Annotated in this window: 56 protein-coding genes and 1 pseudogene; 39 read left to right on the forward strand and 18 right to left on the reverse strand. The window is 64.2% G+C overall.

The annotated features are described in order from the left end of the window. Positions 1–87 precede the first annotated feature (87 nt). Complete coding sequence (locus ACFMBG_RS21300) at positions 88–891, reverse strand: helix-turn-helix transcriptional regulator (protein WP_421056684.1); 804 nt, start codon at positions 889–891, stop codon at positions 88–90. Positions 892–1,116: 225 nt separating this feature from the next. Between ACFMBG_RS21300 and ACFMBG_RS21305 the strand changes: the two genes are divergently transcribed. The 7 genes from ACFMBG_RS21305 to ACFMBG_RS21335 all read left to right on the forward strand — a co-directional run bounded on the left by ACFMBG_RS21305 (position 1,117) and on the right by ACFMBG_RS21335 (position 9,701). Beyond that, positions 1,117–2,679 (forward strand): ABC transporter substrate-binding protein, encoded by a 1,563-nt coding sequence (locus ACFMBG_RS21305; protein ID WP_421056685.1) that lies wholly within the window; start codon positions 1,117–1,119, stop codon positions 2,677–2,679. A 111-nt stretch (positions 2,680–2,790) separates the two neighbouring features. Next, the gene (locus ACFMBG_RS21310; RefSeq protein ID WP_421056686.1) at positions 2,791–3,729 is read left to right on the forward strand and encodes an ABC transporter permease; all 939 of its coding nucleotides are present in this window, start codon (positions 2,791–2,793) and stop codon (positions 3,727–3,729) included. 10 nt (positions 3,730–3,739) lie between these two features. Then, positions 3,740–4,645 (forward strand): ABC transporter permease, encoded by a 906-nt coding sequence (locus ACFMBG_RS21315; RefSeq protein WP_421056687.1) that lies wholly within the window; start codon positions 3,740–3,742, stop codon positions 4,643–4,645. Next, positions 4,642–5,622, forward strand: a complete 981-nt coding sequence (locus ACFMBG_RS21320; RefSeq protein ID WP_421056688.1) for an ABC transporter ATP-binding protein — start codon at positions 4,642–4,644, stop codon at positions 5,620–5,622. The genes ACFMBG_RS21315 and ACFMBG_RS21320 overlap by 4 nt, the downstream gene beginning before the upstream one ends. Continuing rightward, positions 5,619–6,542, forward strand: coding sequence for an oligopeptide/dipeptide ABC transporter ATP-binding protein (locus tag ACFMBG_RS21325; protein ID WP_421056689.1), 924 nt, complete (start codon positions 5,619–5,621; stop codon positions 6,540–6,542). Before ACFMBG_RS21320 ends, ACFMBG_RS21325 begins: the two co-directional genes overlap by 4 nt. A 37-nt stretch (positions 6,543–6,579) precedes the next feature. Next, complete coding sequence (locus ACFMBG_RS21330; RefSeq protein ID WP_421056690.1) at positions 6,580–8,205, forward strand: amidohydrolase; 1,626 nt, start codon at positions 6,580–6,582, stop codon at positions 8,203–8,205. Beyond that, positions 8,205–9,701, forward strand: coding sequence for a M81 family metallopeptidase (locus ACFMBG_RS21335; RefSeq protein WP_421056691.1), 1,497 nt, complete (start codon positions 8,205–8,207; stop codon positions 9,699–9,701). The genes ACFMBG_RS21330 and ACFMBG_RS21335 overlap by 1 nt, the downstream gene beginning before the upstream one ends. A gap of 45 nt (positions 9,702–9,746) precedes the next feature. On the opposite strand, the gene ACFMBG_RS21340 is transcribed toward ACFMBG_RS21335, so the two are convergent. The 4 genes from ACFMBG_RS21340 to ACFMBG_RS21355 all read right to left on the reverse strand — a co-directional run bounded on the left by ACFMBG_RS21340 (position 9,747) and on the right by ACFMBG_RS21355 (position 13,245). Beyond that, positions 9,747–10,247 carry a universal stress protein gene (locus tag ACFMBG_RS21340; protein ID WP_421056692.1) on the reverse strand — a complete coding sequence of 167 codons (501 nt, stop codon included), beginning with the start codon at positions 10,245–10,247 and terminating at the stop codon, positions 9,747–9,749. A 16-nt stretch (positions 10,248–10,263) separates the two neighbouring features. Continuing rightward, on the reverse strand, positions 10,264–11,604 hold the full coding sequence (locus tag ACFMBG_RS21345; protein ID WP_421056693.1) for a TRAP transporter large permease: 1,341 nt from the start codon (positions 11,602–11,604) through the stop codon (positions 10,264–10,266). 19 nt (positions 11,605–11,623) lie between these two features. Then, on the reverse strand, positions 11,624–12,160 hold the full coding sequence (locus ACFMBG_RS21350; RefSeq protein WP_421056694.1) for a TRAP transporter small permease: 537 nt from the start codon (positions 12,158–12,160) through the stop codon (positions 11,624–11,626). Positions 12,161–12,231: 71 nt separating this feature from the next. Then, positions 12,232–13,245, reverse strand: a complete 1,014-nt coding sequence (locus ACFMBG_RS21355; RefSeq protein WP_421056695.1) for a TRAP transporter substrate-binding protein — start codon at positions 13,243–13,245, stop codon at positions 12,232–12,234. Positions 13,246–13,412: 167 nt separating this feature from the next. On the opposite strand from ACFMBG_RS21355, the gene ACFMBG_RS21360 reads away from it, so the two are divergent. Further along, on the forward strand, positions 13,413–14,348 hold the full coding sequence (locus ACFMBG_RS21360) for a LysR family transcriptional regulator (RefSeq protein ID WP_421056696.1): 936 nt from the start codon (positions 13,413–13,415) through the stop codon (positions 14,346–14,348). Positions 14,349–14,579: 231 nt separating this feature from the next. Here ACFMBG_RS21360 and ACFMBG_RS21365 read toward each other — a convergent pair whose 3' ends face one another. Beyond that, entirely contained in the window at positions 14,580–14,735 is a 156-nt protein-coding gene (locus ACFMBG_RS21365) for a hypothetical protein (RefSeq protein ID WP_421056697.1), read from the reverse strand. 466 nt (positions 14,736–15,201) lie between these two features. On the opposite strand from ACFMBG_RS21365, the gene ACFMBG_RS21370 reads away from it, so the two are divergent. The 9 genes from ACFMBG_RS21370 to ACFMBG_RS21410 all read left to right on the forward strand — a co-directional run bounded on the left by ACFMBG_RS21370 (position 15,202) and on the right by ACFMBG_RS21410 (position 22,490). Next, on the forward strand, positions 15,202–15,954 hold the full coding sequence (locus tag ACFMBG_RS21370) for an urease accessory protein UreD (RefSeq protein WP_421056698.1): 753 nt from the start codon (positions 15,202–15,204) through the stop codon (positions 15,952–15,954). A 14-nt stretch (positions 15,955–15,968) separates the two neighbouring features. After that, a complete protein-coding gene (locus ACFMBG_RS21375; protein WP_366663208.1) occupies positions 15,969–16,271 on the forward strand; it encodes an urease subunit gamma in 303 nt (100 codons plus the stop codon). 214 nt (positions 16,272–16,485) lie between these two features. Next, a complete protein-coding gene (locus tag ACFMBG_RS21380; protein ID WP_421056699.1) occupies positions 16,486–16,791 on the forward strand; it encodes an urease subunit beta in 306 nt (101 codons plus the stop codon). 1 nt (position 16,792) lies between these two features. Further along, positions 16,793–18,502 carry an urease subunit alpha gene (gene ureC, locus ACFMBG_RS21385; protein WP_421056700.1) on the forward strand — a complete coding sequence of 570 codons (1,710 nt, stop codon included), beginning with the start codon at positions 16,793–16,795 and terminating at the stop codon, positions 18,500–18,502. Between the two features lie 147 nt (positions 18,503–18,649). Beyond that, positions 18,650–19,147, forward strand: a complete 498-nt coding sequence (ureE, locus tag ACFMBG_RS21390) for an urease accessory protein UreE (protein ID WP_421056701.1) — start codon at positions 18,650–18,652, stop codon at positions 19,145–19,147. Continuing rightward, positions 19,137–19,784 (forward strand): urease accessory protein UreF, encoded by a 648-nt coding sequence (locus ACFMBG_RS21395; RefSeq protein WP_421056702.1) that lies wholly within the window; start codon positions 19,137–19,139, stop codon positions 19,782–19,784. The genes ureE and ACFMBG_RS21395 overlap by 11 nt, the downstream gene beginning before the upstream one ends. Next, positions 19,781–20,410 carry an urease accessory protein UreG gene (gene ureG, locus ACFMBG_RS21400; protein ID WP_421056703.1) on the forward strand — a complete coding sequence of 210 codons (630 nt, stop codon included), beginning with the start codon at positions 19,781–19,783 and terminating at the stop codon, positions 20,408–20,410. The genes ACFMBG_RS21395 and ureG overlap by 4 nt, the downstream gene beginning before the upstream one ends. A gap of 125 nt (positions 20,411–20,535) precedes the next feature. After that, positions 20,536–20,664, forward strand: a complete 129-nt coding sequence (locus ACFMBG_RS21405) for a hypothetical protein (protein WP_421056704.1) — start codon at positions 20,536–20,538, stop codon at positions 20,662–20,664. An 80-nt stretch (positions 20,665–20,744) separates the two neighbouring features. Continuing rightward, complete coding sequence (locus ACFMBG_RS21410) at positions 20,745–22,490, forward strand: sugar phosphorylase (RefSeq protein WP_421056705.1); 1,746 nt, start codon at positions 20,745–20,747, stop codon at positions 22,488–22,490. 10 nt (positions 22,491–22,500) lie between these two features. Here the strand turns inward: ACFMBG_RS21410 and ACFMBG_RS21415 are convergent, their stop codons facing one another. The 4 genes and pseudogenes from ACFMBG_RS21415 to ACFMBG_RS21430 all read right to left on the reverse strand — a co-directional run. Further along, a complete protein-coding gene (locus ACFMBG_RS21415; protein ID WP_421056706.1) occupies positions 22,501–23,721 on the reverse strand; it encodes a glycosyltransferase family protein in 1,221 nt (406 codons plus the stop codon). After that, on the reverse strand, positions 23,714–24,508 hold the full coding sequence (locus ACFMBG_RS21420) for an HAD-IIB family hydrolase (RefSeq protein ID WP_421056707.1): 795 nt from the start codon (positions 24,506–24,508) through the stop codon (positions 23,714–23,716). Before ACFMBG_RS21420 ends, ACFMBG_RS21415 begins: the two co-directional genes overlap by 8 nt. A gap of 462 nt (positions 24,509–24,970) precedes the next feature. Next, positions 24,971–25,615, reverse strand: coding sequence for an exopolysaccharide biosynthesis protein (locus ACFMBG_RS21425; protein WP_421056708.1), 645 nt, complete (start codon positions 25,613–25,615; stop codon positions 24,971–24,973). Positions 25,616–25,939: 324 nt separating this feature from the next. Then, a pseudogene (locus ACFMBG_RS21430) lies at positions 25,940–26,321 on the reverse strand (DDE-type integrase/transposase/recombinase); the annotation flags it as partial. Positions 26,322–26,378: 57 nt separating this feature from the next. Here ACFMBG_RS21430 and ACFMBG_RS21435 point away from each other — a divergent pair. The 10 genes from ACFMBG_RS21435 to ACFMBG_RS21480 all read left to right on the forward strand — a co-directional run bounded on the left by ACFMBG_RS21435 (position 26,379) and on the right by ACFMBG_RS21480 (position 34,838). Further along, positions 26,379–26,507 (forward strand): hypothetical protein, encoded by a 129-nt coding sequence (locus ACFMBG_RS21435; protein WP_421056709.1) that lies wholly within the window; start codon positions 26,379–26,381, stop codon positions 26,505–26,507. 130 nt (positions 26,508–26,637) lie between these two features. Next, entirely contained in the window at positions 26,638–27,558 is a 921-nt protein-coding gene (locus ACFMBG_RS21440; protein WP_421056710.1) for a DnaJ C-terminal domain-containing protein, read from the forward strand. Positions 27,559–27,562: 4 nt separating this feature from the next. Continuing rightward, on the forward strand, positions 27,563–27,862 hold the full coding sequence (locus ACFMBG_RS21445; RefSeq protein WP_421056711.1) for a chaperone modulator CbpM: 300 nt from the start codon (positions 27,563–27,565) through the stop codon (positions 27,860–27,862). A gap of 3 nt (positions 27,863–27,865) precedes the next feature. Continuing rightward, positions 27,866–28,588: a DUF5765 domain-containing protein gene (locus ACFMBG_RS21450; protein ID WP_421056712.1), complete on the forward strand. Its 723-nt coding sequence runs from the start codon at positions 27,866–27,868 to the stop codon at positions 28,586–28,588. Between the two features lie 82 nt (positions 28,589–28,670). Then, positions 28,671–29,651 carry a zinc-dependent alcohol dehydrogenase family protein gene (locus ACFMBG_RS21455; protein WP_421056713.1) on the forward strand — a complete coding sequence of 327 codons (981 nt, stop codon included), beginning with the start codon at positions 28,671–28,673 and terminating at the stop codon, positions 29,649–29,651. Positions 29,652–29,672: 21 nt separating this feature from the next. Further along, positions 29,673–32,108, forward strand: a complete 2,436-nt coding sequence (locus ACFMBG_RS21460) for a Lon protease family protein (RefSeq protein WP_421056714.1) — start codon at positions 29,673–29,675, stop codon at positions 32,106–32,108. Then, a complete protein-coding gene (locus ACFMBG_RS21465) occupies positions 32,098–32,838 on the forward strand; it encodes a hypothetical protein (protein ID WP_421056715.1) in 741 nt (246 codons plus the stop codon). Before ACFMBG_RS21460 ends, ACFMBG_RS21465 begins: the two co-directional genes overlap by 11 nt. 107 nt (positions 32,839–32,945) lie before the next feature. Next, positions 32,946–33,455 carry a hydrolase gene (locus ACFMBG_RS21470; RefSeq protein WP_421056716.1) on the forward strand — a complete coding sequence of 170 codons (510 nt, stop codon included), beginning with the start codon at positions 32,946–32,948 and terminating at the stop codon, positions 33,453–33,455. Between the two features lie 24 nt (positions 33,456–33,479). Beyond that, a complete protein-coding gene (locus tag ACFMBG_RS21475; RefSeq protein ID WP_421056717.1) occupies positions 33,480–33,851 on the forward strand; it encodes a hypothetical protein in 372 nt (123 codons plus the stop codon). A 39-nt stretch (positions 33,852–33,890) separates the two neighbouring features. After that, positions 33,891–34,838, forward strand: coding sequence for a 1-phosphofructokinase family hexose kinase (locus tag ACFMBG_RS21480; RefSeq protein ID WP_421056718.1), 948 nt, complete (start codon positions 33,891–33,893; stop codon positions 34,836–34,838). Here the strand turns inward: ACFMBG_RS21480 and ppsA are convergent. Beyond that, a complete protein-coding gene (ppsA, locus tag ACFMBG_RS21485; RefSeq protein ID WP_421056719.1) occupies positions 34,835–37,213 on the reverse strand; it encodes a phosphoenolpyruvate synthase in 2,379 nt (792 codons plus the stop codon). The genes ACFMBG_RS21480 and ppsA overlap by 4 nt on opposite strands. A gap of 138 nt (positions 37,214–37,351) precedes the next feature. Between ppsA and ACFMBG_RS21490 the strand changes: the two genes are divergently transcribed. The 3 genes from ACFMBG_RS21490 (at position 37,352) to ACFMBG_RS21500 (ending at position 38,525) form a co-directional block, all read left to right on the forward strand. Next, positions 37,352–37,717, forward strand: coding sequence for a GerW family sporulation protein (locus ACFMBG_RS21490; RefSeq protein WP_421056720.1), 366 nt, complete (start codon positions 37,352–37,354; stop codon positions 37,715–37,717). Between the two features lie 2 nt (positions 37,718–37,719). Continuing rightward, complete coding sequence (locus ACFMBG_RS21495) at positions 37,720–38,259, forward strand: DUF2953 domain-containing protein (RefSeq protein WP_421056721.1); 540 nt, start codon at positions 37,720–37,722, stop codon at positions 38,257–38,259. 119 nt (positions 38,260–38,378) lie between these two features. After that, entirely contained in the window at positions 38,379–38,525 is a 147-nt protein-coding gene (locus ACFMBG_RS21500; protein WP_421056722.1) for a hypothetical protein, read from the forward strand. A 17-nt stretch (positions 38,526–38,542) separates the two neighbouring features. Here the strand turns inward: ACFMBG_RS21500 and ACFMBG_RS21505 are convergent, their stop codons facing one another. Both ACFMBG_RS21505 and ACFMBG_RS21510 read right to left on the reverse strand, forming a co-directional pair. Continuing rightward, positions 38,543–38,926 carry a c-type cytochrome gene (locus tag ACFMBG_RS21505; RefSeq protein ID WP_421056736.1) on the reverse strand — a complete coding sequence of 128 codons (384 nt, stop codon included), beginning with the start codon at positions 38,924–38,926 and terminating at the stop codon, positions 38,543–38,545. Between the two features lie 160 nt (positions 38,927–39,086). After that, positions 39,087–40,712: a Na/Pi cotransporter family protein gene (locus ACFMBG_RS21510; protein WP_421056723.1), complete on the reverse strand. Its 1,626-nt coding sequence runs from the start codon at positions 40,710–40,712 to the stop codon at positions 39,087–39,089. Positions 40,713–40,835: 123 nt separating this feature from the next. On the opposite strand from ACFMBG_RS21510, the gene acsA reads away from it, so the two are divergent. The 5 genes from acsA to ACFMBG_RS21535 all read left to right on the forward strand — a co-directional run bounded on the left by acsA (position 40,836) and on the right by ACFMBG_RS21535 (position 46,574). Beyond that, positions 40,836–42,569 carry an acetate--CoA ligase gene (gene acsA, locus ACFMBG_RS21515; RefSeq protein WP_421056724.1) on the forward strand — a complete coding sequence of 578 codons (1,734 nt, stop codon included), beginning with the start codon at positions 40,836–40,838 and terminating at the stop codon, positions 42,567–42,569. Beyond that, complete coding sequence (gene pdhA, locus ACFMBG_RS21520; protein WP_421056725.1) at positions 42,566–44,563, forward strand: pyruvate dehydrogenase (acetyl-transferring) E1 component subunit alpha; 1,998 nt, start codon at positions 42,566–42,568, stop codon at positions 44,561–44,563. Before acsA ends, pdhA begins: the two co-directional genes overlap by 4 nt. A gap of 1 nt (position 44,564) precedes the next feature. Further along, a complete protein-coding gene (locus tag ACFMBG_RS21525) occupies positions 44,565–45,734 on the forward strand; it encodes a dihydrolipoamide acetyltransferase family protein (RefSeq protein ID WP_421056726.1) in 1,170 nt (389 codons plus the stop codon). Then, a complete protein-coding gene (locus ACFMBG_RS21530) occupies positions 45,731–45,982 on the forward strand; it encodes an acyl carrier protein (protein WP_421056727.1) in 252 nt (83 codons plus the stop codon). Before ACFMBG_RS21525 ends, ACFMBG_RS21530 begins: the two co-directional genes overlap by 4 nt. A 145-nt stretch (positions 45,983–46,127) precedes the next feature. Then, positions 46,128–46,574, forward strand: coding sequence for a hypothetical protein (locus ACFMBG_RS21535; RefSeq protein ID WP_421056728.1), 447 nt, complete (start codon positions 46,128–46,130; stop codon positions 46,572–46,574). Between the two features lie 125 nt (positions 46,575–46,699). Here ACFMBG_RS21535 and ACFMBG_RS21540 read toward each other — a convergent pair whose 3' ends face one another. Then, positions 46,700–47,542 (reverse strand): universal stress protein, encoded by an 843-nt coding sequence (locus tag ACFMBG_RS21540; RefSeq protein WP_421056729.1) that lies wholly within the window; start codon positions 47,540–47,542, stop codon positions 46,700–46,702. Between the two features lie 234 nt (positions 47,543–47,776). On the opposite strand from ACFMBG_RS21540, the gene ACFMBG_RS21545 reads away from it, so the two are divergent. Further along, a complete protein-coding gene (locus tag ACFMBG_RS21545) occupies positions 47,777–48,331 on the forward strand; it encodes an Hsp20/alpha crystallin family protein (protein ID WP_421056730.1) in 555 nt (184 codons plus the stop codon). 72 nt (positions 48,332–48,403) lie between these two features. Beyond that, positions 48,404–48,820 (forward strand): CBS domain-containing protein, encoded by a 417-nt coding sequence (locus tag ACFMBG_RS21550; protein WP_421056731.1) that lies wholly within the window; start codon positions 48,404–48,406, stop codon positions 48,818–48,820. On the opposite strand, the gene ACFMBG_RS21555 is transcribed toward ACFMBG_RS21550, so the two are convergent. Together ACFMBG_RS21555 and ACFMBG_RS21560 are read right to left on the reverse strand one after the other, a co-directional pair. Beyond that, the gene (locus tag ACFMBG_RS21555) at positions 48,817–49,569 is read right to left on the reverse strand and encodes a Crp/Fnr family transcriptional regulator (protein ID WP_421056732.1); all 753 of its coding nucleotides are present in this window, start codon (positions 49,567–49,569) and stop codon (positions 48,817–48,819) included. The two genes, ACFMBG_RS21550 and ACFMBG_RS21555, sit on opposite strands and share 4 nt — an antisense overlap. Before the next feature lie 196 nt (positions 49,570–49,765). Then, the gene (locus ACFMBG_RS21560; RefSeq protein WP_421056733.1) at positions 49,766–50,581 is read right to left on the reverse strand and encodes a class II glutamine amidotransferase; all 816 of its coding nucleotides are present in this window, start codon (positions 50,579–50,581) and stop codon (positions 49,766–49,768) included. An 80-nt stretch (positions 50,582–50,661) separates the two neighbouring features. Here ACFMBG_RS21560 and ACFMBG_RS21565 point away from each other — a divergent pair, with 80 nt between their 5' ends. Both ACFMBG_RS21565 and ACFMBG_RS21570 read left to right on the forward strand, forming a co-directional pair. After that, the gene (locus ACFMBG_RS21565; protein WP_421056734.1) at positions 50,662–52,089 is read left to right on the forward strand and encodes a preATP grasp domain-containing protein; all 1,428 of its coding nucleotides are present in this window, start codon (positions 50,662–50,664) and stop codon (positions 52,087–52,089) included. A 153-nt stretch (positions 52,090–52,242) separates the two neighbouring features. Continuing rightward, complete coding sequence (locus ACFMBG_RS21570; protein WP_027233756.1) at positions 52,243–52,668, forward strand: DUF2267 domain-containing protein; 426 nt, start codon at positions 52,243–52,245, stop codon at positions 52,666–52,668. Between the two features lie 37 nt (positions 52,669–52,705). Here the strand turns inward: ACFMBG_RS21570 and ACFMBG_RS21575 are convergent, their stop codons facing one another. Together ACFMBG_RS21575 and ACFMBG_RS21580 are read right to left on the reverse strand one after the other, a co-directional pair. Next, complete coding sequence (locus tag ACFMBG_RS21575) at positions 52,706–52,951, reverse strand: hypothetical protein (RefSeq protein ID WP_421056735.1); 246 nt, start codon at positions 52,949–52,951, stop codon at positions 52,706–52,708. A gap of 113 nt (positions 52,952–53,064) precedes the next feature. Beyond that, positions 53,065–53,383, reverse strand: a 319-nt coding sequence (locus ACFMBG_RS21580; RefSeq protein WP_421055987.1) for a universal stress protein, incomplete at its 5' end; no start/stop codon positions are given.

Raw genomic sequence — 53,383 nt, forward strand, 5'->3', positions numbered from 1 at the left:
CGGCAGCGGCTCAGGCAACTGACAGCAAAGCCAAAACGCGAAAAGGCGGCCAAAAGGCCGCCTTTTTTGCCGGGGGATCCGGCCGGATCAGAACAGGAAACTGCCGTGAGTGTCCGGCAGATCTTCCTTGGCCGGGGTTTCCAGGTAGTTCCGCACCGTTGGATCGATCCGCGGGCTGCGCACCGGGTGGACGCCGCAGGCGGCGATCGCCTCGCGCGCCGAGACCCGCTCGTCCAGCCGTTTCCAGATCGTCCGCGCCGCATAGGGGCGGGGAAAGGGCCGCCAGGCTACACCCATGGTCATGCCGCGCAGGTATTTCAGCTGCTGGCGGTGGGCGGAAAAAAGGATGGTCTGCGCCACGCTGCCCTCATGGGCAAGCTCATGCTCGGTGATGAACAGCCGGTTTCCGCGCAGTGTCACCAGCCCTTGATAGCGCGAGATCTGCCGGATGCTCTGCTCCGGGTCATTGGCGATTTCCAGGTTGCGGGACAGGATCAGCCCGTCCTTTTCGATGAACCGGGTCAGCGCGCAGAAGATCCCCTCGCCCCAGGAGGGGGTGTGGAAATAGGCGTGGTAGAAGCCGAGGTAGCGTTTCAGATTGCGCTGCTGGCCGCGGAAGGGGGCGAGGAATTGCTCGCCCGGGCCATGCTGGGCTGGGCCAGCCGCTTCGGCCAGGCGGGTTTCGAACTCTGCATTGTCGTCAAACAGCTGCGATTCCGGAATCGCGAAGTAGCGCGAGATCCTGCGCAAGTTGTGCGCGGAGGGCAGGCTGCTGCCATTGAGGTAGCGGTTGAATTGCTGGCGGTTGAGTCCGATCTCGCGGCAGATCTGCGCAATGCTGCCATGCTCGGCGCAGAGCGAGCGCAGGTTTTCTGAAAAATTACCGGACAAGGGTCAAAATCCTTCGCGTTTTGACGCGGGTACGGGTCACTACGCGTCAGTTCGCGCATGTTTGCACAGTTTTGAATCCGGCGAAACCGGCGTTTCTGGGAGCAAGCTGCAGGAGTTCGGCGAACCGCAGGCCGGGAGGATTTGAGGGTGCGGGCGCCAATGGGAGCGGCGGAAGGGGAGGCCCCGTTTTGCGGGTTTTCCGGATCTGATCCAAGGGAGGAAACAATGAGGATCGAATGGACCAAGGCGCCGGTGGGGCGGCGCAAATTCCTGAAAGGCGCCACCGCGCTGGGGGCGGCCGCCGTCCTGCCGTTGGGCCTGGGCAGCCGCGCCATGGCGGCCGGGGATGGGACCTTGCGGGTGCGCTCCTATGGAGATCTGCAAAGCATCGACCCGGCCTATTCCAAAGGGGTGATCGACGAGGAGATCCATGCCGCGATCTACAACAAGCTGATCCAGTACAAGCCGGGCCGCGAATGGGACTGGCAGATGGACGCTGCCGCGATGATCGAGCAGGCCGATGACACCCACATCAAGTTTGCGCTGCGCGATGACATCGGGTTTACGGGCGGCTTTGGCGCGATGACTGCCGAAGACGTGAAATACAGTTTTGAACGGATCGTGGCAGAGCAGACCGAGAGCCCGAACAAACCCGACATGGGGCCGCTGAGCCACGTCGAGGTGACCGGCGAGCGCGAAGGCACCATCGTGCTGAAAGAACCCTTTGCGCCGCTGTGGAGCATCGCGCTGCCCTATATCACCGGCAACATCGTGTCGAAAAAGGCCTGGGAAGCCGCGGGCGGCAAGGCAACCACCGATCCGCTGGCGGAATCCGGGCCTTACCTGCGCGACAGCTGGTCGCCCAAGGAAAAGACCGTGCTCAAGCGCAACCCGGACTGGAAGGGCGAGGCGCCGGCATGGGACACCATCGAGATCCTGCCGATTGACGACGAAAACACCGCCGAGATAGCATTCGAGGCTGGCGAGCTGGACTTTACCCGTGTGTCGCTGGGCTCGGTGGAGCGCTACCGTGCGGGAGTCCCGAACGGCGGCACGCTGCTTGAGTACCCGTCGCTTTACTATGCCTGGCTGGGCATGAACCTGGATCACCCCAAGCTGCAGAACAAGAAGCTGCGTCAGGCAATCCAGCACGCCATCGACGTGCCCTCGGTCCTGGAAGCGGCTTATTTCGGCGCCGTGGAGCCCTCCACCGGCATCATCGCGCCGGGCCTCGCGGGCAACCGTCCGCAGTCGCTGGTGCCGCCGCAGGCGGACTTCGGGAAGGCGGCTGCGCTGCTGGCGGAATCGGGAGAGACCAACGTCACCCTGAAACTCGACACGCTGAACAAGACCACCTTCACCACGGCCGCCCAAGTGATCCAGGCTACCTTGGCGCAGATCGGGATTACAGTTGAAGTTAACGTGCTGGAATCCGGGGCCTTCTGGGCCAGTGCGGATAACGAGGACCTGCAGCTGGTGCTGAACCGTTACTCGATGACTCCGGACCCGTATTACGCGACCTCCTGGTTCACCACCGAGCAAGTCGGCCACTGGAACTGGGAACGTTTCAGCAATGAGGAGTTCGACCAGATCCATGCCTCTGCCTATCAGCTGACCGATCAGGCAAAGCGGGCCGAGATGTACCAGCGCGCGCAGGACCTGATGGAGGAAAGCGGCGCCTACCGCTTCCTGACCCATGAGGCGACGCCGGTGATCCATTCGGCGGGCGTGGTGCCGGCGCTGCGGCCCGACGGGCTGGCGCTGCTGCGCTACTTCGGCAAGGCCTGACACTCCCCTCAGGCCCGGTCCTCCCCCCGGGCCTGACCTGGCACGGCTGCAGTTTGCGGCGCGGCCGTGCCGTTTTCATCCGCACAGCGAAGATAAGGGAGCCATGCGGCCATGTTACTTTATGCAACCCGGCGGTTCGGGCTGGCATTGCTGATCCTGATCGTGGCGGTCACCGCCATGTTCCTGATGATCCGCGCCGTGCCCGGCGATCCGGTCCAGATCATGCTGGGTCCGCGTGCCACGCCAGAGCTGCAGGCGCGGCTGACGGCGGAACTGGCACTGGACCAGCCCATCTGGAAACAGCTTCTCATTTTCTACGGCAACCTGTTGCAGGGGGACTTGGGGATAGACGTGTTCTCGGGCCGCTCGGTGACTGAGATCGTGTTTCAGCAGTTGCCGCATACCCTGTGGCTGATCCTGGGCTCGATCACCTGGTCCGCGACGCTGGGTATCGCTCTGGGGGCCTATGCCGCCGCGCACCCCAACACGCTGATTGACCGCATCACCGCTGCGATTTCCGTAAGCTTCGTGGCCGCGCCTGCCTTTGTGGTCGCGCTGCTGTCGCTGCTGATCTTTGCAGTGCATTTGCAATGGTTCCCGGCCATCGGCGCCGGCGAGGGTTTCTGGGGCCGTCTTAACCACCTGGTGCTGCCTGCATTCGCCATCGGTCTCAGCTGGGTGGGGTATATTGCCCGGCTGGTGCGCGCCTCGATGCTGGAGGTGATGGGCGAGAGCCACATCCGCACCGCCCGTGCCTTTGGCATCAGCGAGCGCCGGGTGGTGATGGTCTATGCGCTGCGCATCGCCATTTTGCCGGTGGTCACAGTGATCGGCGTCGGTATGGGCTTTCTACTGTCTTCCGCTGTCTTTGCCGAAATCGTCTTTGCCCGCCCCGGCCTGGGCAAGCTGGTGATCGACAGCATCACCACCCGCAACTACCCGATCGTGATGGGATCGGTGCTGATCTCAACCGGCCTGTTCGTGGTCTCCACCGCGCTGGCCGACCTGATCAACGCCTGGCTCGACCCCCGCGCCCGCACGGCGACCTGAGGAGGCTGCAATGTCTGACGTACAATCCGGAACACAGCCGGCATCCCCGCCCGGCCGCTCTGCCAAACCCCGGTCTGAGCTGGGCCAGATCCTCCACGGCGTCGCCCGCGACCCGCTGGGGCTGATGGGGCTGATCATCGTCGGCACCATCGTGTTCTGCGCCATCTTCGCCTATTGGATCGTGCCCTTCGATCCCGTTGGCATGAACATCAAGGACCGCCTGCAGGGACCGTCATGGACCCATCTTCTGGGCACCGACCAGCTGGGCCGCGATACGTTTTCCCGCGTGATTGCGGGCGGCCAGGTGGCGCTGCAGGTCGCGTTGCCGGCTGTCTTCGGCGCCATGGCCATCGGTTTGACGCTGGGCATGATCGCGGGCTACGGGCCGAAGTGGCTCGACAACCTGCTAATGCTGCTCTTTGACACCATCCGTTCCTTCCCGACCGTGATGTTCGCGCTGGCCGTGGTCGCGCTGGTGGGGCCAAGCCTGCAGACCGTGGTGTTTGTGGTCATGGCCACCTCGATTCCTACCTATGGCCGGGTGGCGCGGACCCAGACGCTGACCTTGCGCAATTCAGAGTTCATTCTGGCCGAACGCTCCATGGGCGCCAGCATGACCCGCATTCTGGGCGTGCACATGCTGCCCAATATCGTTGGCGTGCTGGCCGTGCTGGCAGCGATGGACATCCCCACCGTGATCGCGCTGGAGGCCGGGCTGTCCTTCCTGGGCCTCGGGGTGAAGCCACCGACGCCCAGCTGGGGCGCACTGCTGAAAGACGGCTACTCGCTGATCCGCCAGACCCCCTGGCTGGTGGTGGGCGGCGGGCTGCCGATCATCCTGGCAACCCTTGGCTTCACCTTCCTGGGCGAAAGCCTGCGTGACGTGGTTGACCCGAAACTGAGGAAACAGCGATGACCGATACGCTTCTGGAAATCGACCGCCTCAGCGTCGATTACGAGACCGCCCGCGGCGACCTGAAAGCCTTGCGAGACATCAGCTTTGATGTGCGCAAAGGCGAGATTGTCGGTATCGTCGGCGAAAGCGGCTGCGGCAAGTCCACCCTGATTTCCTCGATCCTGCGGCTGACAGCGCCCAACACGCGCTTCCGCCAGGGCGAGGTGCGGTTCAAGGGGCAGGACCTGCTGCAGCTGCCTGAACGCAAGATGCGTGATCTGCGCGGCGCCGATATCTCCATCGTGTTTCAGGACCCGATGCAGACACATAACCCAGTCTTGTCCATCGGCCAGCAGATGCTGGATATTCAGCACCGCTCGAAAGCATCCAAGGCTGAGAAACGGGCCCGCGCGGCACAGATGCTCGGCGCTGTTGGCATTCCGGACCCCGAGGCGCGGCTGGACCAGTTCCCTCATGAGTTTTCCGGCGGCATGCGGCAGCGGATTGCCATCGCCATGGCGCTGATGTCGGAACCGGACCTTCTGATTGCGGATGAGCCAACCACGGCGCTGGATGCTACGCTGGAGGTGCAGATCATCGAGCGCCTGCAGGAGCTGCAGCAGGAATTCAACTGCGCCATCCTGTTCATTTCGCACCATCTGGGAGTGATCGCAGAGCTCTGCGACCGGGTGGTGGTGATGTATGCGGGCGCCGTCGTCGAAAGCGGTGACGTGCGCGAGATCTTCCACGACCCCAAACACCCCTACACCCGCCGCCTGATCGACTGCGACCCGGGCCACATCAAGGAGCGCGCCCGCGTCCTGCCAACGATCCCCGGCGAGGTGCCGGATCTAGCCAACCTGCCCGGCGGCTGCATCTTTCGCGACCGCTGCGACCAGGCAATGCCGCGCTGCGCGTCGCATGTGCCGCCGCTAACACGGCTGAAAGATGGCCGCCAAGCCGCCTGCTGGCTGAACCACAAGGAGGCCGCAGAATGAGCCTGCTGAATGTGAAAGACCTGAGGACCAGCTACGGGCCGGTCAACGTGCTGGCCGGTGTCAGCTTCACCGTGGAGCCGGGCGAGACCTATGCGCTGGTGGGCGAAAGCGGCTCTGGCAAGACCACGGTGATCCGCGCGATTGCCGGGCTGGCGCCTGCCCAGGAAGGTTCGGTAAAATTCGAGGGCCGGGAAATCCGCGGCGCCTCGGAACGCGAGCTGCGTCCCCTGCGCAAGGACATTGCGATGATGTTCCAGGACCCGGTCGGCTCGCTGTCGCCGCGGCTCACGATCCGCAGCCTGATCACCGAACCTTACCGCATCCAGGGCATGAAGGACCGCGATCTGGACGCCGAGGCCAAGCGCCTGCTGGAGATGGTGAACCTGCCTGCGCATTTTGCAGACCGCTACCCGTACCAGCTGTCAGGCGGGCAAGCGCGGCGGGTGGGCGTCGCTCGCGCTCTGGCGCTGGAGCCAAAGCTGATCCTGGCGGATGAGCCGACGGCTGGCCTCGATGTGTCTGTGCAGGGGGAGCTGCTGAACCTGATGAACGACCTGCGCGAACGGCTGGGGCTGGCGATGGTGATCATCACCCACAACCTCAACGTCGTGCGCCACGTCGCAGACCGGATGGGTATCATGTACCTGGGCCGCCTGGTCGAGGAGGGCGCGACGGAGGCCATCTTCAAGGAGCCGCGGCATCCCTATACCCGGTGCCTGCTGTCCGCGAACCCGGAGCCCGACCCCGATGCCCGGCTGGAGCGCATCGCCCTGAAAGGCGAGCCGCCCAGCCTGCTGCGCCGCCCCAAGGGCTGCGAGTTCCGCGAGCGCTGTCCCTTCGCGCAGGAGGTCTGCAGTCAAACCCCGCTATGGGAGGTCGAAAACGGCCGCGGGTTGCGCTGCCTGGCACCCTTGGGCTGAGGCCCTCCGCTCAAAACCCCACAACATCTGAAAGACCATGACCAGCACATTGTATTTCAACGGCGCTGTCCTGACGATGGACGCGGCCAATTCCTGCGCCCAGGCGGTGCTGACCGAAGGCGGGACCATCCGCGCCGTTGGCGCCGAGGCGGACCTGCGCACGCAGATGCCTGCGGGCGCACGGGAGGTGGATTTGCAGGGCCAGACCCTTATCCCCGCCTTCATCGACCCGCACGGGCATTTCCCCGATCCCGGCTTCATCCGGCTGTTCCGGGTCAACCTGGCCTCCGCCCCCAGCGGCGACTGCCCCGACATCCCAACCGCGCTGGACCGGCTGCGGGCCAAGGCGGCGGAGACGCCCGCCGGGGAATGGGTGATGGGGGTGCTGTTCGACAATACCGCCATTGCCGAGGGCAGGATGCCCACCCGTGCCGAGCTGGACAGCGTTTCCACCGAGCACCCGATCTGGGTGATCCATGCCTCGGGCCACAACGGTGCGGCGAACTCACTGGGGCTGGAGCGCCATGGCGTGAACCGCGACACGCCGGATCCCTTGGGCGGGCGCTTTGGCCGCGATCCGGAGACCGGTGCGCTGACCGGGTTGATAGAGGGCCTGTCGGCAATGAGAGAGATGGGGAACACCGATTTTCTGATCGACCGCGAACGGTTCTGGGCCGGGTTCAAAAGCTGCAGGGACGAATACCTGGCGCATGGTGTCACCTACGCTCAAAACGCCTGGGCCACACGGGATATGCTGGAGCATTTTGCCTCTCTGCCCGCGGAGCAGGACCCGGGCTATGACCTGATGCTGCTGCCCATCGGCGAGCTGGAACCGGCGCTGTCCAGCGGACCCGATGCGCTGGATTGGCCCGGCAACCCGCATTTCACTCTTGGCCCGCGCAAGCTGTTCACCGACGGAGCCTTTCAGTTGCAGACCGCCTTGCTCAGCGCACCCTACTACAAACCCGTGGACCCGGCGCACCCTTGCGGGATGCCTTATGCGGATACCGCCGAACACCGGGCGGAAGTGAAGAAGCTGCATGACCTGGGCTATCAGATTCATTGCCATTGCAACGGCGATGCCGGCGCGCAGATGTTCATCGACGCGGTGGCGGCGGCGCTGGAGGCCAACCCGCGCGCCGATCACCGCCATACGATCATCCACGGCCAAGCCTTGCGCGATGACCAGCTGCAGCAGATGGCAGCGCTGGGGATGACCGTCAGTTTCTTTCCGGCGCATGTGCATTTCTGGGGCGACCGCCATTACGACACCTTCCTGGGGCCGGAACGGGCCGAGCGGATCTCCCCCTGCGCCTCTGCTGAGCGCTATGGCGTGCGCTACACCATCCACAACGACGCCTCGGTGACGCCGACCCGGCCCATCCACCTGGCCCATTGCGCAGTGAACCGGCTGACCGCCAGCGGGCGGCGGCTGGGAGAGGACCAGCGGGTCAGCGCGCTGGCGGCCCTCAGGGCGCAAACCATCGACGCCGCCTGGCAGGTGTTTCAGGAGGATACCCGAGGCTCCATCGAACCCGGCAAGCTGGCGGACTTTGCGGTGCTGAACCGCAACCCGCTGGAAAACCCGGATGCCATCGAAACCACCAAGGTGACTCAAACCATTCGCCGCGGGCGGACCGTTTGGGCGCAGGAGCATACGTGATGCAGGCCAAACCGCGGATCGCCATTGCGGGCTTTCAGCATGAAACCAACTGCTTTGGCACCACCAAGGCCGGGCTGGCGGAGTTCGAGATGGCCGATTCCTGGCCCGCCATGCTGCACGGGGTTGAGGTGGTCCGCGAGACCCGCGGCATGAACCTGCCCATCGCCGGGTTTGCCAAGGCGGCGGAGGATGCCGGGATGGAACTGGTGCCCGTCCTGTGGTGCGCGGCAGAACCCTCGGCACATGTGACGGACGAGGCGTTTGACACCATCTGCGGCAAGATCCTGGACGGGCTGCGATCGGCTGGGCCGCTGGACGGCATCTACCTCGACCTGCATGGTGCCATGGTGACCGAAACCTTTGCCGACGGTGAGGGCGAGATCCTGCGCCGGGTGCGGGCGGAGGCGGGTCCCGGCCTGACAATCGTGGTCAGCCTGGATCTGCACGCCAATATCTCGGCGGCGTCGGTGGAGCTGGCGGATTACATCGCGGTTTTCCGGACCTATCCGCATCTGGACATGGGCGGCACCGGCGCGCGTTGCCTGCCGGTGCTGCGGCGGCTGCTGGCGGGCGAAAAGCTGCATAAGGCCTTCCGGCAGATGGACTATCTGATTCCGCTGCACGCCCAGTACACCGGCGCGGCGCCGGGCGCGGAGCTCTATGCCGCGCTGCCGCCGCTGGAGGGAACCGGCGTACTGGCTGACATTGCGCTTGGCTTCACCGCAGCGGATTTTCCGGACACGCGGCCCTCTTGCGTAACCTATGGCACCACGGCTGAGGCGGCGGGGCGGGCGGCAGACCAGATCGCAACCCTATTCGCCGCACTGGAGGCGCAGTCGGACCACCCGATGCTGTCCCCGCAACAGGCGGCGGCGATTGCCTGCCAGCCACGGGCGGGCAAGCCTTTGGTGCTGGCGGACGTTCAGGACAATCCGGGCGCTGGCGGCACCTCCGACACCACCGGATTGCTGGCGGCATTGGCTGCGGCCGGGGCGCAAGGTGTCTTGATGGGGCTGTTCCATGACCCCCAGGCCGCAGCAGCCGCGCACGAGGCAGGGGAGGGCGGTATTTTCCGCGCAGCCCTTGGCGGACGTTCAGGTGTGGCAGGCGACCAGCCGTTTGACGCTGAATTTCAAGTGGTTGCACTTGGCGACGGCACCTGCCGGTATACCGGCGGGATGTATGGCGGCGGTGTTGCGACGCTGGGTCCCACGGCCGCGCTGCGGCTGCATGGGACGGAGGCGGATATCACCCTGGTTGTGACCAGCATTCGCAACCAATGCCTGGACCTCGCGCATTTCACCCACATCGGGCTGCAGATTGAGGCCTACAGCACCATCTGCGTGAAAAGCACCGCCCATTTCCGCGCCGATTTCGAGCCCATTGCCAGCGCCGTTCACGCGGTTGCTGCCCCCGGCGTGTTTCCCTGTGATCTGAAACAGGTGCCTTACAAGAACCTGCATCCCGCCGTCAGGACCGTTCCGGCCAAGAGCTGATACACATATAGCAAGCGGCCAAGGGGCGGCCGCTTGCGGACAGGGTCAGCCGTCCTCGCCGTTCTGGTAGGGCACCACCAGCGTCGGGATCTGCGAACGGCGCAGGACGCGCTTGGCCACGGTGCCCAGGAAAGTGTGGGAAAACCCGTGGTCATGGGCGCCCAGCACGATTAAGTCGCAGCCCAGCTCGACTGAGCGGCGCAGGATCACCTCCGCCGGGTGGCCGTCGGTCACCTCCACCGAGGTGACCTGATCGCGGATCCTGGCGTCATCGCCTTCGAAAGCCGCCCAGAACCGGGCCTGGCGCTCAGCCAGCACCTGCTTGACCATCTCGTGCCGCCGCTTGGCCGCAGTCTTGCGGGTCTCGTCGTTCAGCACGAACATCTCGAATGTGATGCGCGCATCCTCGGAGATCGGCTCATTCACATGCAGCACGTGAATTTCCGCACCCGTCGCCTGCGCCAGACTGGCCGCATGGCGCAGCGCCAGGGTGGAGTTGTGCGACAGGTCGGTGGCAAACAGGATGCTGGTGATCATCGGTTTCATATTTGATCCTTTCCCATCAGTAGCCAAACAGCCGCGGCAGCCACAGCGAGATTTCCGGGAAGAAGGCGATGATGAAGATCGCGATCGTGTTCACCGCCGCAAAGGGCAGCGCGCGCAGCGAGATCTGTTCGATCGAGATGTTCGAGATGCCCGAGGCGATGAACAGGTTCTCCCCCAAGGGTGGCGTCTGGAAACCGATGCCCAGGGTGCAGACCATCACCACCCCGAAGTGGATCGGGTCGATACCCACGGAATAGGCCACAGGCAGCATCACCGGAACCAGGATCAGGATTGTTGCAAGCGTCTCCATGAACATGCCGACAAACAGCAGGAAGAAGATGATCAGCGCCCAGATCACATAGAGATTCTGAGTGAAGCTCAGCATCGACTCCGCAATCAGCGCCGGGATCTGGTTTTCCACCAGCAAGCGGCCAAACACGGTGGCGGTGAACAGGATCAAGAGGACGCGGCCCGTCAGCCAGGTCGTGGCCTCCAGCGATTGGAACAGCGACGACCAGGTCAGTTCACGGTAGATGAACACACCGATGACAAGAGTATAGAAGATTGCAACGATTGCGGCCTCTGTCGGGGTGAAGAAGCCGGTGTAGATGCCGCCCAGGATCACCAGCGGCGCCATCAGCGACCAGAACCCGCGGTACATCTCGCACATTACATTGCGAACAGACCAGCCGTCGGCCGAGCCCTTGTAGCCGCGTTTCTTGGACATCAGGAAGTTCATGATCAGCAGGCTGGTGGCGATCAGGAAGGCCGGGACAAAACCCGCGATGAACAGTTTCGAGATCGAGACCGACTGGAAGGTTCCGTATTTTTCCACCGCTTCCGGCGGCGGCGCCATGCCAAGGGCGGCGATCCCGAAGATCACCATAGGAATCGACGGCGGGATAATGATGCCAAGGCCGCCCGAGGAGGCCGTAACGGCAGAGGCATAGCCCTTTTCATAGCCGCGGTTGATCATCGCCGGGATCATCAGCATGCCGACGGCAGCTGTTGTGGCCGGACCGGAGCCGGAAATGGCGCCGAAAAACAGGCAGGCCATCACCGTGGCGGCGGAAATGCCGCCGGTGAAAGGCCCGGCGAGGCTTTCGGCCACGTTGATCAGCCGCTTCGAGATGCCCGCGGCCTCCATCAGCGCGCCGGCCAGAATGAAGGCAGGCAGCGCCATCAGCGGGAAGGAGCCGACAGAGGTAAAGGCGATCTGCACAAATTTGATCGGGTTTTCGTCCAGGTAGAGGAACGACAGCAGCGACGACACCCCCAGCGCAACGGTGATCGGCGCGCCGAGGAGCAGAAGCAGCAGGAATGATCCAAACAGGATCGTGACGATTTCGGTTTCCATTATCCTATCCCTCCCTTGATCACGCGCGGCTTTCCGCGCCAGCGGCGGCCTTGATCTCGTCAAGGTCGATCTGGTCGGGATCGGCGATGTCCTCGCCGCGGATCAGTTTGCGGTAGTTCACCTGCAGGATGCGGATGGTCATCAGCGCGAAGGCGATGGGCAGCACCATGTAGATGTATTTCATCTCGATGCCCAAGGTCTGCGACTTCCAGAACTTGTTCATCTTGTTGAAGACGAAATCGGTGGCCAGCCACAGGAAATAGCAGTTGAAGAACAGCCAGAGCAGGTCGGCAAAGGCCTCAATATATTTGATCCAGCCCGCGGGCAGGAACTTGAACTGGAAGGTGACCCGGTTGTGCGCGCCCTTCAGCGCCGCGTATGAGGCGCCAAAGTAGACAAACCAGACGAACATGTAGACCGAGAGCTCCTCGATCCAGGAAAACGAGTGCCCGAACACCTCGCGCGAGACGATCTGCACAAACAGCAGAATGACAAAGCCGGACAGCAATAGGCGGCAGATATAGCTTTCTATATTGTCCAGGAACTTCCAGAACATGATGGTCTCCTCCCCTGTGCGGAGCAGCGCGGCAGGCGCTGCCCCGTTGTTCTCTTGGAATTGCCGGAGGCTTACTGGACCGGGTCGCGGCCGATGGCGGTCAGCACCGCGTTCAGCTTTTCGACACCGCCGATGGAGTCGTAGAACTGCGGCCAGACGGCGCCGGTGGCCAGTTCGATGAACTCGGCTTCATCGTTTTCGGGGTCAACGATTTCCATGCCCTTGGAGATCAGCTCTTCCTTGATCGCGGCTTCGGAGTCGCGCAGGAACTGGGCCGATTTCAGGGTGGCTTCCTGGCCCGCTTCCAGGATGGTCTGCTGGTCTTCCTCGCTCAGCCCCTGGAACACAGCCTCGGACACGATCAGCGGCTCGATCGAGAAGATGTAGCGCAGGTTGGTGACGTGGTCCTGCACCTCATAGAACTTCATCGCGTTAATGGTCATGTAGGGGTTGTCCTGACCGTCAACCACCTTGGTCTGCAGGCCGGTAAAGGTCTCGGACCAGGCCATCGGGGTCGGGTTGATGCCCCAGGACTTGTAGGTCTCGATCATGATCTCGTTCTTGGGAACGCGGATCACCAGGTCCTGCAGGTCAGCCACCGAGGTGACCGGTTTCTTGGAGTTGGTCAGGCGGCGGAAGCCGGTATAGGTCCAGGCGATGATGCGCACACCGGCATCGCGCAGGGTGTTTTCAGTCAGCTCCTGGCCGATGGGGCCCTGAGTCAGGGTTTCAGCATCTTCCAGCGACAGGATCACATAGGGCAGGGTGAACACGCCCACGGTCGGGGAGAACGGGGTGACGTTGTTGATCGCCAGCAGCGACATGTCCAGGGTGCCGATGGCCGCCTCGTTGACAGTGTCCTGTTCCGAACCCAGCTGACCATTCAGGAACAGGGTCGCTGTGTGCTTGCCGCCGGATTTTTCCTCCAGTGCCTCAACAAAGAACTTTCCGGTGGCTTCCTGCGGGCTGCCCGCGCTGTCGCCAACGGCGATCTTGAAGTTCTTGGCGGACACCGCACCGGCGGTCAGCATCGCGGCGGCAGAAACGGCTGCGGTCAGCGTGCAGACCTTCTTGAGAAATGACATAACTTCCTCCCGTATTGTCATCTTGGGTCCCAAGGCGCGCGCTGGCCGCCCTCCACAGCGTCATTGCCAGTCCGATCCGTCCTTGGTCTGCGGGAAGCTACATTGCGTTTCATGTTTCTAGAATGTAAACTTTTGAAAGCAAAGTTTCACATATATCGAACCTAGGAATGAACCGGAAATCGCACGTCAAACATATTGCCGATGCTGACCTGAAACTGCTGCGGGTGTTCAAGGCGGTGGCGGAAAGCGGCGGGCTGGCGGCGGCCGAAACCGAGCTGAACATCGGTAAATCGACGATTTCGAAATACATCGCCGACCTGGAATTGCGGCTGGACCTGAAGCTGTGCAACCGCGGCCCGGCGGGGTTTTCGCTGACCGACGATGGCATCAAGGTGCTGAAATCCGCCGAAGGTCTGCTGACCTCGGTCGCGGATTTCCGTGCCGAGGTGAATGAAATCAAGCAGCAGCTGGCCGGCACCATCCGGATTGCGCTGTTCGACCAATGCGCCTCCAACCCTGAGGCCTTTGTGCCCGGCGGCATCCGAGATTTCAACAAGGCCGCCCCCTCGGTGGAGATCGAACTGTCGCTAGAGCCGCCCAACGTGATCGAGACCAAAGTGATCGGCGGCCAGCTCGACATCGGCATTCTGGCGCTGCACCGTCCCTCGCCGAGCCTCGACTACATGCCGCTATATGGGGAGAACATGTTTCTGTACTGCGGCAAGGGGCATCCGTTCTTTGATTGCGACCACACCAGCCTGGGGCTGACCGATGTGCAAGCGGTGAATTACGCAGGCATCCGGGTGAACTCGCCGAACCTGCACGTGGGCCAGAAGCTGGGCTTCCGCCGCGCCGCCAAGGTTCAGAACGAACAGGCGCTGGCGATCCTGATCATGTCGGGCAGCTATCTGGGCTTCCTGCCGGATCACCTGGCGGCGGGCTTTGTCCGCAACAGGCTGATGAAGAAAGTGCTGCCGGAGGAGATCTTTTACCGCAGCCAGTTCGCCGCGGTCACCCGCAAGCGACCGGCCGTGAACCGTATCACCAAGCTGTTCCTCGACACTTTGGTGGCCGCCCATTCCGGGCAGTCGGCAGAGGCTTAGGACGGCTTACACCCCGTGCAGTTCAACCCAAAACGGGCGGTGGCGATCTTGGGCAGCAAGTGGCGGCGCGCCCCCAGGAACCGGTATTTCGACAGTAGCATCACCCCGAACCGGCGCCCCGGTTTCCAACGCGGCCATCCTTACCGGTGCTGAATGCATTCATGCCGAAAGCCGGGGCACAGCTCCAGTGATAGTCCGGCTGTGTCTCCACCGTCAGCGCAGGCTGGCGGGCTATGCCGCGGTCTGCCGGTGCAGCAAGCGGCTCCAGCCGATGACTTTCAGGCAGGTGAAGCCGGTCAGCCGCCGTTTGTTCGGGCGTGTGGTCTTGTCGTGGAACTCGTCAGCGTCTTGATCACGTGGAGCGCCAGCTCGCGTAGCATCAGTCACGGCTCATCCAGGGCGAAACCAGCCACCGACTTCGGCCATCGATTTCTGTGGTCCGGATTTCTTTCTACTCTTCACTCCGAGACGGTTTAGAAGCGCCAGAGATCCTCCTGTTCGAAAACCCTCAAAACAGTCCCAAAGGCGCTGATCCGGGACATTCAACGGCCTCCAGTTCGGCGTTCCTCTCATATTTGCATAGGTGATGTTCCACGGTGCATGCCACGGCGGGTCAAACCGCACAGGTATTTCTGCCGCCTAAAAAGAGGGCACATCTTGTTACGGCCTGCCAATATCTAGGCATACCTGCCCGTAGCTGGCGCGGATCCCTGCCGGAAACTGGAAAACCCTCGAAGCGACCGGCCCAATTAATCCGGAAACTTCCTGGGAGCCGAACATTACTGCGCCGTCCGTCATAACCAAAAGCCCAGCCTTGCCCCGCGCGATTGCCAGGGCAGAAGTTTCCGTGCATGTGCGGGACGGGTGTTCGAGGCTGAAAACGCTGCATCAATCCGGAGCGCTAAAGCTGCTGTTCCCGCAGGGCCGCCCGGGTGTCGAGGCGGTTGCAGTCAATACAGCTGGCGGCATCACCGGCGGGGACGATTTCCGGCTTGCCGCCACCGCCCTTGCGGATACCGGCTTGACGGTTACCACCCAGGCGGCGGAACGCATCTACCGGGCGCTGCCGGGTCAGACGGCCAGGGTGGAAACCCGGCTCTGCGCCAAGGCCGGCACCAGGCTGAACTGGCTGCCGCAGGAAACCATTCTGTTCAACGGCTGCGCCCTGCACCGCCGTCTGATTGCGGAGCTGGAACCCGGTGCGCAGTTTCTGCTGGTTGAGCCGTTTGTTTTCGGCCGCGCTGCAATGGGCGAAACGCTGACGCATGCGGCGGTCTGCGACCGGATCGAAATCCGGCGCGGCGGCGGCCCCATCTACCTCGACGCCACGGCCCTTTCCGGAGATGCCGCCGCAATGCTGCAGCGGCGCGCAGTTGCAGGCGGCGCCGGTGCCATGGCCTCTGTTGTGCTGGTGGCGCCGGAGGCCGAAGTGCAGCTTGATCCGCTGCGCCGGATGCTGCCGGAGACCGGAGGCGCCTCCTTGCTCGGGCCGGATCTTCTGGTGCTCCACCTGCTTGCCCGGGACGGCTTTGCCCTGCGCCAATGCCTTGTTCCGGTACTGGAGCGGCTGCTGCCCGCGGGGCTGCCGCGCACATGGATGCTTTGAAGAAGGAGGAGCGGATGAACCTGACCCCGCGCGAAAAGGACAAGCTGCTGATCGCAATGGCCGCCGAAGTCGCCCGCAAGCGGCTGGCCCGCGGCGTCAAGCTGAACCACCCGGAAGCGATTGCGCTGATTTCCGACGCGGTGGCCGAGGGCGCCCGCGACGGCCGCACGGTGGCAGAGATGATGGAGGCCGGCGCCCAAGTGGTCCGCCGCGATCAATGCATGGAAGGGGTGCCCGAAATGATCCGCGAAGTGCAGGTCGAGGCCACATTTCCGGATGGTACCAAGCTGGTGACCGTTCACCAGCCTATCCGCTGAACCCCCGCCCGGTCCCTTCCGCCCCGGACCGCCCCAAGACAGGAGAAAGCACGATGCAGCTACTACCCGTTACCGTCGCAGTTACCACCCTTGCGGCGGGTCCCGCCCTCGCTCACGGCGGAGCACACGTTCATCCGCACGGAGCCGGCCTTTGGCTTGGCTTTGCAGTGCTTGCGGCGCTTGCCGCAGGCGCAGTTCTGGCCTGGAGGCGGAAGTGATCCCGGGCGAGCTGTTCCCGGCCGAAGGCACATTGACGCTGAATGCGGGCGCCGAAGCCACCACTCTGATGGTCGCCAATACCGGCGACCGGCCGGTCCAGGTGGGCAGCCATTACCATTTTGCCGAGGCCAATCCGGCGCTGGATTTTGACCGGGAAGCGGCCCGCGGCCGGAGGCTCGACATTGCTGCAGGCACCGCCGTGCGGTTCGAGCCGGGGCAGCGGCGCGAGGTGCAGCTGATCCCAATCCTCGGCAGGCGCCGGGTGTTCGGGTTCAACCAGAAAGTCATGGGAGCACTCTGACATGCCTGTACAGATCCCGCGCAGCGACTATGCGGCCATGTACGGCCCCACCACCGGCGACCGGCTGCGGCTGGCGGACACCGATCTGATCATCGAGGTGGAGCGCGACCTCACCACCTATGGCGAGGAAGTGAAGTTCGGCGGCGGCAAGGTGATCCGCGACGGCATGGGGCAGGCGCAGGCAACCCACGCCGAAGGGGCCGTGGATACCGTCATCACCAACGCGCTGATCCTGGACTGGACCGGCATCTACAAAGCCGACGTGGGCCTTAAGGACGGGCGCATTGCCACCATCGGCAAGGCGGGCAACCCGGACACCCAGCCGGGTGTTGGTATCATCGCCGGCCCCGGCACTGAGGTGATCGCGGGTGAGGGGCGCATCCTGACGGCTGGCGGCTTTGACAGCCACATCCATTACATCTGCCCGCAGCAGATCGATGACGCGCTGCACTCCGGCGTCACCACCATGCTTGGCGGCGGCACCGGCCCGGCGCATGGCACGCTGGCAACGACCTGCACGCCCGGCCCCTGGCACATCGGCCGCATGCTGCAGGCCGCCGATGCCTTCCCGATGAACCTCGCCTTTGCGGGCAAGGGGAATGCCTCGCTGCCGGCGGCACTGGAGGAGCAGATCAACGCCGGCGCCTGCGCGCTGAAGCTGCACGAGGACTGGGGCACCACGCCCGCCGCCATCGACTGCTGCCTCGGCGTTGCCGATGCGATGGATGTGCAGGTGATGATCCACACCGACACGCTCAATGAATCCGGCTTTGTCGAACACACCGTGACAGCCATGAAGGGCCGCACCATCCACGCCTTCCACACCGAAGGCGCTGGCGGCGGCCATGCCCCGGACATCATCAGGATCTGCGGCGAAGAGCATGTGCTGCCGTCCTCCACCAACCCCACGCGCCCCTTTACCGTCAACACCATCGAGGAACACCTCGACATGCTGATGGTCTGCCACCATCTGGACAAGTCGATCCCCGAGGACGTCGCCTTTGCCGAAAGCCGCATCCGGCGCGAGACGATCGCGGCGGAGGATATCCTGCATGACATGGGCGCGTTCTCGATCATCGCCTCGGACAGCCAGGCCATGGGCCGGGTCGGCGAGGTGATCATCCGTACCTGGCAGACCGCAGACAAAATGAAGAAACAACGCGGGCGCCTGGCGGAGGAGAGCGGCGGGAACGACAACTTCCGCGTCCGCCGGTACGTGGCGAAATACACCATCAACCCGGCCATCGCGCATGGGATCAGTCATGAGCTTGGTTCCATCGAAGTGGGCAAGCGCGCCGATCTGGTGCTGTGGAACCCGGCATTTTTCGGCGTGAAGCCGGAAATGGTGCTGATGGGCGGCACCATCGTCTGCGCTCAGATGGGGGATCCCAATGCCTCGATCCCGACGCCGCAGCCGGTCTATTCCCGGCCGATGTGGGGCGCCTTTGGCCGCTCGGTCGAACATACCGCTGTCACCTTCGTGTCGGAGGCGGCACAAGCTGCGGGCATCCGCGGAAGCCTCGGCCTGGCCAAGCAGACCGTGGCGGTGAATAACACCCGCGGCATCGGCAAATCCGCACTCAAGCTCAATACCGCGACCCCGCGGATGGAGGTCCACCCGGAAACCTATGAGGTGCGGGCGGACGGCGAACTGCTGACCTGCCAGCCCGCGGCGGAGCTGCCGATGGCCCAGCGGTATTTTCTCTACTGAAATTGTGCACCGGGAGGAAAAAATGAACAAAACCAATGCACCGCGGCACGTTCTCTGCCAAGCCGGAGATAGAGGGCATCGTGCGCCATATTTTCCCGGACGAGTTCTGCAACTGAGGCCATCGGCCGCCAGCATAGGGGCGCGCAGATGACACCCCCTGTGCTGACCGCCCGCGTCTATCACGGCCATGCCCATTCTCCTGCTCCGGTGGACCGGGTGGTGCTGGATTACGAAGCCAGGTTCTTGCGCCGCAAGGTGCTGCAGACCGAAGGCGGCGGCCGCTTGCTGGTTGACCTTCCGCAGACCACCTCGCTGGAGCATGGCGGCGTGCTGGTTCTCGAGGACGGCGGTGAAATCGCCGTCGCCGCCGCCGCCGAGCCGCTGCTGCAGGTCACCGGAGAGGGGCTGTTGCGGCTGGCCTGGCATATCGGCAACCGTCACACACCCTGCCAGATCGAGGATACCCGGCTGCTGATCCGACAGGACCACGTGATCCGCGCAATGCTGGTGCAACTGGGCGCGACAGTGGAAGAGGTGATGGAACCCTTCACCCCCGAAGGCGGCGCCTATGGCCACGGGCGGACCCATTCCCACGAACACGGCCATTCCCTTCATCACGGACGAGAGCACGGCCATGAGCACTGAAACCGGGCCAGTGGTGCTGCTGCAGTGGCTGTCTCCGGCTTATCCGGTGGGCGCATTCGCCTGGTCCCACGGGCTGGAAACTGCGGTTGCCCGCAAGGAGGTGACCGATGGGGCAGGGCTGGAAGACTGGCTGGGTGATCTGCTGCTGTTCGGCAGTGCCCGCGCCGATGCAATTCTGCTGGCCGCCGCCTGCCGCGCCGAAGACAAGGCCGCGCTGGCAGAGGTGGACGCCACCGCCCGCGCCTTTGCTCCCTCCCGGGAGCGGCTGGCCGAAACGGTCGAACAGGGCGCCGCCTTCTGCCAGGCCACGTCGGAGGTCTGGGGCGGCAGCCTGCCCCGTCTCACCTATCCGGTGGCTGTTGGCCGTGCCGCGCGCATACACGGGCTGGCGCTGGATCTGACGCTGGAGATGTTCACGCACGCATTCGTTTCCAACCAGGTCGCAGCGGCCCAGCGGCTGCTGCCGCTTGGCCAGATTGAAGGCCAGCGCATTCTGAAAAACCTTGGCCCGCCGGTGTCCGATGCCGCGAAGAACGCGCTCACTGCGGACCTGTCCAGCCTCTCCAGCGCCTGCTTTGCTGCGGATATCGCCTCAATGGCTCATGAAACACAATATTCAAGGATCTTCCGGTCATGACTTCTCCCCATGGTCCTCTTCGGGTCGGAATCGGCGGCCCGGTCGGTGCCGGCAAGACCACGCTGACCGCCCAGCTTGCCCGTATTCTGTCGCCGCATCACTCGATCGGGGTGATCACCAATGACATCTACACCCAAGAGGACGCCGAGGCGCTGATGCGGATGCAGGTGCTGCCGCAAGACCGGGTGATCGGGGTCGAGACCGGCGGCTGCCCCCATACTGCGATCCGCGAGGATGCCTCGATCAACCTTGCCGCCGTGGCCGAGATGGTACAGCGCCACCCGGATGTGGAGATCGTGCTGATCGAAAGCGGCGGCGACAATCTCTCCGCCACCTTCAGCCCTGAGCTGGCCGACGTGACGTTGTACGTGATCGACGTCGCAGCGGGTGAAGAGATCCCGCGGAAGGGAGGACCGGCGATTACCCGCTCTGACTTGCTGGTCATCAACAAAACAGATTTGGCTCCCTATGTCGGTGCTTCGCTCGAAGTCATGGCGCGAGATGCAGCGCGGATGCGCGGCTCGCGTCCCTCCGTGTTCACTAGCCTGCGGCATGGCAAGGGAGTTGGCGAAGTGGTTAGTCATCTCTGTGCCATCGGGGGGCTCACTTTCGCTGTTCCGCTCTAACGGCTTTCCAGCTGCAGAAACTTATTGCACCTCCAGTTGGGACGAGACTGCGGCTGGCGGCCTGCGCGGCGATTGACTGGCGTGGCCCGATGATTGCGTTTCAACGTTTGGCAAATCCCCGGGCAATGGCAGAACTGCCTCTGGCCGCCATCTTACTGCTGCAGAATTCGTCTGCAGTTCTCACCAGTGTCCAAGGATTGGGCAATCCCGGCCTGCCGGCCGCCTGCCTGCCTGTCCGTTTCGCCGGCATTTGACAGTCACGGCCCGGCTGCGAAATCATCGGACTGTGCCGGAGAGGATTGTCCGGAGCCTCTGACAGGAGCTAACACAGCAAGTGACCCATGCAACCACCGCATTCGACGCACGGCTGGCCGGGCTGCTGCAGCAAGTATACCCGGACCACGACACTGCGCAGCTTGCGGCGCGGGTCACTTCAACCTTCTGGCCCGAGGGCACGCACCGCCGGAAACGCGGCCGGAGGCCGGGCAACCGGCTGTGGTCCGAGCGCGACGCGGTACTGATCACTTATGGAAACTCGCTTCAGGATGGCAGCCACAAACCATTGGATGTGCTGTACGATTTTCTGCTCAGCCATATGAAGGGAGTGGTCAACGGCGTTCATATCCTGCCTTTCTTTCCCTATACTTCTGATGATGGCTTTGCAGTGACCGATTACCGTGCGGTGAACCCGCAGTTGGGAGACTGGCAGGACATCAGCCGGATCGCGTCGCATTTCCACCTGATGTCTGATCTGGTGCTCAATCACGTGTCCAGCCAGGGCCATTGGTTCAATGAGTACCGCCAAGGCAACGCCCCCTTTGACCGCTACTTCTATGAGGCCAGCCCCGATGACGATCTCTCACAGGTAGTACGCCCGCGCACCACGCCACTGCTGCAGTCCGTCGAAACCCGCAATGGAGCCCGTCATGTCTGGTGCACTTTCAGCCATGACCAGGTTGATCTGGACTTTACCAACCCCGAAGTGCTGTTGGAGATGCTGGGCATCATCCGCCTGCACATCAGCAAGGGGGTACGCATCCTGCGGCTGGATGCCGTGGCCTTCATCTGGAAGCAGGCAGGCACCCGCTGCATCCACCTGCCGCAGACCCACGCCATCGTGCAACTGATGCGGCTGCTGTGTGACTATGCGACCGAAACAGTTGTGCTGCTGACAGAAACCAATGTGCCGCGCAGCGAAAACCTGAGTTACTTCGGCAACCGGAACGAAGCGCATGCGATCTACAACTTTCCGCTGCCGCCCTTGATCCTGCACGCCATGCAGTCGGGGACGGCGCGCTACTTGCACCGCTGGCAATCGGCGATGCCGCCGGCGCAGCTGGGCTGTGCCTACCTGAACTTCACCGCCAGCCATGACGGCATCGGCATGCGCCCCGCCGAAGGTGTTCTGCCGCCGGAAGAAAGGGCGCGGATGATAGACGCCGCGCGGCAGGCCGGCGGGCTGGTGTCGATGCGGGCCAAACCGGGGGGCGGCGAGGAGCCCTACGAGCTGAACTGCTCCTATTTCGAGGCGATGCGCTGCACCTTCCCGGGCGAGGATGCGCTGCAGATCCCGAGGTTCCTGTGCTCCCAGACCATCGTGATGTCGCTTGAAGGCATCCCGGCCTTCTATATCCATTCGCTGCTTGCGACCCCGAACGATCACGAGGCCGTCGAGCGGCGCGGCATGAACCGTGCCATCAACCGGCACCAGTGGCATTACCCAGATCTGCTTGAGCGGCTGGACGATCCGCACTCGGATCAGTCGCGCGTGCTTCGGGAGATGAGCCGCCTCCTGAAGCTCCGCGCCCGCCAGCCCGCCTTTCACCCCAATGCAACGCAATTCACGCTGGCGCTGGACGAGCGCCTGTTCGGAATCTGGCGGCAGAGCCTCGACCGGGACCAGTCAATCTTTGCGCTGCACAATGTCAGCAATGAAACCGTCACTGTCAGCCCCACGGCAATCAACCTGATCGAGGGCGACGACTGGACCGACCTGATAACCGGAGAGCGGATTGCACCGGCCGGTCCTGAAATTCCCTTTGCCCCCTACCAGTGCCGCTGGCTCAGCAACAGGGGCTGACAAGGCCGTTTCAGGCAAACTCGTCCTGATCGGATACAGCCGCAGCCTTGAGATCCGCCAGGAAATCCGGGTCGGCCGAATGCACCCGGTTCCAGGTCGGGATAAAAGGTGTTTCATGGGGATTATCCAGGAAAATCTGACCGGCGCGCAGGATGTTCTCGGCAAAAAGCTCAATCGACTTTTCTTCATTATGGCGATCGACTGACAAGCCGTTCATCTTTGCATCGCTGTGATAGCCCTCCAGCAGATCGAGCGCCGACCGGTAGTAGGTCGCTTTGAGCGTTCTGAACACATTTGGTGTGAAGACCGTGCCATCCGCTGCCAGCTTGCGGATGATCGCCTTGCAGATGTCGGTGGACATGCGGCTCAGGCCCCGCGAGGCATCCTCGGGCGACAATTCCTGGTGCTTGTGGTCATAGGCATCTGAAATTTCCACCTGGCAAACCGATTTCGGCGCCAGGTTGCGCCAGGCTTCGGACAGCACACCGACCTCCAGGCCCCAATCCGAAGGAATGCGCAGGTCTGCCAGCACATGGGTTCTCATGGCAAACTCACCCGACAGCGGGTAGCGGAAACTGCGCAGGTAGTCGAGGTAGTCACGGTCGCCGACCACACGCTTCAGGGCAATCAGAAGGGGGCTCACCAGCAGGCGGGTCACCCGGCCGTTCAGCTTGCCCGACCCGATCCGCGGATAGAACCCTTTGGACATCTGGTAGGAGAACCCCGGATTGACAACCGGGTAGACCAGCCGCGCCAGCATCTCGCGGTCATAGGTGAGAATATCGCAGTCATGGATCGCCATGACCGCGCTATCTGCACAGGCCAGGAGATAGCCAATGCAGGACCAGACGTTCTTGCCCTTGCCGGGTTCCTGCGGGGCGAGCCCCAAGGTGCCGAGCCGCGCCTCCAGCACCTGCATCCGCGGGCTGTCGTTCCAGATCACGATGTGATCCTGCGGCAGCCTGGCGAAAAATTTGCGCGCGTGGCGGAATTGCGTCTCGTCCGCTTGGTCCAATCCGATAATGATCCGGTGCAAATAGGGCACCTGTGCCAATTCTTCCACGATATTGGCAAGCGCCGGGCCTTCCAGTTCGGAATACAAGCAGGGCAGGATCAGGGTAATGCGCCTGGTTTCGGCGTAGACCAAGAGTTCACGCGTCAGGTCTTCAAGGCCGCGCGTGCGCAGATTATGCAGCGTGGTGATGTTTCCGTTCTGGTGAAAGTCAGCCATCCCTTGCCTCCTTCCTGGTTAGCTCAAGTTCCCGCAGCAGGCTGAGGACTGCGGCGTTCCAGCCGGCAGGCCCGGCAAGTCCGGTACGGCGGATGCGCCCTTCCGCTTCCCCCGGCAGGGGCGGCAGATCCGGCCCATGCGGATTCCTCACGATAAATCCGGCGTCCGCAGCTTGCAGCATCGCAGCATCATTGGGGGCATCGCCAAGGGCCGCTGTCAGCCCGGCGGAATAGTGCCTTGCCAAATCCCGCATCCGGTCCGCCTTGTTGCCGCCAAAAGAAAGCGTCAAGAAGCGCCCCCCGCGCTGCGCCTTCAGGCCGGCAGACTGGGCCGCCTTTAGAAACCGGCCCAGTTCCGCCTCTGTTCCCTGCCAGACACCGGGTTCGCTGAAGTCCCGGATCCGGGCCTTCCGGGCTGCCTCAAGCGTGAGGCCAGTAAGATTTGCTACCTCATGATCGGACATCGCTCCAAAGCCGCGGAAGCCTGGCGGGAGCAATGCAATCCGGTCCAGCAGGTCTGGGTACTGGCTGCGTTGCGAGGCGGCCTCCTCTCCTGCCTCGAGCAGCCCGGCGCCGTTTTCGACAATTGCGGGCCACCTCTCAAGCCCCATCAAACGCCTTAGCGGAGCAACCTCTGCTGCCGTCTTGCTGGTGGCCAGAATGACACCTGCACCGGCTACTTTCAGCGCTGTCAGCGCCGGCCGGGCGGGCTCCCAGCAATAGTCCTCATGCCTCAGCAAGGTGCCATCAAGATCAGAGAAAACGAGAAGTGGGACAGCTTGCGTCATCCTTCGAATATAGTCTGCCCGCCCAGGGATTCAGAGATTTCTGATATCAGGCCGGGCGGGATTGCCCAAATCGTGTTCGCTTCCAAATTGCCTGCTTGAAATTCGGGCCTTTTGAGCATTTGCCGGCATCCTTACTCCGTATTCGCCGCGAAGATCTCCAAGGTGGATCATCGCCCAGGTCCGTTGCATTAACGTCAGCGCGCTGTGCTTGTTGCCGGTCGCGATCTGCGGTCACGCTGCTTCCGGGTACAGCTTGGCGACGACGGCGGCCTCCTTGGTCATCCAGGTCTCACGTTTCTCGAACTGGCCCCTTCTGAAGGTGCGGAAGGTCTTGATGCCGACGAGGGCAGCCTTGCTAACGGGCAGCTTTGCTTTCAGCGCATCTTAAATGCGCGCCGTTTACGCAAATCCAGCTCACTATTCTGAATTGCCAGGTTGTTTGCTCCATTGAAACCACCGGTTTCATTGCAGCAGGCTATTTGCTCCAATCAGGATTGATGAGGCGACGAAAACAGTCAACGCAATCGAAAATACCCCGGCGCAGACACCTGCCAGCACGATAACCCCGTCCCGTTCAACAAGTCCGATGCTTGCAATGAACAGAGCAATTGCGGGAAACCAGCCGCTGAGCGGCAAGGGCACAAACAGTGCCAAGGAAACCAGGAACAGAAAACAGCCAATGAGCTGCTCGCGCTTCGGATGGAAGACCGCTGGAACGCGCGGGCGGGCGATGCGTTCCAGCCGCCGTGAAATCGGCCGCAAGCGCAGGACAATCCGGCGCATGGCTTCCACGGAGATCCTGATCCGCGCAATTCTCTGCGGCAGTTGGACGCTGGAAAAACCCAGGCTCAGCTGCCCGCAGAAGATCAAAAGCGGAACGGCTGTAATGAGGGTGGCCCCCGGCGGCAGCGGAAGCAGATTGACCAGGCACGACAGCAGGATGGCCCAGCCGAAAGACCTGTCGCCCAACTGCTCCAAAATCGACCCAAGACACGCCTCATGTACGCTTTGATGACCGCGTATCACACGCAGCAGCGTGAATGATAGAGACCGCTTTCTGGCCAGCCTCGCGGTGCCCGGATAGGGGCAACCAGGAACAGCTTTCAATCTCGCCTCTCTATATGATATGAACCGCGCCCGACGCCTGCTTAACTGCTTCCTGATATTACAACAACCACCTTCGGAAGGCTGCGACTTCCAGCCAGTGGCTCCAAGGGCTGGTCGAGGATTTTGCAGTGCAGGCAACAAAAAGGCTTCGTTGAATCGAGAGCGCGAATGGATACTGAAAACCTTGCAGACCGCAAAATTGGTCAGATCGGATCACGTCCAGCGTTATGGAAGGCAGCTTAAGCCCTGCACGGCACTGCCAACTTACTTGCACCCTCCCGAATGCGGCCTGATCCGCATCCTTCAGGCAGTCATTTCGAATGTTTAGCCATTCCAAAGATCGAAGGCATCGGATCGGGTGTGGCGGTACGATATGGCGGAGACGGAAGCCCGTGTTGATCTGGTCATGAGCCGCCAAAAAACTCTGCGCCTGTCCGGGTGGCTTGAAACGCCCCATGAGTTTCTCTTGCTTTCGGGTCGGTGGATGGAACCCTTCGGTCCGGTTGTTCAGGCCTTTGAGCGCCGGAAAATCGGTATGCGCAGTGAGATTGCGGATCAGTCTGATGCAGCTCTGCAGTTTGTCGGTGATCACGACCCGCGGTGTGCCAAACCGGTCGATCAACCGCTTCAAGGACAGGCTTGTGTCCTTCGCATTACGTTGCTGTTGCACGAGATTGTCGAGCACGTTCCCATTCGCGCCGATTGCACATGCGAAAGCCCGCGGGCAAACAAGTCGGCAATCCCCTCGGCAGTCATCGCTGCCATGCTCCAGCGTTTCAGCGGCATCCGCTCCACCGGCGGATACCTCCGCCATCTCTGCGCCAAGGCGATTTCGGGAACCTTCACCAGAACGCCCATGGTCACAACCCTTACACGCTTGGCCGCCGCGTAAGAGTAAACAGCTGTGAACTCTCTGCTGGGAAAGGCGATTGCAGTCACGGCAGGGTGCTATGATCCGGATCAACCCGCGGCTTGCTCCAGCGTGGCACACTTCGGCAGCAATGGTTCGGGGAGGCGGCGGCATGAAATACAGGGACTACTACCAAATCCTTGGCATCGAACCGGACGCGGGTGCTGATGAAATCAAGCGCGCCTTCCGAAAGCTCGCGCGCAAGTACCATCCCGACATCAACGAGACTGCGGAAGCAGAGGCGAAGTTCAAGGATGTGAACGAAGCCTATGAAGTTCTAAAGGACCCGGAACGGCGCGCCGCCTATGACCAGTTGGGCAAACCCGCCCCCGGAGCACACGACGGTTTCCGCCCGCCGCCCGGATGGGAAGGCGGCTTCGAATTCACCGGCGGCGGCCCGGAGAGTGCGGAAGCCTTCAGCGACTTCTTTGAGTCCCTGTTCCGGCGCCGGGGGCAGCCATTTGGCGGGCCCGGGGCGGATCAGCACGCCCGCTTGCAGCTGGACATCGAGGACGCCTACCGCGGGGCCACCCGGGTTCTGACGCTGCGGGTTCCGCAGGCAGCGGCGGATGGCTCGGTGCATCTGCAGGACCGCAGCATCACGGTTCATGTCCCCAAAGGGATCCTTGAAGGACAGCACATCCGGCTGCCTGGACAGGGGATGGCGCCGCCGGGCGGAGGCGCGCCGGGCGATCTGTTTCTGGAAGTGAGCTTTGCCCCGCATCCGGTTTACCGCGCAGACGGCAGGGACCTGTATCTGGAACTGCCGGTGGCCCCTTGGGAGGCCGCTTTGGGCGGCAAGGTCATGATGCCCACGCCGGACGGCAAGGTTGCGCTGACCATACCGGCAAATGCCCGCAGCGGCCAGAAGCTGCGCCTGAAGGGCAAAGGGCTGCCGGGAACGCCGCCCGGGGACATCTATGCAACGCTCAGGATCGTGAACCCCGAGGTGACAACGGAGGAGGCGCGCAAGTTCTTTGAGCAGATGGCCCGTGAGGTGCCGTTCAACCCGCGTGCCGGTATCGGAGGATAGACGCATGAAACCCGCAACCGCAAAAACTGCAGTTGTCGTCAGCCTGTCTCTGGATGAGCTGTGCCGGTTCTGCCAGGCTGACAGGAACTGGATCATCGAACTTGTCGAACATGGTATTCTGGAACCCGAAGGCGCCTCAGTCCAGAGCTGGCAGTTCCACAGTGTGAGCATTGCCCGCGCCAAGAAGGCACGGCGGCTGAACCGGGACCTGGGGGTCAATGCCGCCGGGGTGGCCCTGGTGCTGGATCTGCTGGCTGAACGGGAAGAGATGCTGCGGCGGCTGGCCGCTTTTGACGCCGGATAGCGGATGTGCTGGAGCCTGGAAGCCTCGGCCGCGATGGCGGCCGCCGGGACCGCCGCGGCGGTGGTGTGCTGGCGGCAGGGCCAGCCCTTGGCGGTCTGGGGCGTGCTGGGCTATTTCACGGTTATGGAGGTGCTGCAGATTGCGGGGTACCTGACCGTCAATGACTGCAGCTCTGCCGCGAATAAGGGCACGACGCTGCTGTCGTATCTGCACATTACTTTTCAACCCATTGTAATCAATGCCTTTGCCCTGGAGCTAGTGCCTGCCGCCGTCAGACTTCGCTGCCGGTCCTTGGTTCTGGCTCTGAGCGGTGCTGCCACGGGCGTCATGCTGCTGCAGCTTGTACCGTTGCCAGCCTTGGGGACATGCAAGGCGGGGGCACCGTTGTGCGCGGAGGTGTTGTGCACCGTGTCCGGGAATTGGCACATCGCCTGGAATGTGCCCTATAACGGCCTGCTGGTGCCGCTGGATAATGCACTGGGGGTGCAGTCCGGCTTTCCGGTCTATATGGCAGCGGTCTTCCTGCTGCCGCTGGCCTATGGGGCGTGGCGGTTTGTGGTTGTGCATGCTGCCACCGGGCCGGCGCTGGCCTGGATTCTGACCAGCAACCCGAATGAGATGCCCGCCGTCTGGTGCCTGTTTTCAATCGTAATCCTGTGCATCGGGCTGAGCCCATGGGTCCGCGGTGCGGTCTCGGCCCATAGCTGGTGGGGGCTGCGCGTGTAACGGGCAGAGGGGCCTGGGGTGTTGATCCTGATCACTGTGCGGAAGGCCAGCTTGGGGTATTCTGGCCGCGGGGAGAGGCAGAATGCGTGCAATGGTTTTCCATAAGGCAAAAGAGCCGCTGCGGCTGGAGGAGATTGCCGAGCCGGAACCCGGGCCGGGGGAGGTGCTGATCCGGGTCGAGGCCTGCGGTGTGTGCCGCACCGATCTGCATATCTTTGACGGTGATTTAACCGACCCGAAGGTGCCCCTGATCCTGGGGCATGAGATTGTTGGCCGCATCGCGGCCCTGGGTCCGCAGGCCGAAGGGCTCGAGATCGGCCAGCGGGTCGGGGTGCCCTGGCTGGGCGCGACCTGCCGCCACTGCCATTATTGCCGGGCGGAGCAGGAGAACCTGTGCGATGCGCCGGAGTTCACCGGCTATACCCGAAACGGCGGCTTTGCCGAGGCCTGCGTGGCGGATGCGCGCTATGTGTTTCCGCTGGGCGGCGGCGATCCGGTTGCGATGGCGCCGCTGCTGTGTGCCGGGCTGATCGGCTACCGCAGCTACCGGATGGCGGGTGATGGCGGCAACATCGGCCTGTACGGATTTGGCGCCGCGGCGCATATTCTGACGCAGCTGGCGGTCTGGCAGGGCCGAAAGGTGTTTGCGCTGACGAAGCCGGGTGACACAGCGGCGCAGGCGTTTGCCCGCAGCTTGGGCGCGGCCTGGGCAGGCGGGTCCGATGAACTGCCGCCGGAACAGCTGGATGCGGCAATACTCTTTGCGCCTGTGGGCAGCTTGGTGCCGGCGGCCCTGAAAGCCGTGCGCAAAGGGGGCAGGGTCGTCTGCGGCGGCATTCACATGAGCGACATTCCCGCCTTTCCCTATGCCGACCTGTGGGGGGAGCGGCACATTCTGTCGGTTGCCAATCTGACCCGGCAGGACGGCGAAGAATTCCTGCCGCTGGCCGCTGAGGCGGGCATTGCCACCGAACACCGCGCCTATGCGCTGGAAGACGCCAACCAGGCGCTGGAGGACATGCGGCAGGGCCGATTGCAGGGCGCCGCGGTTCTGGTGCCCTGATCCCGGGAAAAGGAGAGCGCAATGGCTGTAAATCACGGACCGGACCCTTTGACGGCAGCCAGGCTGCGGCCTGCGCTGCCGGACACCGGGCTGCGTTTCAAGCTGACGGATGAGCTGGACGGCGCAGAGGAGTGGCTGGGGCAGGACCGGGCGGTGGATGCCATCCGGATGAGTGCCACGGTCAGCCATGAGGATTTCCATGTCTTTGTCCTGGGCCAGCCCGGCAGCGGCCGCCATGCGATTGCCCAGTCGATCCTGGCCGGGATAGCGAAAGACAGGCCGGTCGCCTGCGACTGGGTCTATGTCAACAACTTCGAACTGCCGCACAAGCCGGTGGCGATCCGGTTGCCTGCCGGGTCTGCCAGCCGCCTGCGCAGGATGATGGAAACGCTGGTCGATGACCTGGCCAACCAGATCCCGGCGCTGTTTGAATCCGAGGATTATCAGACCCGGCGCAGGACCATCGAAGAGGATTTCTCGGCTGAGCATGAGCGCGAGATGGCGGAGATCTTTGACGATGCCCGCGCCAGGAATGTCGCTATTCTGCGCACACCGGTGGGGTTCAGCTTTGCCGGGCAGCGTGACGGGAACGTGCTGACGCAGGAGGAGTTCGAGGCGCTCACAGATGAGGAGCGGGAGCAACTGGAAGCCTCGATCGAGAGCGTTCAGCAGCGGATCTCGGACGTCTTGAAATCCGTGCCAAAGCGCGAAAAGGAGCACCGGCGGCAAGTGGAGCAGCTGCACTACCAGCTCGCCTCGCGCGGGGTGGATGAGGCGATCCGCGACGTGCAGAAGGCGTTTGCCGATGAAGCGGCGGTTCAGCGCTACCTGGAGGCGGTACGCAGCGATCTGGTCAGCAATGCGGAGCTGTTCCTGATGGGCGAAAGCGAGGACTCCGCCGGTCCGTTCCCGGTGGCGACCAGCAAGCGGTTCGAGGAGCCGCAGTTCCAGCGCTACCGGGTCAATGTGATGGTGTCGAATGGCAGCTGCGGCCAGGGCGCGCCGGTGGTCAAGGAAGAGCTGCCGACGATGGCCAATCTGATCGGGCGCATCGAATACGCCTCGGAGATGGGGGCGCTGGTCACCAATTTCACGATGATCAAGCCGGGTGCCTTGCACCGGGCCAATGGCGGCTATCTGGTGCTGGATGTGCGCCAGGTACTGAGCGAGCCGCTGGCTTGGGACGCGCTGAAGCGCTGCCTGAGGACCGGGGAGATCGCGATCTATTCGCCCGGCGAACGGCTGAGCATGGTGTCCACCGTGTCGCTGGAGCCCGATCCGGTGCCCTTGAGCGTGCGGGTGGTGCTGATCGGGGAGCGGATGCATTACTACCTGCTGTCGGCGCTGGATCCGGATTTCCTGCAGCTGTTCAAACTGGAAGCCGATTTCGACGATCACTTGCGGCTGGAGGGCGGCGGCTCCGTGGCAGGCTACGCGCATCTGATTGCGCGGCTGGCCCGGCACGCCGGGACCCGGCCGCTTAATCAACCTGCAGTTGATTCTGTGCTGCGGGAAAGCATGCGTATGACCGGGGATGCAGAGCGGCTGACGCTGAATTTCAGCCGCCTGTCGGACCTGCTGCGGGAGGCGGAGTTCTGGGCGGACAGCGGCGGCAGCGCCCATATCGGGCCGCTGCACATCGAAAAGGCGGTGGCGGAGAAGGAGCGCCGGGCCGGGCGTGTGCGGGAGCTGGGGCTGGAGACGATCCAGCAGGGCACGGTGATGATCGACACCGACGGCGCGCGCATCGGCCAGATCAACGCGCTGTCGGTGCTGCAGATCGGTGACTACAGCTTTGGCAAGCCGTCGCGGCTGACGGCGCGGACCCGGCCGGGCACCGGCAAGCTGGTGGACATCGAACGCGAGACCGAGTTGGGCGGGCCGATCCATTCCAAGGGGATGCTGATCCTGCAGGGCTATCTGGCGGCCACCTATGCCACCCGCGCGCCGCTGTCGCTGTGGGCCAGCCTGGTGTTCGAGCAGAGCTATGGCGGGGTGGAGGGCGACAGCGCCTCGGCGGCGGAGCTGATTGCGCTCTTGTCGTCGCTGGCGGAGGTGCCGCTAGACCAATCCTTTGCGATCACCGGGTCGGTCAACCAGTTCGGCGATATCCAGGCGATTGGCGGGGTGAACCAGAAGATCGAGGGGTTCTTTGACGTCTGCGATGCCCGCGGCCTGACCGGCAGGCAGGGGGTTCTGATCCCGGCCGCCAATGTGCGCAACCTGACGCTGCGCCAGCGGGTCGTCGATGCGGTGGAGGCGGGCCGGTTCCGGATCTTCCCGATGACCTCCGTCACCGATGGGATCGCGGTGCTGACCGGCCTGGAGGCTGGGGAGCGGGGCGCCGACGGGGTGTTTCCGGAAGGCAGCCTGAACCGGCGGGTGGAGGACCGGCTGCAAGGCTTTGCCGACATCCGCAAGTCCTTTGCAAAGGAGGCCGGCGGCAATGCAACGTGATGCGGACAGAGAAGGGCAGGGGGGGCGCCACAGGGTGATCCTGGGGGCCAGCTGCTATCCTGATGCGGAGGCTGCCCTTGCGCTGGCGCTGGAGCTGGCCCGCCAGATGGGGGCGGAGCTGCATGGGGTCTTCGTCCGCGAGACGGCGGTTCTGGCCGCGGCCTATTCCCATTCGCGGGTGGTGACCTATTCGGGGCAGCGGGAGAGCGGCCTGACCGCCGCCGCAATCTCCAAGGCGTTCCGCGCGGATGCCCGGCGGTTTGAGGGGCTTCTGGCACGACGGGCCAAGGCGGCCGCGCTGGTCAGTTCCTTCCGGGAGGCTGAGGGCCAGGTGCAGGAGGAGCTGCGCCGGTCGGCAGAAGCGGGCGATATCATCATTTCCGGGTTCAAGCCGATCCTGCGCGCCGCGGGCTGCATTGCCGTGATCCTGGCGGAAGGGCAGGCGGTGCCGGGATTTGCACTGCGGCTGGCGCGCAAGACCGGCAAGCCGCTGGTGGCGCTGATTGCCTGCGCGCCCGGCACAGAGCCGAATACTGCAGCCGGGTCCGCAGGGCCGACGGGCGAGGTGGCGGAAACCAGGGTCTGCGCGCTGCCGGAGGTGCTGCTGCGGCAGCTGGAGTTCATGAGCCCGGCCGCCGTCATTGTCGCGGCGCCGTTTGCGGGGCTGCCGCCGGCGGCCCGCATCCAGGAGGCGGCGCGCTGTCCGCTCGTCATCCAGAGCGGCGGCTGAGGCGGCTGCCGTGGCTGCCGGAGCGGCGGGGGATTGATGCAAATCATTTCGGTGCGCGGCAGCGGGCATAGACTGACGGCATCTTGGGAGCCCGGGAGGGGAGAGGCATGGACACCAACTGCCTGCCAAAGATGGACATGACCGACAACACCACCGGCTGCTGCCCCAGGTTCAAGCCGCAAGGGTGGGACGGCCGCCATCTGCATTTCGAGAACCAGCCGTTTGTCCGGGCGAAAACGCGCAGCCTGCTGCATATTCCGCTGAACATGGGAACGGTCTTCGCGCGGGTGCAGAAGCATATCGAAAACGCCGGCGCGCAGGACCCCGAGGGGTATCTTGTCCTGAGCCGGGATCTGTCGCAGTCGGAAGCGGAGCATTTCTTTGCGGTGACCGGCCGGGTGCCCGGCGAGGAAATGCGGGAGATTAGCGGCGATTTCCTGACCCGCGTGTTCGAAGGCCCGTACCGCCGGGCCCGGGACTGGATGCATGACATGGAGGTTGCCGCCGAAGCGGACGGCAAGACCGCGGGGCGCATTTTCATGTTCTATACGACCTGCCCGAAATGCGCCCGGGCCTATGGAAAGAATTATGTCATCGGCGTTGCCGAGATCATTTAATGCGTCACGCAACGGGAGGTGGTTATGCAAGACCCGGAACTGGAAATCCTGATTGAACGGCTGGAAAGCCAATCGGATCTGACCCTGGCGGATTTTGACGGCGTGCTGCATGCGCTGGCGTTTCTGCTGCCGGATGCGGTCCCGCAGGACGAGAACGCCGCGCAGCGGATCGGCACCGCGGATGGGGCCATGCATGTGGCCGATGATGCCTTTCCGGATTGGGACGTGCATATCCGCGGCCGAGCCTATGGCAAGCATGGCCGCTGGCACTGCACGTTGCGGGAAAACGATGCCCGCGACAGCGATGCGGCCATTGGCCTGGGCCAGTCGCCGGTTCTGGGCCAGGCGATTCTGGCGGCGGTGCTGCGGCTGGCGATGATCCTCAAGAAAGAGTGACCGCGCGCGGCCCGGTGTGCCGCCAGGGGAAGGAAGCTGATGTCCCGGATTTTGACAATCACACTCAACCCGGCTGTCGATCTGGCGACCTCGATCGAGCGGGTGGTGGCAGGCCCCAAGCTCTATTGCAAGGCGCCGCGGGTGGACCCCGGCGGCGGCGGGGTGAATGCGGCCCGGGCGATCCGCAAGCTGGGCGGTGAGGTGACGGCGCTGGTGGCGGTTGGCGGCGCCATGGGCGAACAGCTGCTGCAACTTCTGGTGGCGGAAGACGTGCTGGCGGTGGCGGTCCACGTGGCCGGTGAAACCCGGCAGAGCTTTGCGGTGACGGATGAGACCACCGGCGAGCAGTTCCGCTTCAGCGTTCCCGGCGAGACGATGGGCAGCGCTGACAGCGCCCGGCTGCTGAGTGCGATTGCGCAGGCGGCACCGCGGGACGGCTATGTCGTGCTGAGCGGCGGTGTGACACCGGGGCTGGACGATGATTTCCCGCATCAGGTGCTGGAGGCGATTGCGCCGCGCACGGGCAAGCTGGTGGTGGATACCTCCAAGGCGGCGCTGGCGCATCTGCTGGCGGCGCCCGGCAAGCCCGTGCATGTGCTGCGGCTGGACCAGAGGGAAGCGGAACAGGCGGCGGGGCACGGGCTGGCGTCGGTCGCGGACAGCCTGGCGTTTGCCCAGGACCTGATTGCGCGCGGCGTGGCGGATATTGTGGTTGGCGGGCGCGGGGCCGAAGGGTCGGTTCTGGCCACCGGGGAGCAGCGGTATTTCTGCCGTGCGCCCTATGTGGAGGTGCAAAGCAAGATCGGGGCAGGGGATGCCTTTACCGGCGCGCTGACGCTGGCGCTGTCGCGCGGCGAGGCACTGGATCAGGCGCTGCGCTGGGGAGTTGCCGCGGCCAGCGCCACGGTTGGAACCGAGGGAACCGCGCTTTTTGAACGCGGCCAGGTGGAGGCGCTGCTGCCGCAGTGCGAGGTTCAGGTGGTCTAGCCTGCCTCGGCCCTGGCGGCGTTGCGCAGGACCTGCACGAAGCTGTCGGGGGTGACCGAGATGCTGTCGATGCCGAACTCCACCAGCCGCCGGGCATAGTCCGGGTTGTTGCTGGGCGCCTGGCCGCAGAATCCGACCTTTGCCCCTGCCTTGTGCGCCTCGCGGATCACTGTTTCGATCATCCACAGCACCGCAGGGTCATCCTCGCGGAACAGGTCCGCCAGCGCATCGGAATCGCGGTCGATGCCCAGTGTCAGCTGGGTGAGGTCGTTGGAGCCGATGGAGAAGCCGTCGAAGCGTTCGGCGAACTCCGCCGCGCGCAGGACATTGGAGGGGATTTCGCACATGACGTAAACCTCCAGCCCGTCCTGGCCGCGTTTCAGACCGTGATCTGCCATGACGTCCAGCACCCGGTCGGCCTCCTCGGGGGTGCGGCAGAAGGGGATCATCACGATCACGTTCCTGAAGCCCATCTGCCCGCGCAGCCGGGCAATCGCCTGGCATTCCAGCGCAAACCCGTCGCGGTATTCGTCCGAGTAGTAGCGGGAGGCGCCCCGGAAGCCGATCATCGGGTTTTCCTCGGCGGGTTCAAAGCCGCGCCCGCCCAGCAGGTCTGCGTATTCGTTGGTCTTAAAATCGCTCATCCGGATGATCACCGGCTTGGGGTGGCAGAAGGCGGCAATCCGCGACAGGCCGCGGGCGAGGCGGTCAGTGAAGTATTCGGTCTTGTGGCCGTAGCCTGCGGTCAGCGCCTCGATTGCAGCGCGGGTTTTTGGGTCGGTCACCTGATCGAAGCGGGCCAGCGCCATCGGGTGGACGCGCACCGCGTTGCTGATCACGAATTCCATCCGCGCCAGGCCGACGCCGTCCACCGGCAGCCGCCACCAGCGCAGCGCAGCGCCGGGGTTGGCGAGGTTGAGCATGATTTGGGTTTTGGGCCTGGGCAGGTCCTCCAGCGAGTCCTCGGTGATGGCGATTTGCGACAGCCCCTCGGTCACGACGCCCTGTTCGCCGCCTGCGCAGGAGACCGTGACGTCCTGCTGATCATACAGAACCTCGGTGGCGTTGCCGCAGCCGACAATGGCGGGCAGGCCCAGTTCCCGGCTGATGATGGCCGCGTGCGAGGTGCGGCCGCCGCGGTCAGTGACGATGGCGGCGGCCCGTTTCATGATCGGCACCCAGTCCGGGTCGGTGGTGCCGGTCACCAGCACCGAGCCGTCTTTGAACCGGGCAATGTCGCCGGCGCTTTCGATGATCGACACCCGGCCTGCGACAGCGCCGCTGCCGACGCTGAGCCCGGTCAGCAGCACCCGCCCGGGATCCGTTACCGAATAGGACCGGAGGGTGCCGATGGCGGCGCGCGACTGGACGGTTTCGGGCCGGGCCTGCACGATATAGATCCGGCCGCCGGCCCCGTCGCGGGCCCATTCCATGTCCATCGGGCAGCCGTAGTGATCCTCGATCACCTTGGCCTGGCGGGCCAGCATCAGGATGTCGTCGTCGCTGAGGACGTATTGTGCCCGCTCGGCCTTGGAGGCGGGAACGTTGCGCGGGCTGCCGTCGCGGTCCTGGATCATCTTGACGGCCTTGGCTCCCAGCCGCTTTTCTAGGATCGGGGTCAGGCCGGGAGTATCCAGAAACGGCTTGAAGACCTGGTATTCGTCCGGATCGACGGCGCCCTTTACCACGTTTTCGCCCAGTCCCCAGGCGGCGTTGATCAGGACGGCGTGGGGAAATCCGGATTCGGTGTCGATCGAGAACATCACCCCGGCGCCGCCGGTATCGGCGCGCACCATCTGCTGCACGCCGACCGACAGCGCCACCTTCATGTGATCGAAGCCGTGGATCCGGCGGTAGGAGATGGCCCGGTCGGTGAACAGCGAGGCATAGCATTTCCGGCAGGCCTCCAGCAGCGCCTGCTCGCCGCTGACGTTCAGATAGGTCTCCTGCTGGCCCGCGAAACTGGCCTCCGGCAGGTCCTCGGCGGTGGCGCTGGAGCGCACGGCCACGGGCACATCCGGCTGTCCTGCCGCGGTGCTGAGGCTGCGGTAATGGGCGAGGATCGCCTGAGCGGTCTTTGCAGGCCAGTCGCCGGCCAGGATCAAGGCGCGGATCGCCTTGCCCGCCTTTTGCAGCGTCGTCCGCCCTGCGGCCAGCGCGTCCAGTTCCTGGTAAATCCGTGCCTCCAGTTTGTTGGCGGCCAGGTAACCTCGGTAGGCGTCGGCGGTGGTGGCAAACCCCGGCGGCACGTGGATCCCCTTGGCGCCAAGCGCCCTGATCATCTCCCCCAGGGACGCGTTCTTGCCGCCGACCAGGCCAGTATCGGCGCGTTTCACCTTGTCGAAGCTGATGACGGGCGGGGGCGAATGGGGCATGTCCGGTCTCCGGTCCTGCAGGGATAAACCCATAATGGCATGAATCCCCGCCGGGCGATTGATGCCGCTCAATCCGCGCAGGCTGACCGGCTGATAGGGTCGCCCTGTTGATTGTTGTATTGGTGAAAGGTGAGCGGGATGGAAAATGTCGAACGGCTGCTGAAGGGCACGGTGGAAGAGCTGGACCGCCTGCTGAACGCCAAGAATGTTCTGGGAGACCCGATCGAGAAGGGGGACGCGACGGTCATTCCGATTGTCAGCTACGGGTTCGGCTTCGGGGCCGGGGGCGGTGCGGATGCCAAGACCGGCGAAGGCGCGGGAACCGGGGCCGGCGGCGGCATCAAGCCGCTGGGGGCCATTATCATCGACCAGCGCGGCGCGCGGGTTGAATCGGTGCAGGGGGCGATGACAACGCTGGCGGCGGTGCTTGGCGATGCGGCCGGAAAGGTCATTGAAACGGCGGCGCAGACTGGCGGGTCAAAGGGCAAGAAAGGACAGGGCTGATCATGGCGGGCCTTGGCGCAGCCCTGGCAGCGCTGCTGGCCGCGCTCTTTGCCCTGATCGTTCTGGTGCTGGTTTCGCCGCTCAGGATTGAGCTGGTGCTGCGCAAAGAGGCTGGGCTGGCCTTTACGGCGGCGCTGCGACCGCTGGGCGGATTCGGTCCGCGGATCAGGCTCTCCGGCAGGCGGAAGACGCCTCCCGCCGGCAAGAAGCCAGGCCGCAAGCGGCCGTTCGATGCCCGCAGGCTCGTCCCTGCCGCAGCACGGCTGGCGGCCGTCATATTGCGCCGCATCCGCATTCGCACCTTGATCCTTGACGCGAAATTCGGATCGGGCGACCCGGCTGAGACGGGGCAGCTCTACGGGATGCTGGCCCCGCTGGTTTACGGAAGCCTGCCTGCCCGGAGGCTGCAGGTCAGCGTGAAGCCGGTTTTCGATAGGGCGGTTCTGTCCGGCCGGGCCGAACTGGACGTTTCCCTGGTTCCGGCTGCGCTCATTGTGCCCGCGGTCCGGTTTGGATGGGACGCCTTCGGTCCGGTCCGGTGACCTGGGTTGTCGATCCCCCAGTCCGGGCCGGAGCGCGGGCCTTTGCAGCGGTTTGCCGGGTTGCGCGGTCCAGCGAGAGCAATGCGGCAACGGCCGCTTACACCGGGGAGAAGCAGCCTGTGCTGATCCTGGCCCTTCACCGCGGCGAGGTGACGGGCGCGGGTGTTGATGGCAAAAGCTATTCTGCCGCGGAAATCGAGGAGAGATTTCCGCAGGCCATCGCCAGGACGCTGGTCCGGCTGGAGCGGACGCCGGAGAGCCAGTGAAGCCAAGCGGTTTCGGGCTATTCGGCCTGTACGGACTGCAGATAGGCAATGACATTTGCCAGCGGCAGGCCGGTCATCATCGGCTGGCCGCTGGGCAATGCCAGTGCGACCTGCTGATCCGAGTCCAGGACAGGGCCGAAAAGCGGCATGTCGCCGCCGTGGGCGAGCACCGGCGACCGGCCATCGATCTGGCGGGCGACGGCCTCCAGCGGAAAGGTTCCGCCATTGCGGGCTGCGAGCCGGGTGAGGTCCGGTGTCTCAATGGCCAGCATTTCCGCCATCGGACCGGTTCCCGTGGCCTCTCGGCCATGGCACTGCCAGCAGTAGGTCCGGTAGAGGTCCCGCCCGTCCTGCGGGTCTGGTTCCTGCGCGCTGGCGGCGCCAGCAGCAGCACAAATCATAATCAACGCGCGAAAAAACACCGGTATCCTCCTCCTCTGCCGTATTCCTCGTTGCGGCAAGTATAGGGGCCGCCGCCGGGCCGCGGCTTTAACCTGCCTCAAGTTCTTGCCTCAAAGGCGCATCGCCCGGCTGAGAGGCAGCCTGATAGAGAGACGGGCGTTAATCCAATTCTGCATCCAGTTTCGCTTCTTCTCCAGTCACCGTGGTGAGGCCCGGGCCGGCAGCGTCCTTTTCCAGCAGGTTCAGGTGCAGCCGTATGCGCCATAGGTGATAGGCCACCCTGTGCAGCCAGCGGACCGCATCGAGTCTCAGCCAGGCTGTGTCGTCCGGCAAAGTGCCGTCTGCGGCCTCGGAGATCAGCCGGTCTCTTTGCGACCTCCGTTGCTCGCGCATGGTGCGGCGAATGCGGTTCAACAGGTTTTCGCAGGCGTCAGGGCTGCCGGCGTGCCCGGCATCGGCGGTTGCCATGATCAGCACCCCGGTGAGACGCCGCAGCCGCATGTCATTCGGCAATTCGCTGATCCTGTCCGTTTGCGTGCACCGGTAAAGCAGCCGGTCCAGGTGATCGAGGATGTGGTACATGCCCTTGATGTCGGTAAATTCCGCGCTGGCATTGCCGGACAGTTCGATCTTGTCCAGATAGGTGCGGGTTTCCGACAATGCAGAGGTTAGGTGGTCCCGCTCGTAGCTGCTGTTGCCCGTGCCGGGGGCGCCGATAATCGATCTGAGGTAATGAACTGCAGCTTTCGTGAGGCGGTCAACTGCGACTTTGGCGGCAGCGGTTGCGGCCTCCGGATCTCGAAGGATCAGATGGTCCAATGATTGCGTGAGTGCAGCCCCCCGGTCCGGGATCAGAAACTCGATCAGCCGCGCAAACGGGCGGGCAAAGGGCAGGATGAAGATCACACCCAGGAGGTTGAAGAAGCTGTGAAAGGCGACGAGCGCCGTTAGGGAGTCCTGGGAACCGGCCCAGTAGGCGACCGCGGCGGCGAACGGCCCAAGCAGGAAAAACGCCATCACGCCTGTCATCAGGTTGTAGATCACATGCGCAAAGCCGGTGCGCCGGGCCATGGTGCCGCCGCCCAGCGTGGCCAGAACCGCCGTGAAGGTGGTGCCGACGTCCATCCCGATGACCAGCGCCGCGGCTTGCGGGAAATTCACAGCTCCGGCGCTCAGGGCCGCCAGGGCGGTGGCGACGCCCGCGCTCGATGACTGGGTGACCAAGGTGATCAGGACGCCGACCGCGACAAGCTTGAGCCTGCCCGCAAAGCTGTCGGAGGGGAAATCAGCGGGGGTCACGATACCTTGGAAGGCTTCCAGGCCGGTTTTCATCTGCTCGATGCCGATGAAGATCAAGCTGAAGCCCGCCAGGGCCTGGCCGAGGTAGGAGATCTTGCGTTTGCCGGAGAGGGCGAGCAGGGCGCCCAGCAGGACGACCGGCAGCATGGCCTGGCCGAGGTCGAGCTTGAAGCCCAGGATGGCGACCAGCCAGCCGGTCATCGTAGTGCCGATGTTGGCGCCGAAGATGATCCCGAGCGCCTGCGGAAAGGTCAGCAGCCCGGAGGCGACAAAGCCGACGGCGGCAACGGTGGTGGCACTGGAGGACTGGATCGCCGCGGTCGTCACCGCGCCGGTTGCCGCGCCGGTGGCCGGGGTCGATGTGAACCGGCCCAGAATGCTGCGCAGGCGCGCCCCGGCAAGTGTCTTGAGACCGCCGGTCAGCAGCAGCATGCCGATCAGAAAGAGGCCGATGCCGCCAAGGGCCGGCAACACATTCCAGTACATTTGAAACAGAGTGCCAGAATTGCCGCTGGCCATCAAATCCGGCGCGTCCGGCCTCTGCAGCCGATTGATGCGTATCATAGCGGCGGGTTCGTTCCCGGGGGAACATGGGGCCGGGAGGATGGCATGGTGGACGACCGCAAGACAGGTGATGAGGGACCGCGCGCAGGGCAAGTGCCCGCTGCGGGCGGCGAAGGCAGCCGGTGGGCCGGGACCGAGAAACTGGTCAGCGGACTGAATGGCGGGCTGAACATTGCGCATGAAGCCGCGGACCGCCACGTGGCCGCGGGCTATGGCGCGCAGACGGCGATCCGCTGGCTGGGCAAGGACGGCAGCAGCCGCGAGTTGAGCTATGCTGACTTGGCCGCGCTGTCCTCGCGCTTTGCAAACCTGCTGCGGGACCACGGGCTGAAGCGGGGGGACTGTGTCTATTCGCTGATGGGGCGGGTGCCGGAGCTTTATGCCTGTGCCATCGGAACGCTGAAGGCGGGGCTGGTCTATACGCCGCTGTTTGCCGCCTTCGGGCCCGAGCCAATCCGGACGCGGATGGAGATCGGGGAGGCCAGGGTGCTGGTCACCACCGCGGCGCTGTACCGGCGCAAGATCGCGCCGTTCCGGGATCAGCTGCCGTCCTTGAAGCTGGTGCTGGTCACCGGTGAGGAGGCGCCGGAGGGCTGCGTGGCGCTGGGGCCGGCGCTGGAGCGGGCAGGGGAGAAGTTTGAGACGGTCCATACCGGGGCCGAGGATCCGGCGCTGGTGCATTTCACTTCCGGCACCACCGGCAAGCCCAAAGGCGTGGTGCATGTGCATGGGGCTGTGGTCTATCACGCCTATTCGGGGCGCATCGCGCTGGGGCTGGAGCCCGGCGCGGTTTATTGGTGCACCGCCGATCCCGGCTGGGTCACCGGCACCTCCTACGGCATCATCGCGCCGCTGGTGAACCGGGTCACGATGATCGTGGACGAGGCAGAGTTCGATCTTGAGCGCTGGTACGGCATCATCGGGCGCGAGCAGGTCGAGATCTGGTATTCCGCCCCCACCGCCATCCGCCTGATGATGCGGGCGGGCGCGGACGCGGCGGCGGCGTTCGATTTCTCCTCGCTGACATTCCTCGCCAGCGTCGGCGAGCCGCTGAATCCCGAGGCGGTGGAGTGGAGCGGCAAGGTGTTTCCGCACCCCTTCCATGACAACTGGTGGCAGACCGAAACCGGCGGGATCATGATTGCCAACCTGCCCGGCATGGAGGTGAAACCCGGGTCGATGGGCAAGCCGTTGCCGGGCATCGTTGCGGCCATCCTGAAAGAGGACGGCGGCGGGCTGGCCGAGTGCGGGGCAGGGGAGACCGGGGAGCTGGCGCTGCGCCCGGACTGGCCCTCGGTGATGCGGGGCTACCTGCATGAGGAGGAACGGTTCGCCAAGTGCTTTGCCGATGGCTGGTATCTGTCGGGCGATTTGGCCACCCGTGACAAGGACGGCTATTACTGGTTCGTCGGGCGCAAGGATGACCTGATCAAGACCTCCGGCCATCTGATCGGCCCGTTTGAGGTGGAAAGCGCGCTGATCGAGCATCCGGGCGTGGCCGAGGCGGCCGTAATCGGCGTGCCGGATGCCGCCGCGGGCGAGATCGTGAAGGCCTATGTCACGCTGAACCCCGGCTATGAGCCCTCTGAGGAGCTGGAACGCGATGTGCGGGGCCACGCGCGCAAGCAGCTGGGGGCGGCGGTGGCCCCGCGCAGCGTCCTGTTCCGCAATACCCTGCCCAAGACCCGCTCCGGCAAGATCATGCGGCGGCTGCTGAAGGCGCGCGAGCTGGGGCTGCCGGAGGGCGACATCTCGACATTGGAGAGCGATGAGACATGAGCACCCAGGAGAAAACCCGTCTCGACCGCGGCCATGTGCGCGGGCTGCTGTCTGCGATGATGCGGATCCGCATGTTCGAGGACAAATGCGCCGAGCTCTACACCCAGGAAAAGATCCGCGGCTTTCTGCATCTTTACGATGGCGAGGAAGCGATTGCCGCGGGCGTGATCCCGCTGCTGGCGGAGGGCGACCGGGTTGTGGCGACCTACCGCGAGCATGGACACGCGCTAGTGCGCGGGGTTTCGATGAACGCGGTGATGGCGGAGATGTACGGCAAGGCCGAGGGCTGCTCCGGCGGGCGCGGCGGCTCGATGCATCTCTATGATACAGAGGCCAATTTCTATGGCGGCAACGCGATTGTCGGCGGCGGGCTGCCGCTGGCGGCGGGGCTGGCGCTGGCGGACCACCTGCGCGGCGATCCGCATGTGACCGCCTGTTTCTTTGGCGAGGGGGCGGTGGCCGAAGGCGAGTTCCATGAGGCGATGAACCTGGCGGCCCTTTGGGGGCTGCCGGTGCTGTTTGTCTGTGAAAACAACGGCTATGCCATGGGCACGGCGCTGGGGCGCAGCGAGTCCGAAACCGACATCAGCGCCAAGGCCGCCGCCTATGGTGTGGCGGCCGAGGTGGTGGACGGGATGGATGTGGTGGCGGTCGAGACGGCGGCCCGGCGCGCGCTTGCGGATATCCGCGAGACCGGCAAGCCGGTGTTCCTGGAATGCCGCACCTACCGGTTCCGGGCCCATTCTATGTTCGACGCCCAGCTGTACCGGGACAAGGCCGAGGTCGAGGACTGGCGCCAGCGCGGCCCGATCGTGCGGTTCCGCGGCTGGCTGCTGGAGGCCGGGCTGATCCATGAGGAGGAGATCGCCGCTATCGAGACGGAGATCGAGGAGGAGATCGCAGCGGCGGTGCAGTTTGCCGAAGACGGATCGTGGGAGCCGGTAGAAGACCTGACGCGCCATGTCCTGGGGCCGCAGCCCGGTCCGGTTGCGCCCGCGGCGCCTGGCGGGGAAACCAAGGTGCTGAGCTACCGGGAGGCGGTGCGCGAGGCGCTCCGCGACGCGATGAACCGCGACGAGCGGGTGTTCCTGATGGGAGAGGACGTGGGCGCCTATGGCGGCTGCTATGCGGTGTCCAAGGGGCTGATGGAGGAATTCGGCGAGGCCCGCATCCGTGACACGCCCCTGTCGGAGTCGGGCTTCACCGGCGCCGGGATCGGCGCGGCGATGGCGGGGATGCGCCCGGTGGTGGAGCTGATGACGGTCAATTTCTCGCTGCTGGCCTTGGATCAGATCCTGAACACCGCCGCCACCGTCCGGCACATGTCCGGCGGCCAATTCGGGGTGCCGCTGGTGATCCGCATGGCCACTGGCGCGGGCAAGCAGCTGGCGGCGCAGCACTCGCACAGTCTGGAGGGGTGGTATGCGCATATCCCGGGGCTGAAGGTGCTGGCGCCGGCCACGGTCGAGGATGCACGCGGTATGCTGTGGACGGCGCTGTGCGATCCCGATCCGGTGCTGATTTTCGAGAATGTGATGCTCTATAACCATGAGGAGGCGCTGAGCAGCACTGCAGGCCCGGTGGATATCTCGCAGGCCGCAGTCCGCCGCGAAGGGAGCGATGTCAGCCTGATCACCTATGGCGGATCGCTGTTCAAGACGCTGGAGGCGGCGGAGAAACTGACGGACTCGGGCATCTCGGCGGAGGTGATCGACCTGCGCAGCCTGCGGCCGCTGGACGACGCCACGATCCTGGCCTCGGTGGCCAAGACCCGCCGCGCTGTCATTGTCGACGAGGGCTGGCGCTCCGGCTCGCTGGCGGCCGAGATTTCGGCGCGGATCATGGAGCAGGGGTTCTGGACGCTGGACGCACCGGTCGGGCGGGTCTGTTCAGCGGAGGTGCCGATCCCCTATCCGAAACATCTGGAAGACGCGGCGATCCCGCAGGTGCCGGCCATCGTGGCGGCGGCGCAGTCGGTCATGGGAGTGGGGTAGGATGGGCCTTTTCGTCATGCCCTCGCTCGGCTCCGACATGGAGAGCGGCACGCTGGCCGAATGGCTGGTCGCGCCGGGTGATACCGTGGCCCGCGGCGACGTGGTGGCGGTGGTGGAAACCCAGAAGGGTGCGATCGAGATCGAGTGTTTCGAGGCGGGCAGGGTGCAGGAGCTGAAGGCGCAGCCGGGTCAGGTGCTGCCGGTCGGGGCGCCGATGGCCCTGATCCTGGCCGAGGGGGAAGATGTGCCGGAGCCTGAACAGGCGCCCGCGCTGCAACCCGAACCGGAACCGGCCGTGGAGGCCGAACCCAAGCCCGTCCGGGAAACTGTGCCTGCCGCCGCAGCAGCTCCGGCGGGCGCGGTCAGGGCGTCGCCTGCGGCGCGGGTGCGGGCGGCTGAGCTGGGGCTGGATCTGGACACAGTAAAGGGCAGCGGTCCGGGCGGCGCCATCGTGCTGGCGGATGTGGAAGCGGGTGGAATGCGCGATATCGGCGCGCCGGCCTCGCGCCTTGATGAGATGCGCAAGGCGATTGCCGCGGCGATGACGCGCTCCAAGCAGACGATCCCGCATTTCTACCTGTCGCAGACCATGGACGTGCAAGCGGCCGTCAACATGCTGGCCGTGCGCAACGCCAAGGTGCCCCCGGCGGAGCGAATCCTGCTGGGCGCGGTGCTGCTGCGGGCGGCCGCCCTGGCAGCGCAGAAGGCCAAAACCCTGAACGGCCATTTCACGGATGGCGTGTTCCAGCCCGCCGCGCAGGTCAATCCCGGTATTGCGGTGGCGCTGCGCGGCGGCGGGCTGGTGGCGCCTGCGCTTGCCGATGTCCCGTCGATGACGCTGGATGAGACCATGGCGGCGATGCGGGATATCGTCTCACGCGCGCGGGCGGGGCGGCTGACAAGTTCCGAGATGACCCGCGGCACCATCACCGTGTCCAGCCTGGGAGACACCGGCGGCGAGGTGATGGCCGGGGTGATCTTTCCGCCGCAGGTAGCGCTGATCGGGATCGGCGCGCCGCAGCTGCGGCCCTGGGTGGCCGGAGGCCAGATCGTCCCGCGCACTGTCATCACTGTCACACTGGCCGCGGATCACCGGGTCACCGGCGGGCGGCAGGCGGCCAGGTTCCTGGCCGGATTCGAAACTCTGATTTCCAAGCCGGAGGCGTTATGATCCAGACCGATATGCGTGCCGTTTTTCTGGAAGAGCTGACACGGGTTGCCCCGGACATAGATCCCGCGGAGGTATCTGACGGGGATCACCTGCAGGATGATCTGGAACTGGACTCGATGGATGTTCTGAACCTGGTTGCGGCGCTGCACCAGCGGCTTGGTGTCGATATTCCGGAAGCGGACTATCCAAAGATCGCAACGGCGGGGGCCGCCGTCCGGTATTTGTCCGCCGCGGTGCAAGAAAATTGAGCGCCAAGGGCCCGGCTGAGCGTTTATTCGCCGGCGCCAGCCCGTTGCGGCGATTCCATGAGGGATTTTGATTTTAATTAAAGCGGAATCGCCGGGCAGGTGGCACAATAACAGTGAGACAAATCCGTTGCGAGGAGATCTACAGATGCCAGCAAAAGCAACAGACAAAACTCCGGGGATTTTTGCAGAAGCGCTGAAGCCGTTGCAGGGCGCGATGCTTTTCAACCCGATGTTCAAGCCGCAGGTCGAGCAATTCTGGAACGTTCAGGAGAAAATCCTGGATGAAGCGGAGGTGTTCGCGCGGCATTGGTTCGAGCGCCGCCACGAAGCGGCGCGGACTGCGCTGGACGCGGCCCGGACGATTGCGTCGGACAATCCCGCGGCGCCTGTCACAGTGGCAGAGGCCTTTGCAGAGTGGCAGCGCCACTCGGCTGAGCGCATTGCCGAAGATGGCCGGGAATGGTTCGGCATGATGTCCCGCTGCGCCCGCTACATGAGCGACACCGAAGCGGATGCCATGGAAGAAACGATCGACGAAGCGGTTAAGATGACCAAGAAGGCAACCAAGCCGGCGCAGTCCGAGCCTGTCTAAGCCGGATCTGGTGCCGCAGCAAGGTTGAAGGCGCGCTTACGCAGGCCTTGAACAGACCGCGGGCACGAGCGAGGTTTTCTGGCTCGTGCCGAATAAGTTGACTGAATATCCTGGGGAGCGGCGGATCAGCCGGACATCAGCACCGGAATCCGGGCCTCCTGCAGCACGTGTTCGGAGGCATCCCCGAAGATCAGGCGGTGCAGCCGGGAGTGGCCATAGCCTCCCATGATCACCAGGTCGCACTTCTGGCTTGCGGCCTCCATCAGAATGCGGATGCCTGCTTCGTTTTCCCCGTCCCGGATCTGGCGGACGTCCACCGTCACGCCGTGGCGCGACAGCACGCGGGCGATCTCGTGGCCTTCGGTGTCGAAATCCGCGGGCCGGTGATGCGGCTCGTGGATGGTGACAACCTCGGCAAAGGCGGCGCGTTGCAGGAAGGGCAGACCGTCATGCAGGGCGCGGGCCGACTCCCGGGTGCCATTCCAGGCAGCTAGAACACGCGTTCCGACCGGTTTATCGCCCCAGTCATCCGGGAGCAGCAGCACCGGGCGGCCGCTGTTCACCACCAGTTCCTTCTGAAACCCTGTCTGATCGAACCGCTCCTGCTGGCGGTCGGGCAGCAGGGCTAAAATAAGATCCGACCGGGTGGCCGATTCCAGCAGCTCGTCCGCGGCGTCAGGCGACCGGGCTGCCCGCGAACGCCATTCTGCCGCACAGCCGGCCTGGTCTGCCGCCGCCTTGAACAGTTTTTCGATCTTCCGGTCTTCTTCGGCCACACGCCGGCTGAATTCACCCAGCATGATGTCGTCGGCAGCAATTGCGATCCCGGTATAGGGCACCAGCGCTTCCAGCGTGTGGAGGCCAATCAGATGGGCGTCGAACTGCCGGGCGAGGCCGCAGGCCGCCGGCAGCAGGTGCCCGGCGGAAAACTCCGACGTCAGGCAGGCAAGGATTGTCTTGTAACTCATGGCTTAGGTTTCCCTCCCTGAAGGCCGGCGCCTGCAGGCGTTTCTGCGCGCAGGGCCTGCTCATGAAATATAGCAGATTTTCCGCCTGTCAGGGTTTGACACCGGTCAACCGGGGAAACGCCGCGTGCAGCGGGCGGCCGCCCGGCGCTTTAACGCTGGTTAATGCACAGGCGGCCGGTCTGGCCGAGTCTGTTCAGTAGAGCGACTCAAGACTTGTTCGAAGGAAACCGAAAAATGGCTGATAATCAGGACCCGAAACAATCCGAACCCGCTGGCAGCCAGGAAGACGCAATCGCTGAACGCACCTGGGGCCCGCTTTGGAACATTCGGGACGAGATCGACGACCTGCTGGAGGACCTGAATGCAGGCAGCTTCTTTGCCCCGTTGCGCCGCAGCAGGAGGGGCCAGGGGCACCGGGTTCGCGGGACGCTGCCCGGGTTTTCCTGGAAAATGCCGGTGCTGGATGTCGTCGACAAGGAGGACGAAGTCAAACTGACCGCCGAACTGCCTGGCCTGTCCGAAGACGATATCGACCTGCGCGTGAGCGGCAGCATGCTGACCCTGCGCGGCGAAAAGAAGGAAGACCGCGAGGAAGGCGACAAGGAGGGCGACTTCTACCTGAGCGAACGGCGCTTCGGCTCGTTTGAGCGCAGCGTCCGGATCCCGGACGGCATCGACCGCGGCAAGATCGAGGCCACGTTCAAGAACGGTGTGCTGACCGTTCGTCTGCCGAAGAAGCCGGAAGCCCGGAATCCAAGCAAGAAGATAGACGTCAAACCGGCCTCCTGATGCCGCCGGCGCGCGTTACTGGCAGGCAGCAGGTCACTGTCAGGCCGACGGCGGCCGGGAAAGGATTTGCCCATGCTTGTAGAAGAGATCATGTCCGTGCCCGCACGGTTTGCCCGCCGTCAGGACAGTGCGGCCAGTGCGGCGGAGCAAATGCGCAGCCTCGGGATCGGGGTGCTGCCGGTTGTTGAGGACGGCGAGGTTGTGGGCATTGTCACCGACCGGGATATTGTCCTTGCCATGGCCGGGCAGGACAGCGCGCTGGCGGGGATACCGATTGCCGAGGTCATGAACGCCGCCGTGATCTGCTGCCGGGCGGAGGACACAATCGAAGCCGCGGCGGCTCTTATGGGGGATCATCAGATCCGGCGACTGCCGGTGCTGGACGATGAGGGGCGGCTGACGGGCCTCTTGTCCGTCACCGACATTGCGGTGCACGCGTCGGAACAGCTTGCGGGTGAGGCATTGGGAGAGATTGCCGAATACCGCTAGTCCGGAACCGGTGTGATCTCTGCGGCCAGCCGCTCCGGCTCGACTCCGGCGATGTCCGACAGGGCAGCGAGGTCGTTGATCCGGACGTCCATGTGATCCGCAGTGTCAACAAGGCCATTTCTGACAAAGCGGCGCAGAGTCCGGCAGACGTGGACCGCCGTGAGGCCGGTAAAGTCGCCAATGTGCCTTTGGGTCAGCGGCAGGTGGAACGCGCAATTTTCTGACAGCCCCAGCGGTTTCAGCCGCAGGCAAAGCTCGATCAGCGCATAGGCGATCCGGCTTTCCGCGCTGCCGCGGCCCAGGCGCAGCATGCGTTCCGACAGCCTGGCGCGCTCTGCGGCCTCAACCTGTTCGTTAGCCCGCGCCAGCCGGGGCGATTCAGCGAGCATCCGGTGCCAGGACGCCAGCGGAATGACGGATACCAGAGCGTTGGTGACGGCCTCTATGTTCAGGCCCGCAGTCTTGCCGTCCGCCGATGTCGGATCGGCGATATCGCCGGGCAGCATGAAATCGATCAGCTGCACTTCGCCGTGGAGGGAGGATTTCGACGCCGCAAGCCAGCCCTCGATCACGATGATCACCTTGCAGCCGGGCTCCCCGTCATGCAGCAGGATTTTGTTTTCCGGGACACGCTGCAGGTTGCTTCGGAAGCTGTTCAGCACCGTGTCGCGGCCATCAAAATCCATCGCGCCAATGCGAAGGCTGGCGACGTTGGTATATTGAATGGGGATCGGGCTTTGCCTCGTCACTGAAACGTTCCCTGCAAGAAATGCCAGTACGGGTCCTGATCCAGATGCCGTACCGCACAATGATCGGCGGTAGAGTGGTTAGGCCTCATGGTGCGGCTGCCACGATACTGGCGTAAAGCGATTCTGTCGACTGGAGGTTGCAGCGCGGCGGGGGATGGCGGGTTGCTCCAGATACTGCCCGGCAGCGCTGATCCCGTCAGGCAAGCGTCCGCATGTGCAGGCGGAAGTCCTCCGTTGCCTGGAACACCACACCGTTCGGCACTTCTTCCCAGGGCTCGTCGAAAGTGACGGGTTCCGAGGCAACCTCGATGCACCTGTAACCGGTATCGTGCTGATGCTTGACATGGGTTTCACCGCAGACGGTGCAGATGTGCAGGTGGTCGCGGCGCAGGTGGAAGAGCGAGCGGTTGAGCCGTGCCCCCACCAGGTGCGGCCCGTCGGTCAGGACGATGTTGAGGCCGGGCGGGCTGGAGGGATCTATGTCCGCGCACCAGGCGGTAATCTGGTTGAGCGCGTCACGCACAGTGTCCAGCAGCCCCTTTTCGGGATGGCGCAGGAACAGGCTGAGCAGATAGCGGAAAACATGCTCGCTGTCGGTCTGGCCGTGAATTGAGGTCCGGTGCAAGGGATCCATGCGGTCAAGCAGGCGGAACCGGATCTGTTCGAAATTCGGAATTGTGCCGTTATGCGCAAAGATCCAGCGCCCGTGATGGAACGGATGGGTATTTTCGACGCTGGTGGCGCCGACTGTTGCGCGGCGGACATGGGCAACCGCGGTGCGGCCATAGACCCGCGCGGCTGCTTTGGCGAAATGTTCGCCGTGATAGGCGGCCCAGACCTGCTTTTCGATGACCGGAACGCCGTCGGGATAGTCTGCGACCCCCCAGCCGTGACCGTGCATCATGCCTTCCATGTCGCCCTGGCTTTGCGCCATCAGGGCGTTCTGGGCCGTGACCAGGCCGCATTCGACCCGGGTCGGCTCATTGGCGTGCATGGCATAGAGACGGCACATTTTTCTGTCCGGTCAAATTGGGCCAGCGGATACTGTGATAGTATGTCTTGCAGGTGCAGCGGTAAAGAAGGGGGGCAGCCTTGAACCGGTCTCGAACCCTGGATGTGCGGGGCGGGTCAGCTATCGATGCAATTGCAGACAGGCTGGCCCGGGATGAGCCCGCGCTGAGGTCCTCCCGCGACCTGTGGCCGGGCGTGCAGCAGGGCATCGGCAGCGGAGCTTCGCTGTTCATCGGGGATCAGGTCGGAATTGCCCTGTTCACACCCGAAATGGCCGGAACCCGCGACTATCGCATGGCGCTGCTTGCCAAACCCGGCGACGCAGTTGTGGTGCGGCAGCGCCGCCGCGAGTTCGAAAACTATCTGTCCGGGTATCTCGGCATCCGCCAGGTCCGCTTTCTGGAGGCGCATGGCGCGGACCCGGCGCCGGTGGCCAAACAGTGCCGGACTGATCCGGCGCTGTTCACCCCTCTGCTGGAGCTGCTTCAGGCCGCCGGGTCGCTGACTCTCTACGCCTATCTGGTGACCGGGCATCTGTGGCAGCTGGCACAGGCGCTGGCCGCCGCCGCCGGGCTGCCGGTCTATGTCGCGGGCCCGTCGCCGCGGATCTCGCGCCGGGTCAATGACAAGCTGTGGTTCTGGGAGGTGGCGCGGGAGATCGCGGGGCGGGAGGCCGTGCCGCCCACCACCTTTGCCTTTGGCCCCGCGGCTGCGGCCGGGCAGATGGCCCGCCTGGCGCGGGTGTCCGGGCAAATCGTGGTCAAAGTGCCGGATAGCGCGGGGGCTGCCGGAAACATTCGCTTCAGCGCGGCGCAGCTCGAAGGGTTTGGCACGGCGGCGTTGCGCGATCAGCTGGAACAGCGGCTGCGGGCAGCCGGATGGGAAGGCGGCTACCCGGTGCTGGTGGGGGTGTGGGAAAGCGGCGTGAAGAAAAGCCCGTCGGTGCAGATGCGGCTGCCCCATGCCGGCGAGGGGCTGCCTGAAATTCTTGGCATATTCGAACAGCGGGTGCAGGGGCGCGAAGGCAAGTTTGCCGGTGCGCGGTACGCCAGCCTGGAGCCGGAAACCGAAGACAAGCTGACAGCGGACGCCATGCGCCTTGGCGCCATGTTCCAAAAAGCCGGCTATTTCGGCCCGTGTTCGCTGGACGCGGTTTTGCGGTCGCTTCCATCAGGCGCGGAACAGATCCACTGGATCGAATGCAACGGGCGCTGGAGCGGTGTGTCGATCCCGCTTGCCGCCGCAACCGGGCTGCTGGGGCAGCGCCCGGAGGGGATCGTCATCTTGCAGGAAACCCTTGAGGGCGAGGCTCCGCTTGACATCACCCGGCAGTGCAGCTGCCTGGGGGACCTGCTGTTCCGGCGCGGTCAGTCAGACGAAGGAGTTATCCTGGTTTCACCGCCGCATCCGCTCCGTGCCTCGCTGAACGCGGCGGCCGTCGCCGCCAGCCAGGAACGGGCAGACGCCCTCATGGAAGCGGCTTTCGAGCGGATCAGCGCAGCAAGGTGAGGGAGCCGCGCCTGAAGCTGCCGCCGCAGCGGCCGGATCTGGTTCTGCTGCCCGCATTCCAGCGCCCGGTCAGGGCGGCATTGACTCCTATCAATGCGGTGCGGCCCGATATGGCGGATCCTGAAACGGCAATCTCAAGCTGGAGGGAGAATTATGGCAACCACGGGTATCAAGACTCTCGATCATGCCCCGCAGGTTTTTGCCGAATGGCTGAACCAGCTCTGCGACGACCTCGGCTGGCCGGACAAATCCAGGGCCTATCTGCTGCTGCACGAAACCCTTCATGCGATTCGCGATTTCCTGTCCGTTGACGAAGCCGCCGATCTGGCGGCCCAGCTTCCTGTGCTGGTCCGGGGCGTGTTCTATGCCGGCTGGGATCCGTCCAAGACACCGGCGAAACCCCGCAGCAAGAAGGATCTTCTGGCCCGCATTGAAGCCCGGTTCGACAAGGATCCGCTGGACGACCCCGAACGCGCCGTGGCTGCGGTGTTCGATCTGTTGCGCCGCCATGTCTCGAAAGGGGAGTTCGATCAGGTCAAGAACGCGATGCGCAAGCCGATCCGGGACCTTTGGGACTAGGCTGCGGTGCGGGCTGAGGACGGCCCGCGGGCGCGTCCTACCACGGCAGCCGGCGCAGCGCCTGGCGGGCGCTTGCTGCAAGCCGGGTCAGTGAGACACACAAGGAGGGTGTGGCCGGCGGATCGCTTGGATGCCACGCATCAAGGGCGCTGCCGCCCCCGAAAACCGCCATGCGGTCCGGCCGCCCGGCCTGCCGCAGTTGCAGGATCAGCGACGGCGGGACGCCAAAGTAACGGGCGATTTCGCCGTCATTCAGGCCCAGATCTGCAAATGCAGTGACCACGGCAGCTGGCCACGGGCCTAATCTGTCTTTGGCTGGAGGCTCATGCTGGACGCCCGCTGGAAATCCCACGGCTTGCTCCCTTTTACCGAAGCCAACTGCATTCCGGTGCCGGGTTACTGCGTGACAACCACCGTGCACGCCGCGTGGTGCAGCACCTTCTGGGACACGCTCCCCATCAGTATCTCGCGGACCAGACCCAGCCCGCGCCTGCCGATGACGATCATCCCGGCATTGCTGGATTCGGCGGTTTTCAGAATACCGTCTGCGTAGTCGCCGGCGCAAAGATGCGTGACCACGTCCTGCGCGCCGGCGTCCTTGGCGCGATGCTCTGCCCAATCGAGGATCGTTTCGCCTATGGCCAGGATCGCGTTTGCCTTGTCGCGCTCTTCGGTTGCGCTGGCAAACAGCCCCAGGAAGTTCGCGGGCTGGCCG

This window comes from Leisingera coralii, from assembly GCF_049056525.1.
GTDB classification, from domain to species: Bacteria; Pseudomonadota; Alphaproteobacteria; order Rhodobacterales; family Rhodobacteraceae; genus Leisingera; species Leisingera coralii.

Excerpts from the sequence above, each read along its gene's own strand:
- ACFMBG_RS21530 (WP_421056727.1), top strand. The coding sequence starts at position 45,731 with ATGATCCAGACCGATATGCGTGCCGTTTTTCTGGAAGAGCTGACACGG.
- ACFMBG_RS21510 (WP_421056723.1), bottom strand. The coding sequence starts at position 40,712 with ATGTACTGGAATGTGTTGCCGGCCCTTGGCGGCATCGGCCTCTTTCTG.
- ACFMBG_RS21535 (WP_421056728.1), top strand. The coding sequence starts at position 46,128 with ATGCCAGCAAAAGCAACAGACAAAACTCCGGGGATTTTTGCAGAAGCG.
- ACFMBG_RS21305 (WP_421056685.1), top strand. The coding sequence starts at position 1,117 with ATGAGGATCGAATGGACCAAGGCGCCGGTGGGGCGGCGCAAATTCCTG.
- ppsA (WP_421056719.1), bottom strand. The coding sequence starts at position 37,213 with ATGCCCCATTCGCCCCCGCCCGTCATCAGCTTCGACAAGGTGAAACGC.
- ACFMBG_RS21455 (WP_421056713.1), top strand. The coding sequence starts at position 28,671 with ATGCGTGCAATGGTTTTCCATAAGGCAAAAGAGCCGCTGCGGCTGGAG.
- ACFMBG_RS21325 (WP_421056689.1), top strand. The coding sequence starts at position 5,619 with ATGAGCCTGCTGAATGTGAAAGACCTGAGGACCAGCTACGGGCCGGTC.
- ACFMBG_RS21435 (WP_421056709.1), top strand. The coding sequence starts at position 26,379 with ATGCTCCAGCGTTTCAGCGGCATCCGCTCCACCGGCGGATACCTCCGC.
- ACFMBG_RS21350 (WP_421056694.1), bottom strand. The coding sequence starts at position 12,160 with ATGTTCTGGAAGTTCCTGGACAATATAGAAAGCTATATCTGCCGCCTA.
- ACFMBG_RS21550 (WP_421056731.1), top strand. The coding sequence starts at position 48,404 with ATGCTTGTAGAAGAGATCATGTCCGTGCCCGCACGGTTTGCCCGCCGT.
- ACFMBG_RS21415 (WP_421056706.1), bottom strand. The coding sequence starts at position 23,721 with ATGGCTGACTTTCACCAGAACGGAAACATCACCACGCTGCATAATCTG.
- ACFMBG_RS21355 (WP_421056695.1), bottom strand. The coding sequence starts at position 13,245 with ATGTCATTTCTCAAGAAGGTCTGCACGCTGACCGCAGCCGTTTCTGCC.
- ACFMBG_RS21540 (WP_421056729.1), bottom strand. The coding sequence starts at position 47,542 with ATGAGTTACAAGACAATCCTTGCCTGCCTGACGTCGGAGTTTTCCGCC.
- ACFMBG_RS21495 (WP_421056721.1), top strand. The coding sequence starts at position 37,720 with ATGGCGGGCCTTGGCGCAGCCCTGGCAGCGCTGCTGGCCGCGCTCTTT.
- ACFMBG_RS21475 (WP_421056717.1), top strand. The coding sequence starts at position 33,480 with ATGCAAGACCCGGAACTGGAAATCCTGATTGAACGGCTGGAAAGCCAA.
- ACFMBG_RS21465 (WP_421056715.1), top strand. The coding sequence starts at position 32,098 with ATGCAACGTGATGCGGACAGAGAAGGGCAGGGGGGGCGCCACAGGGTG.
- ACFMBG_RS21460 (WP_421056714.1), top strand. The coding sequence starts at position 29,673 with ATGGCTGTAAATCACGGACCGGACCCTTTGACGGCAGCCAGGCTGCGG.
- ACFMBG_RS21340 (WP_421056692.1), bottom strand. The coding sequence starts at position 10,247 with ATGAAACCGATGATCACCAGCATCCTGTTTGCCACCGACCTGTCGCAC.
- ACFMBG_RS21405 (WP_421056704.1), top strand. The coding sequence starts at position 20,536 with ATGGCAGAACTGCCTCTGGCCGCCATCTTACTGCTGCAGAATTCGTCT.
- ACFMBG_RS21335 (WP_421056691.1), top strand. The coding sequence starts at position 8,205 with ATGCAGGCCAAACCGCGGATCGCCATTGCGGGCTTTCAGCATGAAACC.
- ACFMBG_RS21470 (WP_421056716.1), top strand. The coding sequence starts at position 32,946 with ATGGACACCAACTGCCTGCCAAAGATGGACATGACCGACAACACCACC.
- ACFMBG_RS21375 (WP_366663208.1), top strand. The coding sequence starts at position 15,969 with ATGAACCTGACCCCGCGCGAAAAGGACAAGCTGCTGATCGCAATGGCC.
- ACFMBG_RS21525 (WP_421056726.1), top strand. The coding sequence starts at position 44,565 with ATGGGCCTTTTCGTCATGCCCTCGCTCGGCTCCGACATGGAGAGCGGC.
- ACFMBG_RS21345 (WP_421056693.1), bottom strand. The coding sequence starts at position 11,604 with ATGGAAACCGAAATCGTCACGATCCTGTTTGGATCATTCCTGCTGCTT.
- ACFMBG_RS21490 (WP_421056720.1), top strand. The coding sequence starts at position 37,352 with ATGGAAAATGTCGAACGGCTGCTGAAGGGCACGGTGGAAGAGCTGGAC.
- ACFMBG_RS21570 (WP_027233756.1), top strand. The coding sequence starts at position 52,243 with ATGGCAACCACGGGTATCAAGACTCTCGATCATGCCCCGCAGGTTTTT.
- ACFMBG_RS21505 (WP_421056736.1), bottom strand. The coding sequence starts at position 38,926 with ATGATTTGTGCTGCTGCTGGCGCCGCCAGCGCGCAGGAACCAGACCCG.
- ACFMBG_RS21330 (WP_421056690.1), top strand. The coding sequence starts at position 6,580 with ATGACCAGCACATTGTATTTCAACGGCGCTGTCCTGACGATGGACGCG.
- ACFMBG_RS21360 (WP_421056696.1), top strand. The coding sequence starts at position 13,413 with ATGAACCGGAAATCGCACGTCAAACATATTGCCGATGCTGACCTGAAA.
- ACFMBG_RS21320 (WP_421056688.1), top strand. The coding sequence starts at position 4,642 with ATGACCGATACGCTTCTGGAAATCGACCGCCTCAGCGTCGATTACGAG.
- ACFMBG_RS21445 (WP_421056711.1), top strand. The coding sequence starts at position 27,563 with ATGAAACCCGCAACCGCAAAAACTGCAGTTGTCGTCAGCCTGTCTCTG.
- ACFMBG_RS21315 (WP_421056687.1), top strand. The coding sequence starts at position 3,740 with ATGTCTGACGTACAATCCGGAACACAGCCGGCATCCCCGCCCGGCCGC.
- ACFMBG_RS21545 (WP_421056730.1), top strand. The coding sequence starts at position 47,777 with ATGGCTGATAATCAGGACCCGAAACAATCCGAACCCGCTGGCAGCCAG.
- ACFMBG_RS21420 (WP_421056707.1), bottom strand. The coding sequence starts at position 24,508 with ATGACGCAAGCTGTCCCACTTCTCGTTTTCTCTGATCTTGATGGCACC.
- ureG (WP_421056703.1), top strand. The coding sequence starts at position 19,781 with ATGACTTCTCCCCATGGTCCTCTTCGGGTCGGAATCGGCGGCCCGGTC.
- ureE (WP_421056701.1), top strand. The coding sequence starts at position 18,650 with ATGACACCCCCTGTGCTGACCGCCCGCGTCTATCACGGCCATGCCCAT.
- pdhA (WP_421056725.1), top strand. The coding sequence starts at position 42,566 with ATGAGCACCCAGGAGAAAACCCGTCTCGACCGCGGCCATGTGCGCGGG.
- ACFMBG_RS21310 (WP_421056686.1), top strand. The coding sequence starts at position 2,791 with ATGTTACTTTATGCAACCCGGCGGTTCGGGCTGGCATTGCTGATCCTG.
- ACFMBG_RS21440 (WP_421056710.1), top strand. The coding sequence starts at position 26,638 with ATGAAATACAGGGACTACTACCAAATCCTTGGCATCGAACCGGACGCG.
- ACFMBG_RS21395 (WP_421056702.1), top strand. The coding sequence starts at position 19,137 with ATGAGCACTGAAACCGGGCCAGTGGTGCTGCTGCAGTGGCTGTCTCCG.
- ACFMBG_RS21480 (WP_421056718.1), top strand. The coding sequence starts at position 33,891 with ATGTCCCGGATTTTGACAATCACACTCAACCCGGCTGTCGATCTGGCG.
- ACFMBG_RS21560 (WP_421056733.1), bottom strand. The coding sequence starts at position 50,581 with ATGTGCCGTCTCTATGCCATGCACGCCAATGAGCCGACCCGGGTCGAA.
- ureC (WP_421056700.1), top strand. The coding sequence starts at position 16,793 with ATGCCTGTACAGATCCCGCGCAGCGACTATGCGGCCATGTACGGCCCC.
- ACFMBG_RS21450 (WP_421056712.1), top strand. The coding sequence starts at position 27,866 with ATGTGCTGGAGCCTGGAAGCCTCGGCCGCGATGGCGGCCGCCGGGACC.
- acsA (WP_421056724.1), top strand. The coding sequence starts at position 40,836 with ATGGTGGACGACCGCAAGACAGGTGATGAGGGACCGCGCGCAGGGCAA.